General features: G+C 68.0%; 52 protein-coding genes (2 of these 52 only partly in view). 31 read left to right on the top strand and 21 right to left on the bottom strand.

Features of this window, described 5'->3' with window-relative positions; genetic code table 11:
* The 3 genes from Q333_RS0100475 to Q333_RS0100465 form a co-directional block, all read left to right on the top strand.
* Positions 1-160 carry the 3' end of a 2OG-Fe(II) oxygenase family protein gene (locus tag Q333_RS0100475; protein ID WP_029414781.1) on the top strand. The gene continues 572 nt to the left of window position 1, outside the view, so only the last 160 of its 732 coding nucleotides appear in the window; its start codon lies beyond the left edge, outside the window; it ends in the stop codon at positions 158-160.
* 131 nt (positions 161-291) lie between these two features.
* Complete coding sequence (locus tag Q333_RS0100470) at positions 292-888, top strand: fasciclin domain-containing protein (RefSeq protein ID WP_029414780.1); 597 nt, start codon at positions 292-294, stop codon at positions 886-888.
* A 266-nt stretch (positions 889-1,154) separates the two neighbouring features.
* Positions 1,155-1,721 carry a fasciclin domain-containing protein gene (locus Q333_RS0100465; RefSeq protein WP_029414779.1) on the top strand — a complete coding sequence of 189 codons (567 nt, stop codon included), beginning with the start codon at positions 1,155-1,157 and terminating at the stop codon, positions 1,719-1,721.
* Positions 1,722-1,791: 70 nt separating this feature from the next.
* Here the strand turns inward: Q333_RS0100465 and Q333_RS0100460 are convergent, their stop codons facing one another.
* A complete protein-coding gene (locus Q333_RS0100460; protein WP_029414778.1) occupies positions 1,792-2,115 on the bottom strand; it encodes a DUF1476 domain-containing protein in 324 nt (107 codons plus the stop codon).
* Between the two features lie 302 nt (positions 2,116-2,417).
* On the opposite strand from Q333_RS0100460, the gene purC reads away from it, so the two are divergent.
* Genes purC through purQ form a run of 6 tightly spaced genes read left to right on the top strand, consistent with a single transcriptional unit; the run spans position 2,418 to position 5,722 of the window.
* A complete protein-coding gene (gene purC, locus Q333_RS0100455; protein ID WP_029414777.1) occupies positions 2,418-3,176 on the top strand; it encodes a phosphoribosylaminoimidazolesuccinocarboxamide synthase in 759 nt (252 codons plus the stop codon).
* Positions 3,176-3,412 carry a phosphoribosylformylglycinamidine synthase subunit PurS gene (gene purS, locus Q333_RS0100450; protein WP_029414776.1) on the top strand — a complete coding sequence of 79 codons (237 nt, stop codon included), beginning with the start codon at positions 3,176-3,178 and terminating at the stop codon, positions 3,410-3,412. The genes purC and purS overlap by 1 nt, the downstream gene beginning before the upstream one ends.
* A gap of 10 nt (positions 3,413-3,422) precedes the next feature.
* Positions 3,423-3,773: a hypothetical protein gene (locus Q333_RS0100445; RefSeq protein WP_029414775.1), complete on the top strand. Its 351-nt coding sequence runs from the start codon at positions 3,423-3,425 to the stop codon at positions 3,771-3,773.
* Positions 3,774-3,828: 55 nt separating this feature from the next.
* On the top strand, positions 3,829-4,293 hold the full coding sequence (locus Q333_RS0100440; RefSeq protein WP_029414774.1) for a YbhB/YbcL family Raf kinase inhibitor-like protein: 465 nt from the start codon (positions 3,829-3,831) through the stop codon (positions 4,291-4,293).
* 22 nt (positions 4,294-4,315) lie between these two features.
* Positions 4,316-5,026 carry an HD domain-containing protein gene (locus tag Q333_RS16235; RefSeq protein WP_084175561.1) on the top strand — a complete coding sequence of 237 codons (711 nt, stop codon included), beginning with the start codon at positions 4,316-4,318 and terminating at the stop codon, positions 5,024-5,026.
* Positions 5,027-5,059: 33 nt separating this feature from the next.
* Complete coding sequence (gene purQ / locus Q333_RS0100430) at positions 5,060-5,722, top strand: phosphoribosylformylglycinamidine synthase subunit PurQ (protein WP_029414772.1); 663 nt, start codon at positions 5,060-5,062, stop codon at positions 5,720-5,722.
* Positions 5,723-5,730: 8 nt separating this feature from the next.
* On the opposite strand, the gene Q333_RS0100425 is transcribed toward purQ, so the two are convergent.
* A complete protein-coding gene (locus Q333_RS0100425) occupies positions 5,731-6,054 on the bottom strand; it encodes a hypothetical protein (RefSeq protein WP_029414771.1) in 324 nt (107 codons plus the stop codon).
* Between the two features lie 163 nt (positions 6,055-6,217).
* Here Q333_RS0100425 and Q333_RS0100420 point away from each other — a divergent pair, with 163 nt between their 5' ends.
* Positions 6,218-7,024, top strand: a complete 807-nt coding sequence (locus Q333_RS0100420; RefSeq protein WP_029414770.1) for a hypothetical protein — start codon at positions 6,218-6,220, stop codon at positions 7,022-7,024.
* Here the strand turns inward: Q333_RS0100420 and Q333_RS17780 are convergent.
* Positions 7,021-7,458, bottom strand: coding sequence for a hypothetical protein (locus Q333_RS17780; RefSeq protein WP_211249667.1), 438 nt, complete (start codon positions 7,456-7,458; stop codon positions 7,021-7,023). The two genes, Q333_RS0100420 and Q333_RS17780, sit on opposite strands and share 4 nt — an antisense overlap.
* A complete protein-coding gene (locus Q333_RS0100410) occupies positions 7,458-7,664 on the bottom strand; it encodes a hypothetical protein (RefSeq protein ID WP_029414768.1) in 207 nt (68 codons plus the stop codon). The genes Q333_RS17780 and Q333_RS0100410 overlap by 1 nt, the downstream gene beginning before the upstream one ends.
* Positions 7,665-7,857: 193 nt before the next feature.
* On the opposite strand from Q333_RS0100410, the gene Q333_RS0100405 reads away from it, so the two are divergent.
* From Q333_RS0100405 to Q333_RS0100340, 14 genes are all read left to right on the top strand, one after another.
* Complete coding sequence (locus Q333_RS0100405; RefSeq protein WP_029414767.1) at positions 7,858-9,492, top strand: TldD/PmbA family protein; 1,635 nt, start codon at positions 7,858-7,860, stop codon at positions 9,490-9,492.
* Positions 9,493-9,513: 21 nt separating this feature from the next.
* Positions 9,514-10,839 (top strand): TldD/PmbA family protein, encoded by a 1,326-nt coding sequence (locus Q333_RS0100400; RefSeq protein WP_029414766.1) that lies wholly within the window; start codon positions 9,514-9,516, stop codon positions 10,837-10,839.
* 13 nt (positions 10,840-10,852) lie between these two features.
* Positions 10,853-11,566 (top strand): DUF4159 domain-containing protein, encoded by a 714-nt coding sequence (locus Q333_RS0100395; protein ID WP_157072320.1) that lies wholly within the window; start codon positions 10,853-10,855, stop codon positions 11,564-11,566.
* Positions 11,567-11,573: 7 nt separating this feature from the next.
* The gene (locus tag Q333_RS0100390) at positions 11,574-12,572 is read left to right on the top strand and encodes an AAA family ATPase (RefSeq protein WP_029414764.1); all 999 of its coding nucleotides are present in this window, start codon (positions 11,574-11,576) and stop codon (positions 12,570-12,572) included.
* 5 nt (positions 12,573-12,577) lie between these two features.
* Complete coding sequence (locus Q333_RS0100385) at positions 12,578-13,465, top strand: DUF58 domain-containing protein (RefSeq protein ID WP_035293426.1); 888 nt, start codon at positions 12,578-12,580, stop codon at positions 13,463-13,465.
* Positions 13,462-14,613 carry a BatA domain-containing protein gene (locus Q333_RS0100380; RefSeq protein ID WP_029414762.1) on the top strand — a complete coding sequence of 384 codons (1,152 nt, stop codon included), beginning with the start codon at positions 13,462-13,464 and terminating at the stop codon, positions 14,611-14,613. Before Q333_RS0100385 ends, Q333_RS0100380 begins: the two co-directional genes overlap by 4 nt.
* Complete coding sequence (locus Q333_RS0100375) at positions 14,610-16,805, top strand: DUF4175 family protein (protein ID WP_029414761.1); 2,196 nt, start codon at positions 14,610-14,612, stop codon at positions 16,803-16,805. The genes Q333_RS0100380 and Q333_RS0100375 overlap by 4 nt, the downstream gene beginning before the upstream one ends.
* Positions 16,802-18,589, top strand: a complete 1,788-nt coding sequence (locus tag Q333_RS0100370; protein ID WP_029414760.1) for a hypothetical protein — start codon at positions 16,802-16,804, stop codon at positions 18,587-18,589. The genes Q333_RS0100375 and Q333_RS0100370 overlap by 4 nt, the downstream gene beginning before the upstream one ends.
* A gap of 71 nt (positions 18,590-18,660) precedes the next feature.
* Positions 18,661-19,632, top strand: a complete 972-nt coding sequence (locus Q333_RS0100365) for an NAD-dependent epimerase/dehydratase family protein (RefSeq protein WP_029414759.1) — start codon at positions 18,661-18,663, stop codon at positions 19,630-19,632.
* Positions 19,632-20,480, top strand: a complete 849-nt coding sequence (locus Q333_RS0100360; protein WP_029414758.1) for a sugar phosphate isomerase/epimerase family protein — start codon at positions 19,632-19,634, stop codon at positions 20,478-20,480. The genes Q333_RS0100365 and Q333_RS0100360 overlap by 1 nt, the downstream gene beginning before the upstream one ends.
* On the top strand, positions 20,477-21,448 hold the full coding sequence (locus Q333_RS0100355; protein WP_029414757.1) for a hypothetical protein: 972 nt from the start codon (positions 20,477-20,479) through the stop codon (positions 21,446-21,448). Before Q333_RS0100360 ends, Q333_RS0100355 begins: the two co-directional genes overlap by 4 nt.
* Entirely contained in the window at positions 21,445-22,266 is an 822-nt protein-coding gene (locus Q333_RS0100350; RefSeq protein ID WP_029414756.1) for a glycosyltransferase family 2 protein, read from the top strand. The genes Q333_RS0100355 and Q333_RS0100350 overlap by 4 nt, the downstream gene beginning before the upstream one ends.
* A complete protein-coding gene (locus Q333_RS0100345) occupies positions 22,263-23,393 on the top strand; it encodes an FAD-dependent oxidoreductase (protein WP_084175559.1) in 1,131 nt (376 codons plus the stop codon). The genes Q333_RS0100350 and Q333_RS0100345 overlap by 4 nt, the downstream gene beginning before the upstream one ends.
* Positions 23,390-23,788 (top strand): GtrA family protein, encoded by a 399-nt coding sequence (locus tag Q333_RS0100340; RefSeq protein ID WP_029414754.1) that lies wholly within the window; start codon positions 23,390-23,392, stop codon positions 23,786-23,788. Before Q333_RS0100345 ends, Q333_RS0100340 begins: the two co-directional genes overlap by 4 nt.
* A 3-nt stretch (positions 23,789-23,791) precedes the next feature.
* Here Q333_RS0100340 and Q333_RS0100335 read toward each other — a convergent pair whose 3' ends face one another.
* The 3 genes from Q333_RS0100335 to Q333_RS0100325 form a co-directional block, all read right to left on the bottom strand.
* A complete protein-coding gene (locus Q333_RS0100335) occupies positions 23,792-24,985 on the bottom strand; it encodes a TMEM43 family protein (protein WP_029414753.1) in 1,194 nt (397 codons plus the stop codon).
* Between the two features lie 110 nt (positions 24,986-25,095).
* Entirely contained in the window at positions 25,096-26,073 is a 978-nt protein-coding gene (locus Q333_RS0100330) for an NAD-dependent epimerase/dehydratase family protein (protein ID WP_029414752.1), read from the bottom strand.
* Positions 26,070-27,374, bottom strand: a complete 1,305-nt coding sequence (locus tag Q333_RS0100325) for a UDP-glucose dehydrogenase family protein (RefSeq protein WP_029414751.1) — start codon at positions 27,372-27,374, stop codon at positions 26,070-26,072. The genes Q333_RS0100330 and Q333_RS0100325 overlap by 4 nt, the downstream gene beginning before the upstream one ends.
* Positions 27,375-27,512: 138 nt before the next feature.
* Here Q333_RS0100325 and Q333_RS0100320 point away from each other — a divergent pair, with 138 nt between their 5' ends.
* A complete protein-coding gene (locus Q333_RS0100320) occupies positions 27,513-28,430 on the top strand; it encodes a WecB/TagA/CpsF family glycosyltransferase (RefSeq protein WP_029414750.1) in 918 nt (305 codons plus the stop codon).
* On the opposite strand, the gene Q333_RS0100315 is transcribed toward Q333_RS0100320, so the two are convergent.
* The 4 genes from Q333_RS0100315 to Q333_RS0100300 form a co-directional block, all read right to left on the bottom strand.
* Positions 28,373-29,179, bottom strand: coding sequence for a metallophosphoesterase family protein (locus Q333_RS0100315; protein WP_035293424.1), 807 nt, complete (start codon positions 29,177-29,179; stop codon positions 28,373-28,375). The two genes, Q333_RS0100320 and Q333_RS0100315, sit on opposite strands and share 58 nt — an antisense overlap.
* Before the next feature lie 31 nt (positions 29,180-29,210).
* Positions 29,211-31,430, bottom strand: coding sequence for a glycoside hydrolase family 3 N-terminal domain-containing protein (locus tag Q333_RS0100310; protein WP_407059705.1), 2,220 nt, complete (start codon positions 31,428-31,430; stop codon positions 29,211-29,213).
* A 144-nt stretch (positions 31,431-31,574) separates the two neighbouring features.
* Positions 31,575-32,870 carry a glucose/galactose MFS transporter gene (gene gluP / locus Q333_RS0100305; RefSeq protein ID WP_035293422.1) on the bottom strand — a complete coding sequence of 432 codons (1,296 nt, stop codon included), beginning with the start codon at positions 32,868-32,870 and terminating at the stop codon, positions 31,575-31,577.
* Between the two features lie 182 nt (positions 32,871-33,052).
* The gene (locus Q333_RS0100300; protein ID WP_029414746.1) at positions 33,053-35,836 is read right to left on the bottom strand and encodes a TonB-dependent receptor; all 2,784 of its coding nucleotides are present in this window, start codon (positions 35,834-35,836) and stop codon (positions 33,053-33,055) included.
* Positions 35,837-36,123: 287 nt separating this feature from the next.
* Here Q333_RS0100300 and Q333_RS0100295 point away from each other — a divergent pair, with 287 nt between their 5' ends.
* The gene (locus Q333_RS0100295; protein ID WP_029414745.1) at positions 36,124-37,893 is read left to right on the top strand and encodes an alpha-amylase family glycosyl hydrolase; all 1,770 of its coding nucleotides are present in this window, start codon (positions 36,124-36,126) and stop codon (positions 37,891-37,893) included.
* A gap of 52 nt (positions 37,894-37,945) precedes the next feature.
* Positions 37,946-39,550, top strand: a complete 1,605-nt coding sequence (locus tag Q333_RS0100290) for an alpha-amylase family glycosyl hydrolase (RefSeq protein WP_035293420.1) — start codon at positions 37,946-37,948, stop codon at positions 39,548-39,550.
* 6 nt (positions 39,551-39,556) lie between these two features.
* On the opposite strand, the gene Q333_RS0100285 is transcribed toward Q333_RS0100290, so the two are convergent.
* A complete protein-coding gene (locus Q333_RS0100285) occupies positions 39,557-40,570 on the bottom strand; it encodes a LacI family DNA-binding transcriptional regulator (RefSeq protein ID WP_029414743.1) in 1,014 nt (337 codons plus the stop codon).
* Between the two features lie 109 nt (positions 40,571-40,679).
* On the opposite strand from Q333_RS0100285, the gene Q333_RS0100280 reads away from it, so the two are divergent.
* From Q333_RS0100280 to Q333_RS0100265, 4 genes are all read left to right on the top strand, one after another.
* Positions 40,680-42,734, top strand: a complete 2,055-nt coding sequence (locus tag Q333_RS0100280; RefSeq protein WP_029414742.1) for a glycoside hydrolase family 97 protein — start codon at positions 40,680-40,682, stop codon at positions 42,732-42,734.
* 59 nt (positions 42,735-42,793) lie between these two features.
* Positions 42,794-44,284: an MFS transporter gene (locus tag Q333_RS0100275; protein ID WP_051651012.1), complete on the top strand. Its 1,491-nt coding sequence runs from the start codon at positions 42,794-42,796 to the stop codon at positions 44,282-44,284.
* Entirely contained in the window at positions 44,281-45,204 is a 924-nt protein-coding gene (locus Q333_RS0100270; protein ID WP_029414740.1) for an alpha/beta hydrolase, read from the top strand. Before Q333_RS0100275 ends, Q333_RS0100270 begins: the two co-directional genes overlap by 4 nt.
* Positions 45,205-45,292: 88 nt before the next feature.
* Positions 45,293-47,617: a glucan 1,4-alpha-glucosidase gene (locus Q333_RS0100265; RefSeq protein ID WP_407059704.1), complete on the top strand. Its 2,325-nt coding sequence runs from the start codon at positions 45,293-45,295 to the stop codon at positions 47,615-47,617.
* Between the two features lie 152 nt (positions 47,618-47,769).
* On the opposite strand, the gene Q333_RS0100260 is transcribed toward Q333_RS0100265, so the two are convergent.
* From Q333_RS0100260 to ilvC, 9 genes are all read right to left on the bottom strand, one after another.
* Positions 47,770-48,456, bottom strand: a complete 687-nt coding sequence (locus Q333_RS0100260) for a TorF family putative porin (protein WP_029414738.1) — start codon at positions 48,454-48,456, stop codon at positions 47,770-47,772.
* Between the two features lie 86 nt (positions 48,457-48,542).
* Positions 48,543-50,018: an ammonium transporter gene (locus Q333_RS0100255; protein ID WP_029414737.1), complete on the bottom strand. Its 1,476-nt coding sequence runs from the start codon at positions 50,016-50,018 to the stop codon at positions 48,543-48,545.
* 202 nt (positions 50,019-50,220) lie between these two features.
* Complete coding sequence (gene leuB, locus Q333_RS0100250; RefSeq protein ID WP_029414736.1) at positions 50,221-51,321, bottom strand: 3-isopropylmalate dehydrogenase; 1,101 nt, start codon at positions 51,319-51,321, stop codon at positions 50,221-50,223.
* Positions 51,321-51,911, bottom strand: coding sequence for a 3-isopropylmalate dehydratase small subunit (leuD, locus tag Q333_RS0100245; RefSeq protein WP_029414735.1), 591 nt, complete (start codon positions 51,909-51,911; stop codon positions 51,321-51,323). The genes leuB and leuD overlap by 1 nt, the downstream gene beginning before the upstream one ends.
* Entirely contained in the window at positions 51,904-53,319 is a 1,416-nt protein-coding gene (gene leuC, locus Q333_RS0100240) for a 3-isopropylmalate dehydratase large subunit (RefSeq protein WP_029414734.1), read from the bottom strand. The genes leuD and leuC overlap by 8 nt, the downstream gene beginning before the upstream one ends.
* A complete protein-coding gene (locus Q333_RS0100235) occupies positions 53,306-54,523 on the bottom strand; it encodes a 2-isopropylmalate synthase (RefSeq protein ID WP_035293417.1) in 1,218 nt (405 codons plus the stop codon). Before Q333_RS0100235 ends, leuC begins: the two co-directional genes overlap by 14 nt.
* Positions 54,520-54,786 (bottom strand): ACT domain-containing protein, encoded by a 267-nt coding sequence (locus Q333_RS0100230; RefSeq protein WP_029414732.1) that lies wholly within the window; start codon positions 54,784-54,786, stop codon positions 54,520-54,522. Before Q333_RS0100230 ends, Q333_RS0100235 begins: the two co-directional genes overlap by 4 nt.
* The gene (gene ilvG / locus Q333_RS0100225; protein WP_211249666.1) at positions 54,786-56,507 is read right to left on the bottom strand and encodes an acetolactate synthase 2 catalytic subunit; all 1,722 of its coding nucleotides are present in this window, start codon (positions 56,505-56,507) and stop codon (positions 54,786-54,788) included. Before ilvG ends, Q333_RS0100230 begins: the two co-directional genes overlap by 1 nt.
* A 25-nt stretch (positions 56,508-56,532) precedes the next feature.
* Positions 56,533-56,572: the 3' end of a ketol-acid reductoisomerase gene (gene ilvC, locus Q333_RS0100220; protein WP_029414730.1), read on the bottom strand. 971 nt of this gene lie beyond the right edge of the window; only the last 40 of its 1,011 coding nucleotides appear in the window; the start codon falls outside the window, past its right edge; its stop codon occupies positions 56,533-56,535.

Here is a 56,572-nt window from a genome sequence, read left to right as displayed (position 1 = left end):
CGAGGCCGGTGACATCACGCGCGGCCTGCGCCCGCAGTTCAACGTCCTGACGCTGTTCAAGGCCCCGCAGTGGCACTCGGTGGCGCCCGTCGCGCCCTACGCCGGCGCGCCCCGCCTGTCGATCACCGGCTGGCTGCGGGACGATCCACCCGTCGGCTGAGGGCCTGCGTCGCCCTGTCGCGCCGGAAAACGTGATCGCCGAGGCATCCTTTGTGAAGCTCAGCCGTCTTTGCTCCGACGCCGCCCGCAGCCTTCGCTGACGGGCGCGCGCGTATTCAGGAGTCTGACCCCATGAACACCCGCATTCTCACCCTTTCCGTCGCCTCGGCCGCCATCCTGGGCCTGGCCGCCTGCAACTCGGGCGGCGAGACCGAAGCCCCGGCCGCCGACGCCGCTGCCACCGACACGGCCGCGATGGAGCCGGCCGCCCCGGCCGCGACAGGCACGGTCGTCACCGTCGCCCAGGGCAATCCGGACTTCACCACCCTGGTCAGCGCCGTCCAGGCCGCCGAACTGGTCGAGACGCTGAATGGCGCCGGCCCCTTCACGGTCTTCGCCCCGACCAACGCCGCCTTCGAAAAGATCCCCGCCGCCACGCGCGAGAGCCTGATGGCCCCGGCCGGAAAGGCCGACCTGACGGGCATCCTGACCTACCACGTCGTCCCGGGCAACGTCAGCGCCGCGGCCCTGGCCGAACAGATCACCGCCGGCGGCGGTCAGGCCCAGTTGACCACGGTGCAAGGCGGCACCCTGACGGCGCGCGCCAACGCCGACGGCTCCATCACCCTGACCGATGCGGCGGGCAACACCTCGCGCGTCGTCCAGGCCGATGTGGCCGCGACCAACGGCGTGATCCACGCCATCGATACGGTCGTGATGCCGGGCTGATTTTTCCAGTGAACCAAATGTCGTGCGCTGCATTTCGATGGGGCGCACGACGCAAGGATATCGGGTGAGGCTTCCCCCCAGGCCCCCGATGGAGGAAGGGCCGCAGACCCCCCGCTGCGGCCCTTTTTCGCGTCCCAGCGCCATCATCGCGCTGTTTCGATTACGGAAATTTAAGCGTCACGGTTCGCGTCCGCGACCCATGTCGCCCGGTAGCTCCCTGTGAGCCGCCCCGCACCGAGGGCGGCCTTGCACAGGAGACTTCCCCGATGACCCGAGTTTCACGTTCGCTCCTCGCCGCCTCGGCGCTTGTCCTCACCGCGACGGCGGCGACGGCTCACGACCGGCCCCGCGCCGCACGCCCCGCTCATGCCGCAGCGGCCTCGACCACCCTGGTCGGCGTCGCCGCCGCCAATCCCGACTTCTCGACCCTGGTCGCGGCGGTGCAGGCGGCAGGCCTCGCCGACACCCTGGCCGGCGGCGGTCCTTTCACCGTCTTCGCCCCGACCAACGCCGCCTTCGAGACCCTGCCCGACGGCGCGGTCGAGCGTCTGGTCCAGCCGCGCCAGCGGGGCCAGCTGACCCGCATCCTGACCTATCACGTCGTGCCCGGCCGCATCTCCGCGGCCGACCTCGCCACCGCCGTGCGCGTCGGCGGCGGCAGCGCGACGCTGACGACGGTTGAGGGTGGACGGCTGACCGCCCAGGACGCCGGACGCGGCCGTCTGCGCCTGACCGATTCGACCGGCGAGACCTTCTGGATCACCGCTGCCGACGTGAACGCCTCAAACGGCGTCATCCACGTCATCGACGGCGTCCTGACGCCCGGCCACTGACGGCTGGCGCACAGCAAAACGGCCGGCGGAGCGATCCGCCGGCCGTCATGATTCTGAAAAGGCTCTAAGCCTATTCGCCGGCGCGGACCTGTTCGCGCGCGACCGAAGCCAGTTCATCCATCTTGGAGCGAATCTCGCCCTCCGACACGCTGATGCCCGAACCCTTGAAGTCCTGATCCAGCTTGCGGAACACGTCTTCCTCGCCGGGCTGCTCGAAGTCGGCGCGCACCACCGCCTTGGCGTAGTCCTCGGCCGATTCCGGGCTCAGCCCCATTTTCTCGGCCGCCCACAGGCCCAGCAGCTTGTTGCGGCGGGCGATGGCCTTGAACTCTTGCTCCTGATCGAGGGCGTACTTGGACTCAAAGCCCTTTTCCCGATCGTTGAAGGTCGTCATGCGTGGTCGTGGCTCCTCGGGCCGACCGCGAACGGGTCAGCGGCCGTGGTCTATATCCCCCATCGGCTCCAAGGCAATGGATAACGGCTTGCAGGCGGACGGTCGTGCACGGATCAAGCCCGGTGTGGCGCGGCGGTCTCGCTCCGGGTCGGCGTTTGTGTCGCAGGGCGATTTCGGCTAAGTCGGGCGCGAAACATTCCCCGCTCAGCTCGAGACCGGATCGCGCCGCCCAGACGAACCCTCTGGCCGCGCGATTTTCGTTTTCGGCGACGCCCAGAGAGGCCCGGTCAAGGACCGACATGATGACCCCCAAGCGCAAGAAGATCTACGAGGGCAAGGCCAAGATCCTCTATGAGGGCCCCGAGCCCGGCACCCTGATCCAGTACTTCAAGGACGACGCCACCGCCTTCAACGCTCAGAAGAAGGCGACGCTGGAAGGCAAGGGCGTGCTGAACAACAAGATCAGCGAGTTCATCATGATGCGGCTGAACGGCATCGGGGTGACCAACCACTTCATCAAGCGGCTGAACCTGCGCGAACAGCTGATCCGCGAGGTCGAGATCATCCCGCTGGAGGTCGTCTGCCGCAACATCGTCGCCGGCTCGCTGAGCCAGCGCCTGGGCATCGAAGAGGGCACGCCGCTGCCCCGCTCCATCATCGAATTCTACTACAAGAAGGACGAGCTCAACGACCCGATGGTCACCGAGGAGCACATCACGGCCTTCAACTGGGCGAGCACCCAGGAGATCGACGACATCCTGGCCATGACGCTGCGGGTGAACGACTATCTGTCGGGCATGTTCGGGGCCGTCGGCATCACACTCGTGGACTTCAAGATCGAGTTCGGCCGGGTTTGGGAGAACGACTTCGCCCGCATCATCCTGGCCGACGAGATCAGCCCCGACAGCTGCCGGCTATGGGACAGCTCCACCGGCGAGAAGCTGGACAAGGACCGCTTCCGCCGCGACTTGGGCAACGTCATCGAGAGCTACGCCGAGGTGGCGCGCCGCCTGGGCATCATGAAGGACATGCCGACCGTGATTCAGGGGGGACTGCACTGATGGCCAAGGTCAAGGTTCACGTCTTCCTCAAGCCCGGCGTGCTGGACGTCCAGGGCAAGGCCGTCGAAGGCGCCCTGAAGGGGCTCGGCTGGGGCGGCGTGTCGAACGCCCGCGTCGGCAAGCTCATAGAGTTCGACCTCGACGGCGCCCAGGACCCCGCCGCCGAGGCGAAGAAGATGTGCGAGATCTTGCTCGCCAACACCGTCATCGAGAGCTACCGCATCGAGTTCAAGTAGAGGCCGAGGCATGGAAGAAGACGCTGTCGTGAAGCCGCAGGGTGGACCGGAAACGGCCCCCGATCTGCTGGTCTACGATCTGTCGAAGTACCTTCTGTCGCTGTGCCTTCTGATCCTGGGCGCTGTCCTGACGTTCCAGCAGACCGAAGCAGCGGATATTCCGACCGAAGCCTTGATCCTCGTGATCGCCGCTCTCGCTGTCAGCGGTCTATTGTCCCTATCGTGCATCAACCAGGTGGTGACCGCTCGCCAGGCTGCTAAGCCTGCACGGCATATCGGCCTCTTGAACCGTCTCGCGCTCGGCTTCCTGGGCATGGGCGTCGGCGGGTTTCTGGTGATTTGGACCCAGCAGTTGCTCTGAACAGGCACGCCACCGCGCATCGCACGTTCATGCCTCACCACTTGGGAGTCTCACGATGGCCTTCACCCTGATCTCGAACGACTTCAAGGACAGCGAGACCCTGCCGGACGCGCAGGTCTACGCCCACGGCAACCGCTCGCCGCATCTAAAATGGTCCGGCGCGCCGGAAGGGACGAAGTCCTTCGCCATCACCTGCTACGATCCAGACGCCCCGACCGGCTCCGGCTTCTGGCACTGGACCGTCGCCAACATCCCCGCCGACGTCACCGAGATCGCGGCAGGCGCCCCGGTCCCGTCGGGCGCCGTCGAGGGCCGCACCGACTTTGGCCAACCGGGCTTCGGCGGAGCCGCGCCGCCGGCGGGTCACGGGCCGCACCGCTACATCTTCACCGTCTTCGCGGTGGACGTCGACAAGCTGGACGTGACGCCGGAGGACAGCGGGGCCAAGTTCGGCTTCAACCTCCACTTCCACACCCTCGCCAAGGCGCAGATCACGGGCGTCTACGAGAACAAGGGCTGAGGCCATCCACGGGGGCGATGCGATGAGACAGATTGCACTAACGGCCATGCTGGCGGCGCTCGCGGTCGCGACCCCCGCCACGGCCCGGCAAGACGCGCAGACCGCACCGGCCGAAGCCACGGCGACGCCCGCAGGCATTCCTCTGGACAGCGCCTGGCGGCGGGCCGTCCATGCCCATGCGCAGCAGAACATGGCCCACCCAAGCTGGGGCTGGCGGCACTCCGAGCGCAATTATCTGCTGGCCCTGTCGCTGGCCGAGGCCGAGGGGCTGAGCGTCGATGCCGACGTCCTGTTCGCCGCCGCTTTCCTGCACGACTGGGGCGGCATCGCGCCGTTCGCCGCGCCGGGCGTGGACCACGCCGTGCGCTCGGTCGAATTGGCCGAGCCCTTCCTACGCGACGCGGGCTTTCCGATGGAGAAGTTCCCCGCCGTCCGCGCCGCCATCCTCGGCCACATGTACGACAAGGAGCCCGAAGGCCCTGAGGCCATCGTCATGCACGACGCCGATGCGCTGGATTTCCTCGGTGCGCTGGGTTCCGCCCGGCTGCTTGCGGCCACCGGCGAGGGCGACGACTACGACCTGGCGCTCCGTCGCATCGAGCGCTTCGCCGTCGACATCCCGCCCCGCCTGAAGACCGAGGCCGCCCAGCGCATGGCTCCTGACCGCGTCGCGGTCATGACCGAGTTCCTCGCCCGCGTGCGGAGCGAAACGCCGGAGGGCGCGCGCCCCTGACAGGGGCCGCGAACCCTGCTACACGCCCGCGCCATGAGCGCCGCCGTCATCGTCTTCCCCGGGTCCAACTGCGACCGCGACTGCAAGGTCGCCATCGAGCGGTCCACGAACGAGCGGGTCGAGATGGTCTGGCACCAGGAGACCGAGCTGCCCAAGGGCCTCGATCTGATCGTCCTGCCGGGCGGCTTCTCCTACGGCGATTATCTGCGCTGCGGCGCCATGGCGGCCCAGTCGCCGGTCATGCAGGCGGTCAAGAAGGCCGCGGACGACGGCGTGGCCGTGGTCGGCATCTGCAACGGCTTCCAAATCCTGTGCGAGGCCGGGATGTTGCCGGGCGCCCTGCTGAGGAACGCCGGGCTGAAATACGTCTGCAAACCGATCACCCTGGAAGTCACGAACGGCCAGACGCGGTTCACCGCCGGCTATCAGGGCCAGCGCGAGGTGGTCATGACCCAGGGCAACGGCGACGGAAACTACTTCGCCGACGCCGAGACCCTGGCCCGCATCGAGGGCGAGGGCCAGGTCGTGTTCCGCTACGTCGACAATCCCAACGGCTCGGTCGGCGACATCGCGGGCCTGCAGAACGCGCGCGGCAATGTGCTCGGCATGATGCCCCACCCCGACCGTGCCTTCGAGGCCGAGCTGGGCTCGGCGGACGGCGCGGTCCTGTTCCGGTCGATCTACGCGGCCGCCTAGACCTCGTCTTAGTCGACGGCCTCGTCGTCGGTGGCGTTTTCCAGCTCGCCGTCGTCAGAGCCGTAGCCGGTGTCGTCCTCATCCAGGCCGCCCTCTTCGTCAGAGCCGAGCACGGAGGTGTTCTCGTCGAGCAGGTCTTGATCGATCTCATCGTCGTCGTCCTGCGACGCGGACTGGGAGTCGCGCTCCTCTTTCGGCGCGGCGACGGTGTTGCCGACATCACCCTGCTGATTGAGTTCGCGCTCGCCCATGCCCAGTCCCTGCTCGCGGCCGCGCGTGGCCTCGACGTCGGTGGGATCAAAGGTCTCGTCGGTGTTGGTCGCGTCGGTCATCGTGGCTCTCCGCTGCCAGGGGCGCGGAACAGCCCGCGCCCACACTCGCCGTAACCCGCGCTCTGCTCGCGCGTTTCAGCTTGGCCGCAGACTTATTTGCCGCACACGCGAAGGTGAACCGCGCGGCTGCGAAGGCGTAGAACACCTCGAGAAGGAGCCCGCCATGTCATCCATCGTCCGCCCGTCTGGCGCCGACCGAACCCGCCGCATGCTCGTGCTGGCCGCAGCCCTGTTCGCCGTGGTGGCGGGTCAGTTGCAGCAGTTCGCCGGGCTGGGCCAGACGCCGGCCGAGTTCTCGGCCGACAGCGATGCGACGCTGCGGGTGGTCGGCTGGGCCTTCGCCATCTGGGGGCCGATCTATTTCGGCCTGATCGCCTATGCTGTGCGCCAGGTGCTGCCCCAGACCGGCGAGAGCGACATCCTGCGGGCGTTCGGATGGCCGTCGGTGCTCGCGCTGCTCGGCATCGGCTGGTGGATTTTGGCGGCGGCGTGGGACGCGGAGGTCGCGACCATCGTGCTGATCTTCGGCTCGCTGATTGTGCTGCTGATCCCGCTCCTGACCCATGCCCGTTCGATCCGCGCTCTTCCCAAAGGCGATCGCGACCGGTGGCTGACGGTCTGGCCCCTGGCGGCGCTGGCGGGCTGGCTGACCGTGGCCTCGCCGGTCAATCTGCTGACGGTGGCGACTGGCAACGGCGACCTGCCTGCCGCCCTGCCGCCGACAGCCTGGGCGCTTCTGGCCGTCGCGATCGTCGCGGCCTTCGCCCTGTTTGTGACGTGGCGCGTCCGGGTGCTGGCCTATCCCATTCCCGTCGCCTGGGGCCTGCTCGGCGTCTTCGTGGCGGAGCAGGACAAGGGCAACCTGACACTGGCGTTCGGCGCGCTGGCGGCGTCGCTGATCGTCCTGGGCGGCGCGCTCTGGCTGGTTCTGGGCCTGCGCCGCGACCGTCCCGCCGAAGCCCTGGCCTAGTCGGCCGGGGCGACGGGGCCGCCGCTCAGGCGGCGCTCGTCCGGATCGTGTTCGGGGGCGAAGCTGTTCGCCTCGGTCATCCGCTTGGCGTAGGGCTGCGGCCCAGGATCGCCGCACGGCGAGACGCCGCCGGACCCCAACCGCTCCTCGCGGCCGGAATCGTCGCGGGGATGGCCGGGCTCGGGCAGTGCGTGGGTGTCGTACAGCTCGGGCGGCGGCGCGTCTGGCCCCGCCCCGACGTCGAACACGCCTGGGTCGTCGAAGCCGATGCTGCCCACGCCATGCGCCGAGCCGGTCAGGCGCTGATGGCGGCTGGTCATGGCGACGGCAGGGGCCAGGGCGTTCATCTCGGCCGTCACCGCCGGATCGTTGGAGCGATCCATCTGCTGGTGGTCGGCGGGCGTGGGCGTGGTCTCGGAGCCGGTGCGGGCCATCAGACCCCCTCCCCGTCCACGCCCTCTTCATCCTCGGCGTCCGCGCCGTCGATGGCGTCGTCCGCCTCGCGCGGGTCGATCACCCGGCTCTCGCCCTCGCGGCCGAGCCGTTCGGCGATGGCGGAGGCGCCCGCATCGTCGGCGGCGATCTCGGGCGCCGTGTCGTCGTCCGGCGTCGCGGCGGGGTCGATGGGCTGGTCGGTCATGAGAGCCTCCTTGGCTGTTGATTGAGCGCCGGGGCCCGGTTGCGGTTCCGCGACCGAAAGGTGTCGAGAATGTAATGATGCCGCAGGTTTACTTGGAGCCCCGCCCGGTGAAGATGCCCGCCGGGTGCGCGGGGGGCCGTCCGTCGCGTGCAGTTGCGTCCGCCCATGCCGGACGCCGGCGGAGGAGGAAGCCTTGGATAGACGTCAATTCCTTGCAGCCTGCGGGATCGGAGCGGGCGGCGTGCTGCTGCCGGGCTTCGCCGGGCGGGCCATCGCGGCGAGCCAGCTGACCGAGACCATCGACGTGGCCGTCAAGAAGCGTCTGGCCGATGCAGGCCTTAGCGCCGCGACCGGGGCCGGGGCGTCCTATGCCGACGTGCGCGTGGGGAGGTATCTGCGCCAGTTCGTCATCACGCGGGAGGCCACGGTCCAGAACGTGGTCAATACCGAATCGACGGGCGTGGGCGTGCGGGTCATCGCCGACGGGGCCTGGGGCTTCTCGGCCACCAACACCATGACGCCCGAAGCCGTGGCCGAGGCCGCCCGCCTCGCTGTCGCCATCGCCAAGGCCAACGCCGTCAACCAGACCCAGCCTGTCCAGCTGGCCCCCACGCCCGGCGTCGGCGAGGTCAGCTATCGCACCCCGATCCGGCGCAACGCCATGGAGGTGCCGATCGCCGAGAAGGTCGAGCTGCTGCTGGGCGTCAATGCCGCGGCGACGGCGGCGGGGGCCAACTTCGTGAACTCCCAGCTCTTCCTCGTGAACGAGCAGAAGTATTTCGCCTCGACCGACGGCTCCTACATCGACCAGGACGTCCACCGCATCTGGGCGCCCTTCACCGTAACGGCCGTGGACCCCACCACCGGACGGTTCCGCAGCCGCGAAGGCCTGTCGGCCCCCATGGGCCTCGGCTACGAGTATCTGGACGGCAACGCCGCCGACAAGCTGAACGGCCCCGGCGGCATCATAAGCTACGGCATGTCCTACGACATGCGCGAGGACGCGGAAGCCGCCGCCCGCCAGGCCCGCGAGAAACTGACCGCCAAGTCTGTCGAGCCCGGCCGCTATGACCTGGTGCTCGATCCCAACCACCTGGGCCTGACCATCCACGAATCGGTCGGTCACCCGCTCGAGCTCGACCGGGTGCTGGGCTACGAGGCCAACTACGCGGGCACCAGCTTCGCGACGCTGGACAAGCGCCGCGACCGGTTCCGCTATGGCTCGGAGATCGTCAACCTGTTCGCCGACAAGACCCAGGTCGGCAGCCTGGGCGCCGTGGGCTACGACGACGAAGGCGTGGCCACCAAGCGCTGGCCCCTGGTCGATCAGGGCATTCTGGTCGACTATCAGTGCACCCGCGATCAGGCCCACATCCTGGGCAAGACGGCGTCGGACGGCTGTTCCTACGCCGACAGCTGGTCGACGGTTCAGTTCCAGCGCATGCCCAACGTCTCGCTGGCGCCGGGCCGCACCCCGATGACGGCGGCTGACATGATCGGCAACGTCGAGAACGGCATCTACATCCTGGGCCGCGGCTCCTTCTCGATCGACCAGCAGCGCTACAACGCCCAGTTCGGCGGCACCCTGTTCTACGAGATCAAGAACGGCCAGATCACCCAGCCGCTGGAGGACGTCGCCTATCAGATGCGGACGCCCGAGTTCTGGGCCGCCTGCTCGGCCATCTGCGACGAGAGCGACTATCGCCTGTTCGGCTCCTTCTTCGACGGCAAGGGTCAGCCGTCGCAGGTCTCGGCCGTCAGCCACGGCTCCTCGACCACCCGTTTCGACGGGATCAACGTCATCAACACCGCGCGTTCGCTCGGCTGATCGGATCGGAGGGACAATCCCATGAGCATCATGACCGAAGCCGAAGCCAAGGCCATTCTCGACAAGGTGATCGCCCTGTCGCAGGCCGACGAGTGCACGGCCACCCTGACGGGCAGCGTCGAGGGCAATATCCGCTTCGCCCTGAACAACGTCTCCACGTCCGGGGTCGTGTCGAACATCGACCTGGGCGTCCAGGTGGCGTTCGGCCGTCGCGTCGGTACCGCCTCGATCAACGAGTTCTCCGACGCCGCGCTTGAGCGCGTCGTGCGTCGCGCCGAGGATCTTGCGCGTCTCGCGCCTGAGAACCCGGAATTCATGCCAGCGGTCGAGCGCCAGACCTATCGCCCGACCGAGACCTTCAGCCAGGCGACGGCTGACATCACACCCGAGCAACGGGCCGAGGTGGCGCGCGCCTCGATCGAACCCTGCAAGGCGCAGAACCTGATCGCCGCCGGCTTCCTGCAGGACGGCCAGAGCTTCTTCGCCTCGGCCAACTCCAACGGCAACTTCGGCTATCAACGCTCCACCGAGGCCGACTACACCTGCACCGTGCGCACCGAAGACGGTCGCGGGTCCGGCTGGGTGGCGAAGAACGTGCAGGACATCCGCAGCTTCAACGCTTCGGACGACATCCAGATCGCCATGCGCAAGGCCTCTGCCTCGGCCGAAGCCCAGGCGCTGGAGCCGGGCAAGTACACGGTGATCCTGGAACCGGCGGCGGCCGCCGGCCTGATCAGCTTCATGTTCAATTTCTTCGCCGCGCGTCCTGCGGATGAGGGCCGCAGCTTCCTGTCCAAGGCGGGCGGCGGCAACAAGATCGGCGAGCAGGTCTTCGACCCGCGCGTCAACTTCTATTCCGACCCGGCCGATCCGAACGTGCCCGCCCTGCCGTGGGACGGCGACGGCCTGCCCCGCGAGCGCATTTCCTGGGTTGAGGACGGCAAGATCGCCAACCTGATCTACGGCCGCTACTGGGCCCAGCGTCAGGGCAAGACCCCGACCGCCGGTCCTGGCAACATCATCATGACCGGCGGGACCAAGTCGACCTCGGACCTGGTGCGCGAGACCGAGCGCGGGATCCTGGTCAGCCGGACGTGGTACATCCGCATGGTGGACCCGCAGACGGTGCTGCTGACGGGCCTGACGCGCGACGGCACCTTCTACATCGAGAACGGCGAGCTCCGATATCCGCTGAAGAACTTCCGCTTCAACGAGTCGCCCGTGATCATGCTGAACAACATCGACGAGCTGGGCCGTCCGGTCCGGGTCGGCGACGGCCAGACCATGATGATCCCGCCGATGCGTCTGAGGGACTTCACCTTCACGTCGCTGTCCGACGCCGTCTGACGGATCTCCGCGTGTGTCCCTGAGTACCCTGACACGCGCGGACCTGTTTCGCCTTCTGGCGGGGGGAGCGGCGGCGACGCTGCTCCCCTCTCCCGCGGCGGCCCAGACCACCTACGACTTCTGGTTCACCCGGCTGCGCTATCAGTCGGGCAACTGGGACGTGGACGAGCGCATGCCCGCCAACGTCCTGACCTCGCTGGTCGACTACACCAACCTCCGCGTCGATCCGGAGGAGCGGGTGGTCGATCTGGCGGACCCTGCCATGCTGACCGCCCCCTTCTGCTACATGGCCGGCCACAAGCTGGTGGAGTTCAATCAGGCCGAGGCGAGAAACTTCCGCACCTATGTCGAGAACGGCGGCTTCGTCTTCGTCGACGACTGCAACCACGACATCGACGGACTGTTCGCCCGCACCTTCGAACGCCAGATGGCGGCCCTGTTCGGCGAGGGCGCGCTGGACAAGATTCCCAACGACCACCCGATCTACTCGGCCTTCTTCGACTTTCCCGACGGCCCGCCCAACACCTCGATGGAGCTCAACGGCTGGGGCGACGACCTTGTCCACGACTACCTCAAGGCCATCGTCGTCGATGGCCGGATCGGCGTGCTCTATTCCAACAAGGATTACGGCTGCGAGTGGGATTACGACTGGCGAAACAAGCGCTTCCTCGCCGAAGACAACACCAAGTTCGCCGTCAACATTGTCATCTACGCTCTGACCGCCTGAGAATCCCATGACCACTCCGACCGAAGCCGAGATCAAGGCCAAGCTGGCACAGCTGACCGAGCTGAAGGCCGCCATCGGCCAGGCCGTCGTGGGTCAGAACGAGGTCGTGGAACAACTGCTGGTCGGCCTGCTGGCCGGTGGCCACTGCCTGATCGAAGGCGTGCCGGGACTGGGCAAGACGCTGCTGGTCCGTACGCTGGGCCAGGCCCTGTCGCTGGAGTTTCGCCGCGTCCAGTTCACGCCGGACCTGATGCCGTCGGACATCCTCGGCACCGAAGTCATGGAGGAGGATCACGGCACCGGCCGGCGATCTTTTCGCTTCCAGCTCGGCCCGGTCTTCACCAACCTGCTGCTCGCCGACGAACTAAACCGCACCCCGCCCAAGACCCAGGCGGCCCTGCTGGAAGCCATGCAGGAGCACACCGTCAGCTACGCCGGCACGACCTATCGGCTGGAGGAACCCTTCTTCGTCCTGGCCACCCAGAACCCGCTGGAGCAGGCCGGGACCTATCCCCTGCCCGAGGCCCAGCTGGACCGCTTCCTGCTGAACATCCGCGTCGGCTATCCGACGGCCGAGGAAGAGCGCGCCATCCTGGTCCAGACCACCGGCGCCGGCGCGGGCGCCGTTCCCCAGGTCATGACCGGCGCCGACGTGGTGACGCTGCAAGGCTGGGTGCGACAGGTGCATGTGTCGGATGGGCTGCTGGGCTGGATCACGGCGCTGGTGCGCGCCACCCGGCCGTCGGCGGAAGCGCCCAAGGCCATCGTCGACTACGTTCGCTGGGGCGCAGGCCCTCGCGCCGGTCAGGCCCTGATGCTGGCGGCCAAGGCGCGGGCGCTGGTGCATGGACGGCTGGCGGCGACGCGCGACGACGTGCGGGCGCTGGCCGCCCCCGTGCTGCGCCACCGCATCCTGCTGTCCTTCGCCGCCGAGGCCGAGCGCAAGTCACCCGACGACGTGGTCGCGGCTCTGCTGGCCGCCCTGCCCGCGCCCGGGAGCGACTGAGAGCGGTGTCCCCGCTCGACCTTCCCCCGGACCTGAGGACGCGGCTTCGTCGCCTGTCCATCACGCCGCGCCGCGCGGCCGTGATTGCCTCGGCCGGCCAGCACGCCAGCCGGAACAGGGGCGGTGCCCAGGAGTTTGCCCAGTATCGCGCCTATGAACGCGGCGACGACCTGCGCCAGATCGACTGGAAGCTCTACGCCCGCTCCGACCGCTTCTTCGTGCGCGACGCCGAGCGCGAGAGCCCGGTCACCGTCTGGATCGTGCTGGACGCCAGCGCCTCCATGGCCCAGGCCGACCTGAAGACGCCGACCTGGTCGCGCTTCGACGCGGCCAGACGGCTGGCGGCGGCGCTGGTCGAAATCGCCGTCAACCAAGGCGACCGCTTCGGCCTGGTGGTCGAGACGGCGACGGGGCCGATGGTCGTTCCGCCCGGCGGTGGCGCGCGCCAACGGGACCGCGTTCTGCTGACCATGGCTCCCATCCAGCCTGCCGGGATCGCCCGCTGGGACCGCGACGTCGGCGTCTATGGCGAGCGGTTCGGAAGCACCGACGTGGTTCTGATCCTGTCAGATGGCTTCGACGCCGCCTGCATTGAAACCGCCGAGCGACTGGCCATGTCCGGCCGCGACGTGGCCGTGATCCGGGTCCTGACCGCCGACGAGCGCGACTTCCCCTTCGACCAGGGCTACCGCTTCGTCGATCCGGAAACGGGCGCACAGCTGGTCGGCGACGGTCCAGCGCTGAGGGCCGACTTCCTCAAGCGGTTCGCGGCGGCCCGCGAGGCCCTGTCCGACCGGCTCGACGCCCACGGCGTGCGCCACGCCGAGCACTTCGCCGACCGCCCCGCCGACGAGCCGATCCGCGCCCTGTTCCGTCCCGAGGCCGCGCGATGAGCCCGGCCCTGTTGTTCCCGCTCGGCCTGCTGGCGCTGGTGGCCTTGGCTATTCCACTGGTCATCCACATCGCCCGGCGCACCGAGAGCCGCACGGTCGCCTTCGCCGCCCTCGCCTGGCTGGAAGAACGGCCCAAGCCGCGCCGACGACTGCGGCTGGACGAGCTGTGGCTGCTGGCCGCCCGGCTGCTGGTGCTGACGTTGCTGGCGCTCTGGCTCGCTCAGCCGGTGCTATGGGGCGCGGCGGATACCCGGCCGGTCGTGGCGATCGCCCCCGGCATCGATCCCGCCTCCGTCGAGGTCGACGACGACGCCCGCCGCGTCTGGCTGGCTCCCGGATTTCCCGAGATCGGGGCCGGGCCGGCCCCCGCGCCCACGACCGAACTCGTCAGCCTGATCCGCCAGCTGGACGCCGAACTGCCCGAGGGCGCGCCGCTCCGCATCGTCGCGCCCGCCGTCATCGACGACGCCGACGCCCAGCGCCCGATCCTGACCCGCGAGGTGGACTGGACCCCGGCCCCCCAGACCCGCGCCCCGGCCACTCTCGAAGCGCCCGCCCCGCCCCGACTGACCGTCCGTTTCGACGCCGAGGGCGAGGCAGCCGTCCGCTACCTCCGGGCCGCCGCCACCGCCTGGGCCGACGAGGGCGAAGACTTGGCTTTCGAGGCCGCCGCCGCCGACCGTCCCCTGCCCCGGGAGGCTGGGGCCATCGTCTGGCTGTCGGCTTCGACCCCTCCCCAGGCCGTCATCGACCGGGTTCGACAGGGCGCGGCGATCCTGACCACGGGCGACCTGCGCCTGCCCGTCGACGACGACCTCCGTCCGGTCTGGGTCGATGCCGAGGGCGCTGTGATCGCCTCGGAAGGGCGCATCGGACGCGGTCGCGCGGTCGTCCTGTCCCGCGCCCCGAAGCCTCAGGATCTGCCCGCCCTGCTCGAGCCCGACTTCCCGGACCGCCTGTTGAGCCTGCTCGCCCCGCCGCCCGAGCCGACCCGAGTCGCCGCCGCCGACCACGCGCCCCTGACGGGCGCCGCGCCCTACGACCAGCCGCCGCTCGACCTGCGCCCCTGGCTGGCGCTGCTGATCGCCCTCGTCTTCGCAGGCGAACGCTGGCTGGCCACCCGCCGCGCCCGAGGCCCCGCGCCATGACGGCGATCCCCCTGCTGCTCCAGCCCCAGCGCCGGGCCCAGTGGCGCGCCCTGTTCGACACCCTCGCCGTCGGCCTGCCGGTGGCGATCGTCGCAGGGGCTCTCGGGTGGCGACTGGCGGGGTGGAGCGTCGCGGCCCTACTGGTCCTGCTGACCCTGGGCCTCGTCACCGGCCTCGGCATCTGGCGCGCGCGACGGTTGGACCAAGGCTGGCTGATCCGCTCGCTCGACGCGCGGCTTTCGGCGTTCGAGGACAGCGCCGCCCTGCTGTTCGCGGATGTCCGCGCGCTCGACGGCTTCCGTGCTCTCCAGCGACGCCGCCTTGAGACCCGCGCCGAAGAAGCGGCCCGTCTGGACCTGCGTCCAGACTGGTCCCTACGACCCATCGCCATGGCCTGGGGAGCCGCCCTCATCGTGGCGGTCGCGATTCTGTTCTGGCCTGCCACGCGCAGCGAAAGCAGCGCTCCCGCCGCGTCGGTGCCGACGGCGGCTGCCGGTCCGCCGGTCCTCTCGTCATTCCGCCTGCGTATCGTTCCGCCCGCCTACACCGGCCTGCCTGCCCGCGAGCAGGCGACGCTGGACGCCAGCGTACCCGAGGGCTCGCGTCTGGAATGGACCGTCGGCCTGTCGCCCGCGCCGGCCTCGGCGGCCCTCTCCTTCCCCGAGGCCGCGCCCTTGCCGCTGGTCCGCGCCGGCGAGGCCTGGTTCGCCAGCCGGGTCGCGACCCAGCCCTTCCTCTATCGCGTCGAGGCCCCTGATCTGGCGCGCCAGAGGCTCGGCCGCATCGACGTGGTCGCCGACGCCCCGCCCGCCATCCGCCTGATCGAGCCGGACAGCCAGCTGGTCCAGATCACGCCCGGCCAGACCCGCTGGACCGTCGTCTTCGAGGCGTCCGACGACTACGGCGTCCTGTCGGCCGCCACCCTGCGCATCACCCTGGCCAAGGGCGAGGGCGAAAACGTCACCGTCACCGAGACCACGCGCGGCATCGCCGGAACCGGAGAGGCGCGCCAGCGCCGCTACGCCGTCACCTTCGACCTGGCGCGCGAGGGCATGGAGCCCGCCTCGGACATGATCGTCCAGCTGATCGTGACCGACAACCGGCCGGGCGGCACCCAGAGGGTCGAGGGACCCAGCGTCATCCTGCGCTGGCCGTCGGCGCTCGGGCTGGCGGACGGACTGGACGGCATGGCCCAGTCGGTCCTGCCCGCCTACTTCCGCAGCCAGCGCCAGATCATCATCGACTCCGAGGCCCTGATCGCGGAGCAGCGCCGTCTGGACCGCCCGACCTTCGTCAGCCGCTCCAACGCCCTCGGTGCCGACCAGGCGACGCTGAGGAACCGCTACGGCCAGTTCATGGGCGGGGAGAACGAGCCCGGCGCCATCGCCCTGCCCACCAACGACGCACCCGCCCGACCCGCCCCGCCGCCGCTGCCCACCAACGACGCCCCCGCCTCGACGACAGCGCAGACCCCGGCGCGGACGCCCGCACGGCCTGCCCTTGAGGACGGCCACAGCTACGATGACGGCCACGACCACGGCCCGGCCCCAGAGGGTGGCGGCTTCTTCGGCTCGGCGGTAGATGTGCTCAACGAGTTCGGCCACGCCCATGACACCGGCGACGCGGCGACCCTGTTCGATCCCGGAACGCGCTCGACCCTGTCCCAGGCGCTGGACGCCATGTGGGCCTCGGAGCGGGCGCTGCGTCAGGGCGAGCCCGCCGCCGCCCTGCCCCATGCCTACCGCGCGCTCGACCTGCTGAAGGAAGCTCAGGAAGCGACCCGCATCTTCCTGCGGCGCGTCGGCTCTGATCTGCCGCCGATCGACATGGCGCGCCGCCTGACCGGCGAGAGGGACGACATCGTCGCCGGCGCCCTTGCCCCAGTCCCCGAGCGCGGCCCCGAGACCTCCGCCGTCGCCGCCTGGCGCGCGCTGGAAGAACGACCTGGCCGGCGCCCAGAACTGAACCTCGAAGCCCTCGATTCCTGGGTACGGCAGAACCCCGGCCGTATCGCCGACCCGCTGGCGCTCCGCGCAGCGATAGACACAGTCCGGGCCGAGCCTGGCTGCGCGGACTGCCGCCGCCGCCTGCGCGCCCTCCTTTGGACCGCCATTCAACCTCCCGCCACTGCCGTCGATCGCCGCCCCACGCCGCCCGCACGAGGTCGCCGCTACCTGGACGTCCTGAGATGAGCGGGCCATCCAATCTATCGATCACGATGCTGATCGGCCTCGGCGCGGCACTGGCGATCCTTCGGATCCTTCTGTGGCGGCGTAACGGCCCCGCCGACCAGACTGGCCTGTCATGGCGCCTTCCGACTTTGATCGGTTTGAATCTGATGGCAGCCGCGCTGCTCTATCTGACGCTTGATCCCCCCGATGTCGGCGTTGGCAGCAGCCGTCTGGTGGTGCGGACCGGGGGAGCCACGACGAGGGTGGACCGGCGCGCTGGCGACGTTGTGGTCGCGCTGCCTGAAGCGTCGCCGGACGTGGGCGAACGAGTCCCCGACTTGGCCACCGCGCTACGCCGTCATCCAGAAGTCCGCAGCCTGGTCGTGCTTGGCGCAGGGCTGACAGCCAGAGACCGGTCGACGGTCGATCGACCCGTGACTTTTGATCCGTCGGACCGACCACTCGGTCTGACACGGCTCGTCATGCCCGATCCCGTCTCGCCCGGGGGTGCCTTCATCATCAGTGGTTCGGTCGGAGGCCTTCAGGCTGGCTCAGTGGAACTCGCCGACCCTTCCGGCGCGGTTGTGGATCGCGTCGCCATCCATTCGGGCGCGGAGTTCGTAGTCACAGGCGCGGCGCGCACGGCCGGGTTGGCATTGTTCGACCTGCAACTGAAAGACGCCCAGGGGCGTTTGGTCGAACGTGTCGACGTACCGCTGGAGATACGCGCAGAGCGACCACCCCGCGTCGTGGTCCTGGCCGGTGCCCCGGGGCCAGAGCCACGATTCCTCAGGCGGTGGGCGGATCAGGCAGGGATCGACATATCCCTGCAACTGGGCTTGGGGGCCGGTGTCGAACTGACGGCCCGACCCGCGCCTCTGACCGCCGCGGCCCTGGCGGAAACCGACTTGCTGATCATCGACGAACGCCGCTGGGAGAATCTTGGCAGTGGCGAGCGCGCAGAAATACGGGCAGGTGTCGCAGGCGGAATGGGCCTACTGCTGCGACCCACCGGACCGCTCTCGGAGAGCACACGTCGCGACTGGGCGGCGCTTGGCGCCCCGCTGACGGGCGGCGAGACCCTACGCGCCCTGACGCTCGAGCAGCAGCATGGTTCCGATGGCGAGCAAACCACCGAAAACGAACCACTCGAAAGCGCGCCCGATCTGACCTTGCGCGACTTCGTTCCGGTCGGATCCGGGGCCGCAGTCATGCTCAGCGACGCGGACAGAAACCCGCTCGCCACCTGGCGGCCATATGGTGACGGTCGTGTCGGAGTCTGGGTGGTGGCCGACAGCTACGCCCTGGTTCTGACTGGCCAGCCGGATCGTTACGGTGCTCTGTGGAGCCGCATGTTCTCCGTTCTGGCTCGACCAGATGGGGGGGCGAGCCCCGCACTGGAGGGGATCGCCAGGGCCGGTCAACGGGCAAGCCTGTGCGCCGCGTCCGAGGGGCAGACGGTCATCGGTCCAGATGGAACACGCGCACGGCTTGTTCTGGATCCACGTTCCGGGTCCATTGCCTGCGCTGCGTTCTGGCCGCGCCTGACAGGCTGGTACGCCGTCAGCGATGCTGAGGGCGAGCGAGGCATCGTTTATGTTCATCCTGCGGACGCCACGCCCTCGGTGGTTTCTTCCGAGCTTAGGCAGGCGACGTTAGACTTGGCCCGCTCGGCGCTGCCACACCGAGCGGGGGTGGTTGGAAATCGGACTGGGGGATCGCCATGGCCCTGGTTTCTCGCGTTTGTCGCTATCGCAACGGTGCTTTGGTGGTTGGAGCGCCGACGCCCAAAGGTGCTGTCGTAGAGCAGTGATCTCCAACTGTCATAAGTTGGGGTCAGCCTTTAGGCTGGGCCACGGCAGGGCAGGAGATTGGCATGACCGACGCGCGATCCGCTTGGGGGCGCACGGCGCTGATCGGAGCAACCGGATTCGTTGGAGGGGTCCTGTCGCGCGAGGTGACCTTCGACGCGAGTTATGCTTCGGCCAACATCGACAGCATCGTCGGCGAATCCTTCGACACCGTTATCTGCGCCGGCGCTCCCGCTGCAATGTGGCGCGCCAACGCCGATCCTGAAGGCGATCTCGACAATCTGGGGCGCTTGGTCGACGCCGTGTCCCAGGCCCGGATCAACCAGCTCGTATTGATCTCGACCATCGCCGTGCTCGCGGATCCAGCCGCCGGGGCTGATGAGAGCACGACCGACTTCGAGACCGATCATCCCTATGGCTGCCACCGGCGTTGGCTGGAAACCGCCCTGGTGGATCAATTTCCAACCCTGATCCTGCGCATGCCGGCCCTGTTCGGACCGGGCTTGAAGAAGAACTTTCTATTCGACTTGCGGCATCCTGTGCCGGCATTCCTGAAGCCCGACGGCTTCGTTAGCCTGAGTGAGAGGCTTTCGATCGAAATGGCCAGGACGCTGAGCGCCGTCTACGCTGCCGATGCCGCCACGGGACTGATCACGCTCAATCGCCCTGCCCTCGCGGGTCATCCCGACGGAGCGGCGCTGACCGAGGCGGTGGTCGCCGCCGGGTTTGCCGCGACGGGCTTCACCCACCCCGACAGCCGTTTCCAGTTCTATGACCTCGGAGGTCTAGCCCAAGATATTTCGATCGCACTCGACCTGCATTTGGATGTCCTACACCTCGCCGTAGAGCCTTGGCATGCAGGTAATCTGAGCCGAGAATTGATCGACCACCCGCTTGAGATTTCCACGGCGCCCCTGCGGATCGAGGACATGCGCACACGTCACGCGTCATCCTTTGGGGGCACCGGACCCTACCTGCGGTCGCGCGAGCAGGTACTGACGGCCATTAGGCGCGACTGGGACACGGGGGCTTGGTGATGAAGCTGGCGGTTTCCAACATCGCTTGGCGCGTCGACGAGGCCGATGCCGCGCTTGATCGGCTCGAGGCGCTTGGAGTGCCGGGGCTGGAGATTGCCCCAAGCCTGGCATTCGCAGGGGAAGCCGACCCCTTCCGGCCATCTCCGGCGGCGATCACAGCTTGGCGAGCCGACGTTCAGCGTCGCGGCATGACCCTCGTGTCAATGCAGTCCCTTTTGTTCGGCCAGGCCGAAGCGGCCCTGTTCGGCGACGAGGCTGGGCGTCGCGCTTTCGAAGCGGGGATTGAGGCAGCCATCGACTTGGCGGGTGAACTGGCCTGTCCGAACCTAGTTTTGGGATCTCCGACGGCGCGGCGCATTCCGGCGAACCTCTGCTTGGAGGGTGCCGAGTCCATGGCTCAGGACGTGATTGGCCGGCTGGGCGACCGCTGCCGGTCTGTCGGGGCCACTCTGTCGCTGGAGCCCAATCCAGTCGCCTATGGAACGAATTTCCTGAATACCTTCGCCGAAACTGCCGCCTTCGCCCAAGCGCTCGATCATCCTGCGGTCCGGGTCAATCTGGACATTGGGGCCTCAACGATGAATGGCGAAATGGCGGCAGTCTTGAGCGACCTTACCCAGACCGTCGGCCTGATCGGTCACGTGCACATCAGCGAGCCCAATCTCGTGGCAGCGCCGGCCGATACGGTGGAACTAGCTAGGATTCTGGCGGCGCTTCTCGGTGTGGACCATGACGGCTGGGCCTCCATCGAGATGCGTGCGACGGACGGCGACAACCTCGATCGTCTGAGCGTGTCCGTGGGGCGAGCACAGGCAGCCCTCACGCGAAGCGAAGGTGCCCTAGAATGAGCGTCGAACACCTCGCCTCCTTCTGCATAATCGGAGATCAGGAGGAAAGTTTGCCGGAGGGGTTGACTGAGCTCGTCCGGCGCATCGCTTCTGAAAACCTGCACTACGAGGTGATCCTGGTCGTCGGCGAGTCGCGTCGTCCTGAACTCGTCGCAGCTGGTCGGAGACTGGCAGCCCTGCCGAACCTGCGCACGCTGGTCGTAACGGATGGAACCAACCCTTACCGTCGTCGCCGAATTGCAGCTTCCGAGGCCTTGGGCGACGTGGTCGTACTCACTGATCACGACGAGGCGGGGGCTCTGGACTTGACGGCTTTCGCCCAGGAGGCGTTGACGACCGGCCGGATTGTCATGGGCTCGCGCGCTCGGGCTCGAGCGGCACTGCTTGCGCTGCACGGGCCGTTGCGATTGCTGACGGGCTATCGCGTTGACACCCGCGACTTGCGCACCCTGGCTCTGCCTCGAACCAGTCTGACGCGACTTCTGGCACGTCCCACGGCCGGGCTTGACCTGCGTTTCGAACCCAAGCGCACGCCAGAACGCTATGTGCGCAAGGTCGTCGAAGATGGCCGCCTGACCGACCGGCTGCTGCGTGGGCGCCGCATCGACCTGCTGGCCGAATTGGTTTCCGCATCCGGACCCCGGTTCCTAAAGGGGTTTGCCGTGTTGGCCCTTTTCACGCTGACGGCCGCGGTCGGCTACGCCGTCTACGCGATTGGCGCCCTGTTGCTTCTAGACGACCTTCAGCCCGGATGGTTCACGATCTCAATGGTGCTCAGCGGATTGATGGCCTTTCTTTCTATGTGGGCGACGATCGGATGTCTGGCGCAGGCTCACATTCTGGAACGGCTTGACAGTCGTCATCGGGACGAAATCATCGAGGAAATGGGTGCGATCAGCTTCTTCCGGGACGCTGATCCATTGAATGTCGCCATCGACGACTCGTCCGACGATGGGACGCGGCCATGATAGCAACCGGCGACTTCTCTCGAAGCGGCTGGAGCATTCCCGATTTCGACGTCGATGTTCTGCACGAACGCCGCACACCCTACGTTGTGGTCATACCGGTGCTGAATGAGGGCGACCGCCTTCACCGGCAACTGACCCGCATGATGGCACTGAGCCTGCACCACACGGCGGACATCATCATCGCCGACGGCGGATCGACCGACGGCTCAACCGATCCACAAGGGCTTTTGGCGCTGGGCGTGCGCGCCCGTCTGACCAAACGAGGCCCCGGCGCTCTGTCAGCCCAACTCCGCTGCGCCTACGCCTGGGCTCTCCAGGAAGGCTATGACGGCATGGTCACCATCGACGGCAATGGCAAGGACGGAGTGGAGACCTTGCCTCAGTTTCTTACCGCGCTCGACGATGGCTACGGCTACGTCCAGGCCTCGCGGTTCATTCGCGGCGGGCATCACGAAAATACGCCGTGGCTGCGCGCGCTGGCAATCCGGCTGATCCATGCGCCGTTGCTCAGCCTGGCGGCCGGACATTGGCTGACCGATACGACGCAGGGTTACCGGGCCTATTCGCGCGACTACCTGCTGGACCGGCGCGTCCAGCCGTTCCGGGACGTGTTCGTGCGCTATGAACTCCTGGCCTATCTGACGGTACGGGCGTCTCAGCTCGGCTACCGGGTGCGGGAGATTGCTACTTCCCGCGTTTACCCAAGAGGTGAGGCCATCCCGACCAAAATCCGGGGCTTTAGCCCTCTGATCGATCTGCTGGTCATTCTGTGGCGCACCGTTACCCGCGCCTACCATCCAAAGTCCGACCCAAGATGAGCCGCCCGGCTTGGGATGCTGTGGTCATCGGCGGCGGCTTCTTCGGCTGCTGCCTGGCTTTGACGCTGCGAACGGCTTGCGATCGGGTTCTGCTTCTGGAACGCGAGACCACAGTTCTGACCCGAGCCTCGCGGGTCAATCAGGCGCGGGTGCATACCGGTTTCCACTATCCCCGCAGCATGGTCACTGCGCGCCGGTCGCGGGCTCTACAAGCCCGGTTCGTCGCGGCGTTTCCACAAGCGATCGTGAGCGATTTCCGCATGCTCTATGCCGTGGCCCGGCATCGCTCAAAGGTCACCGCCTCGCGCTTTTCCGCCTTGTTCCGCGCGCTAGACGCCCCCTTCACCGAGGCCAGCCGCACCGATGCCGCCCTGTTCGACAGCGATCACATTGAGGCGGTCTATGCCTGTCAGGAGTTCGCCTTCGACTGGCGAGCCTTGCGCGAGTCGCTTGCCCAGCGACTGGATGCCGCTGGCGTCTTCGTGCGAACCGGACTGGAGGCTCGCCAGGTCACCAACCGGGAAAACGGCATCCGCATCGAAACGGTCGACGAAGACTTCAATGCGGATGCTGTGTTCAATGTCACCTACGCTGGACTGAACGATTTGGCGCTGACGTCCGGCCTTCAGGGGTTGAGGATCAAGCACGAATGGGCCGAGGTGGCGCTGGTCACGCCGCCACCGGACTTGGCAGGTCACGCTGTCACCGTGATGGATGGACCCTTCTTCTCGACGATGCCCTATCCAGCCGAAGGCCTGCATTCGCCGACGCATGTCCGTTACACACCCCACGCCGCATGGACCGACGATCGCCTCGGCCCCACGCGGTCGATCGCCGAGGCGATGCCGCGTCGGTCACGGGCGCGCGAGATGATCGTCGATGCGGCCCGCTACCTGCCCTGCATGATCGAGGCGCGGCATGAGCGGTCCCTGTGGGAGGTCAAGACGGTGCGGACGCAGAACGAGATCGACGACGCCCGCCCGATCCTGATCCATCGCCACGCCGATTGCCCTCGTATGGTCAGCATTCTGGGGGCCAAGCTCGACAACGTGTTTGACCTCTTGGAAGCGCTGCCCGCGATCGACACCCGGTGGCGAGATGTCCGGCCGGAGGCGGTGTTCGCATGAAGCGGAACGCGCGCTACATGGCGGTGGTCGTTGTCGGCTTCGGCATCGATCTTGGGCTGGCGCTGGTTCTGAACCGTTGGGTCGGGCTGGACCTGAAGCTCGCGGCCGCGGGCGGATTCGTCGCCGCGCTGATCGCCAACTACCTCCTCTTCGAGACGTGGGTCTTCCGAGCCAACAACAGCCGCCTATCCGTGCTCCGTCTCATGGCCACGGCCGCGTCGGCGCTGATTGCCCTCGGTATTCGCCTCGCCGCGATCACCGGTCTGACCCGGTGGATCAGTCCCTCAGATGCGCTGACGGCCGCCGCGATCCTCGTCGCGGCGGCCGCCCTGTCTCTGCTGGTCAACTGGGCGCTGGTCTCGCGGATCTTCAACCGCGAGACCGAAGCGCGCTAGGCCTCAGGACGCCGGAGTGGTCGCCGTTTCGGCCGCCAGCTTCTTCTTCGCCCTGCCCCGACCAAATCGCCAGACGGCGAAGGCGATCGCCCCGCCTACCACCAGGATGATCGCCGTCAGGACCGGGCGGAAGGCGAACCAGGCGATGGCGATGGTCACCGTGCCCACCAGCAGGCCCAGCACGAAGCCGATCAGACCGGTCCCCATCCGCACGATCGTCCCTGCCAGCGGCAGGACATCGGCCAAAACACCCAACGGCGCCAGGATCAGGCCGAAGCCGACCATCAGCAGGATCACTCCGCCCACACGGATGGCCCAGGCGATGAAGGTGTTGGCATCCTGGGCCGACTGGAACATGTCGGCGGCCGGCGTGTTCCCTGCGGCTACCATCAGGATTTCGGTGCCGTTGCGAGTCCGGTAGGGCAGGAAGCCGTCGCCATTCTGGCGAGCGACGATGCTGGTCTCGGCCGCCGGAGTGACCTGATAGGACACGCGCGTGTCGCCAACGACCGGCGTCTGCGGATTGGCGCCGATGTAGATCTGGTTGTTCGCGACGGTCAGGGTGCGGCCCTGGCCGGCGGCGGCCTGGATGGCCTCGGCCTGTTCGGGACCCAGCGGCAGGGTCTGCGCCCCGTCCATCTGGCTGAGGACGTTTTCCTCCAGGCGGAAATCGCCCAGGGTCGCGTCGGTCGCATAGACGGTCGAACCTTCCAGGGTCATGGCGGGGTTCTCGTGGCCGGCCTGGGTCTGGAAGCCGCTGGAGTCGATCGGCGTCGAGGACCAGACCTTGGTGTAGGTATAGGTCGTCACTGTCTCCTGACCGCCACCCAGCTTGGTGCGGGTCTCGGAGGAGGACTCCTCCTGCCACTGATACATCTCGACCTGACGATCCAGGCGCACGCCCGTGGCGGTGACGCCGAACTGGTCGTCGGTCAGAGGCGCGGTCACGGCGACGTCGCCGACGACGTGAACCAGCTGCTGGTCCTTGGCAGGGTCGATCGGCGAGGCCTCGGCCTCGACCACCAGACCCGCGCCCTCGTTCAGGCCCTTCTCGACCTTGATGGCGTTGCCCTCGTTCCACGCCAGGCCCCAGACGCAGGCGAAGATCAGGACGATGCCGACGATGACGCCGGTGAAGGCCGAGCCGACCCGGCTGAACCAGGACGTATTGGTGGTGACTGTGGTTTGATCAGGCATGCAGCTCCCCCCAGAGCGAATCGGTCGCGTCGTCCCTGCGACGGGCGAACGGCCCATATATCACTGGTCGCGCGTCGCTCCAGCGCGTTGACGCTGACCGGACCTGACGGTCAGACGCCGCGCCAGTCGCGCCACCACCGGACGAACCGCTCCAGTCCCTCGGCCAGCTCGACCTTGGGCGCATAGCCGGTCAGGGCGTTCAGCCTGGAGATGTCGGCGTAGGTCGCGGTAACGTCGCCGGGCTGCATGGGGCGCATGACCTTGACGGCCTCACGACCGAGCAGACGCTCCAGGGTGGCGATCATGTCCATCAGGCCGACAGGGTGGCTGTCGCCGATGTTGTAGACCTCGTGGCCACCGCGCGCCGGAGGGCGATCCAGCACCCCGACGACGCCGTCGACGATGTCGTCGACGTAGGTGAAGTCCCGCGCCATGCGGCCTTCGCCGAACACCTCTATCGGCCGACCGGCCATGATCGCCTCGGTGAAGCCGAAGTAGGCCATGTCGGGTCGGCCCATCGGCCCATAGACGGTGAAGAAGCGGAGGCCCGACTGCGGAAAGCCGTAGAGCGAGGCGTAGCTCTGGCTCAGCAGTTCGCAGGACCGTTTGGTCGCGGCGTAGAGCGAGACCGGGCTGACGGTCGGATCGTCCTCCCGGAACCCCTGCCCCGTCAGCGGCCGGTCGCCGTAGACGGAACTGGACGAGGCGTAGATCAGGTGCTCGACCTCGGCGTGGCGGCACGCCTCCAGCACCGCCAGATGGCCCGCGAGGTTGGACCGCTGGTAGGCGAAGGGGTTCTCCAGCGAGTAGCGAACCCCGGCCTGAGCGGCGAGGTGGACGACCCGGCGCACGCCCTCGGAGCGCACGATCCCCGCGATCAGATCGGGATCGGCGATGTCACCGCGCGCCATGCGAAAGCCCGGGTGGGCCTCCAGCCTGTTGGCGCGGAGGTCCTTCAGCGCCGGATCGTAGTAGGCATTGAAGTCGTCGACGCCGATGACCGTCTCGCCACGCAGCAGCAGCCGCTCGGCCACATGCATGCCGACAAAGCCGGCGGCCCCGGTGACGAGGACTGGGCCGCCCGTCACGGCTTGCCGACGCCGACGTAGTCGAAGCCGTCGTTGCGGGCCTGATGCGGGCGATAGATGTTGCGCAGGTCGACCAGCAGAGGCCGGCGCATAAGCGTCTTCATCCGCTTCAGGTCCAGAGCGCGGAACTGGTCCCACTCGGTCAGGATGACCAGGATGTCGGCCCCCTCGACGGCCTGATAGGGGCCATCGGCGAAGTGGACGTCGCTGAGCAGATGGCGGGCCTCGGCCATGCCCTCGGGATCGAACGCCCGCACCATCGCGCCCATGCGCTGAAGCTCGGGAATGATCGACAGGCTGGGGCTATCGCGCATGTCGTCGGTGTTCGGCTTGAACGTCAGACCCAGGATGGCGACCGTCTGGCCCGCGATGTCGCCGCCGGCCGCGCGGCGGATCTTCTCGGCCATGGCCAGCTTCCTCGCGTCATTGACCTCCACCGTCGTCTCGATCAGGCGGACGGGGGCCTCGTACTGCTGGGCGGTGCGAACGAGGGCGATGGTATCCTTCGGGAAGCAGGAGCCGCCATAGCCAGGGCCGGGGTTCAGGAATTTGGAGCCGATGCGGCCGTCCAGACCGATGCCCTTGGCGACCTGCTGCACGTCGGCGCCGACCTTTTCGCACAGGTCGGCGATCTCGTTGATGAAGGTGATCTTCATCGCCAGGAAGGCGTTACCGGCGTACTTGATGAGCTCCGACGTCCGGCGCGAGGTGTAGACCACCGGGAACTCGTTTAGGCTCAGCGGGCGGTACAGCTCTGCCATCACCTCGCGGGCGCGGTCGTGCTCCACGCCGATGACGACGCGGTCGGGGCGCTTGAAGTCCTCGATGGCGGCGCCTTCGCGCAGGAATTCGGGGTTGGAGACCACCGCGAACTGGGCGTCCGGATTGGTCCGACGAATGATGGCGTCGACCTCATCGCCGGTGCCGACCGGGACGGTCGACTTGGTCACCACGACGGTGAAGCCCTCGATCAGGCCGGCGATCTCTTCGGCGGCCGCATAGACGTAGGACAGGTCGGCGTGGCCGTCGCCGCGCCGCGTCGGCGTGCCCACGGCGATGAAGACCACCTCAGCGTTGCGGATCGCCTCGGCCCCGTCGACGGCGAAGGACAGGCGGCCCGCCCTGACGTTGTTGGCGACCAGCTCGTCCAGACCCGGCTCGAAGATCGGGATCTCCCCCCGGTTCAGCCGCTCGATCTTGGACGGGTCCTTGTCGACGCAGACGACCTCGTGCCCGAAGTCGGCGAAGCAGGCGCCCGAGACCAGGCCGACATAGCCCGTGCCGATCATGGTGACGCGCATGTAGACCCCTTCGCGACCGTTCCCGCTGCACGCCATAGCCCAGCGGCGCGGCTTCGCAACCCATCAAATGAAACGGTCGTCCGTCCGTTAAGCTTGTTCGATTACCGGACCTTGAGAGCGGGCGGGGCATGGTCGGGCATGGCCGACGCCGCCCATGCCCTGACCGACGCGATCCTCGCCGACGACCGCCGCACCGAACCGCGCCGCCCGTTCCGCAAGGCGCGGCGTTCGCGCGAGCGCGTGCGGCTGCTGGGTCAGACCGTCGATCTGGTGCGGCCGGAAGAGGTTCTGCACCACGTCGAGACCTGGATCGCCGAAGGCCGGAAGGCCGTCGTCGCCAACCACAATCTGAACTCTCTGGCCCTGCTGCGGAAGCATCCGGAGCTTCAGGGCTTCTTCGACCGCGCCGATCTGGTGGAGGTGGATTCCACCCCCCTGATCCACTTCGCCAAGATGCTAGGCCTGCACGGGCGGGCGTTTCACCGCTGCACCTATCTGGACTGGCGCGAGCATTTCTGGAGCCTGACCAACCGTAACGGCTGGCGGGTCATGTATGTCGGCGGCGCGCCGGACGTGGTCGAGACCGCGCGGCTGCGGCTGAGCCAGTTGCACCCGCGAGCCAGCATCGCCGTCCGGGACGGCTACTTCGACGCCGCGCCCGGTTCGACCGAGAATGCGGCGGTGGTCGAGCAGGTCCGCGCCTTCGCGCCCGACATCCTGTTCGTCGGCATGGGCATGCCGAGGCAAGAGCTGTGGATCCTGAACAATCTCGAGGCCCTGCCGAACTGCGTGATCTTCTCGGTCGGCGCGGCCTTCGACTATGAGGCGGGCGCCCAGGCCGAGGCGCCCCGCTGGATGGGGCGATGGGGCGTCGAGTGGCTGTTCCGCCTTGTGCACGACCCTAAGCGGCTAGCGCGGCGCTACCTGATCGAGCCGTGGAGCCTGTCGGGTCTGATCGCCAGGGACATCGTCACGGCGGTCCGGACGCGGATGGGCCGTCAGGCGGACAGCGACCGGGTCGAGAGCGACACCCGCTCGCCGCGTCCCGCCGCCTGAAGCAGGCTGCGCGTCTCGCCTTCCAGCCTCACCGCCGACAGGACACCGGTCGCATAGGCGCCGGTGTCGATGCCGATCCGACGCGCGTCGGATACCACCTCGTCGGCGGGCGTGTGGCCGTGGACGACGACCTTTTCGAACGGCGCGGGGTGGTCGAGAAACTCCTGACGCACCCACATCAGGTCGTCGGGCGACTGGGCGTCCAGCGCGACGCCTGGCCGCGCCCCAGCATGGGCGAAGAAGTAGTCGCCGACGGCGACGCTGTGGCCCTGGCTGCGCAGCAGACGCAGATGGCTGTCCGGCAGGGCGGCCCGCAGGGCCTGCGACGCCTCGGCCCATCCCTCCGGGTCGCCGCGCATGGCCGGCGGGACCACGCCATAGCTCATCAGACACTCGCGCCCGCCGTAATCGCACCAGCCGGGTCCCAACGACGGATCGTCGAGGAAGGCCTCCATCCGATCCTCGTGATTGCCACGCAGGCAGTGGACCTCCAGCGAGGGATCGGCGGCGACCTCGACCACCTGATCCAGCACACCCCGGCTGTCCGGACCGCGATCCACATGGTCGCCGAGAAGGACCAGCACGCGCCGCGCGGCTGTGCTGGCTGCGAGATCGTCCCGGATCGCCGTGATCAGAGGCCCCGACAGGTCCGAGCGACCGTGGATATCGCCGACCGCCCAGACGACGCAGTCGTCAGGCGTCCGCGCGGGCCCCTTCCGGGCGGCTTTGCTGAACAGGCGGGAGAACATCGCTCCGTCTTCGCCCGCCCGCGCGCCGGGTTCAAGCCGGGGTAAGCCTGAGAGTCGCCGGCTGTCCCGCCTGGGCCGAGGCCGACAGCCAGACGTCGAACAGGCCGGGCTCGACCGTCGGCCGCCCTTCGGCCCCGATGAACTCCAGCTGCGAGCGACGCAGGGTGAAGCGAACGGTCTGCGTCTCACCCGCGCCCAGGGACACCTTGCGGATATCGCGCAGGCGGCGGCCCGGCTGGGTCAGGCTGGCGACGCGGTCACGGATGTAGAGCTGGACCGTCTCCTCGACCGGGCGGCTGCCCGCGTTGGTGACCTCGACCCACAGCTCGACCTCGCCGTTCCACGCGAGCGTCGCCTCACCGGGCGTGACGGCGCCGTAGCGGACGTCGCCGTAGGTCAGGCCGTGACCGAAGGGATAGAGCGCCGTGTTGGTCGTCTCGCGATAGCGCGCCACATATTCCTGGCTGGCCAGGCTGTTATCGGCGGGACGGCCGGTGGTCTTGTGGTCGTAGCTATAGGGCTGCTGGCCCGAGCGGTGCGGGAAGCTGACCGGCAGGCGGCCGGACGGCGAAACCTGGCCGAACACCACGTCGGCGACGGCATGGCCCATCTCGCCGCCCAGGAACCAGGTGACGAGGATGGCGTCCGCATCCTTGACCGCGCCGGACAGCTCCAGCGCCCGGCCGTTGCGCAGCAGCACCACGACCGGCTTGCCGAGCGCGGCGACGGCCTCGGCCAGGGCGCGCTGAGGCGCGGGCACGTCGATCTCGGTGCGCGACTGGGCCTCGCCCGACATGCGCGTGCTTTCGCCCAGCGCCAGGACGACGATGTCGGCATCGCGCGCGGCGGCGACGGCGGCGTCGATGCCGCCTTCCAGCGGCGCCTCGACGTCCGAACCCCTGGCCACGGTCAGCAGGGAGGCGTCGGCCATGGCCGCGCGGAAGCCGGCCTCCAGCGAGATGCGGCGGCTTTCGTCGCCCCAGATGGTCCAGGGGCCGAAGACGTTGTCGACGTCGTCGGCGAACGGCCCGATCAGGGCGATCCTCTGGCCCGAAGGCTTGAGCGGCAGGACGCCCCCGTTCTTCAGCAGCACGATGGACTTGACCCCTGCCTCGCGGGCCAGGTCGCGGTGCTCCTGAGAGCCGACGATGAGGCGCTCCCGTTCCGGATCGCAGCCGCGATAGGGGTCGTCGAACAGGCCCAGCGCCGCCTTGGTGGTCAGGACCCGGCGCACCGCTTCGTCCACGCGGGCCATGGGCACGTCGCCCTTCTCGACCAGGTCGGGGATGTGCTCCAGGAAGATGCCGGACACCATCGACATGTCGATCCCCGCCATCAGGGCGATGCGGGCAGCGTCGCGACCGTCCTCGGCGAAGCCGTGGGCGATCAGCTCCTGCTCGGAGGTGTAGTCGGAAACGACGAAGCCCTCGAAGCCCCACTCCTCGCGCAAGATCTGGGTCAGCAGATAGCGGTTGCCCGAGGCCGGCACGCCGTTCAGATCGTTGAAACCGCTCATGACCGAAAGCGCCCCGGCCTCGAAGGCGGCCTGGAACGGCGGCAGATAGACGCCGCGCAGCGTCACGTCGGACATGTCGGTGGTGTTGTACTCCATCCCGCCCTCGGCGGCGGAATAGGCGGCGAAGTGCTTGGGCGTGGCCAGAAGGGCGTCGCGGTCGGCCAGACCCCGCTCGCCCTGGAAGCCGCGCGTGCGGGCGGCGGCCAGGACCTCGTTCAGCCAGACATCCTCGCCCGCGCCCTCAACGACCCGGCCCCAGCGTTGGTCGCGGGCCACGTCGACCATGGGGGCATAGGTCTGGTGCACGCCGGACGCCGCGCCCTCCAGCGCCGCCGCGCGAGCGGTGCGATAGGCCAGGTCCGGATCGAAGGCGGCGGCCTCGGCGAGCGGCACCGGGAACACCGTCTTCAGCCCGTGGATGATGTCGGCGGCGAACAGCAGGGGGATGCCCAGCCGGGTCTCCTCAACCGCGATCCGCTGGATGCGGCGGCCGGCCTCGGCGCCGATGCCGTTGAACAGATTGCCGACCTTGCCCTCGCGGATGAGGGCGGTGACGCGCGCGGGGTCGCCCTGCCCGTCCAGCGGATTGACGTTCTGGGGCCGGAAGCGGAACGGGTCGCCGACGAGGTTCAGCTGACCCGCCTTCTCGACGATCGTCATGCGCGCGATGAGCGCCTCAATGCGCTCGGCATGAGAGGCGACGCGGGCTCGGGTCTGGCTGGCGCTCATCAGCATGCTAGCGCCCACGGCGGCCGCGCCCATCAGGACGCTGCGACGGCAGGGAAGACGGGACACGAATACGCGGACCTCCAAAACGGGAGTGTAACCGCTTACAACCCACGCTCGCTCCTGTCAGCCCGCAGAATCACCTAATGCGGCTCAGTGCCCGCCCGGCGACCCCGCCGCGGCGATGGAATGGGTCTTGGCTCGCGAGGCGGCGACCGCGAAGGCCACCAGGATCAGATACCCGACCATCGGCACGTAGAAGAGCGGGTTCAGCGTCGCCGAGTTGTCGGCGATCGACCCGGCGATGGGCGGTAGGATGGCCCCGCCGATGATGCCGAACACCAGCAGACCCGAGGTCGCCGGCACCGGTGCGGTCGACCGCTCCAGCGTCAGGGTGAAGATGGTCGGGAACATGATGGAGTTGAAGAAGCCGATGGCGATGGCCGCATAGGCCGCGGTGGTTCCGCCGGTCTGGGTGACGACCAGGCACAGGATCGCCGCGACCGCCGTGTTGAAGATCAGAATCGTGCTCGCCCGAATGGACGTCAGCATCAGCAGGCCGCCGATCAGACGCCCGACCATCGCCCCGCCCCAGTAGAAGGACACGAGTTGGCCCGCCTGGGCGACCGGGATGTCCAGCGTCTCCGGCCGATGCAGGAAGTCGGTCATCAGATCGCCGATGGTCACTTCCGAGCCGACGTAGAAGAAGATGGCGAGGGCGCCGAACACGGCCCAGGGCGACTTCAGCGCCACCAAAGGCGACATGCGGTCCTCGGCGGTCGGCACGGGGGCGGCGGCGTTGATGGTCTTCCTGGCCGTGAAGATGAAGGCGGCGACGACCGCGAAGAACAGGCCCACGGCCAGGAAGGCGATGTCGATGCTGCGCAGAGATTCGGCGCGCACCGCCGGGTCGGTGATGACGGCGTCGGCGGCGAACACGCCCCCCGTCAACAGGATCGGCGCGGCCAGCAGCGGCCCCAGGGTGGTGCCCAGCGAGTTGAAAAACTGCGAGAAGTTCAGCCGCGCGTGGGAGCTCTTCTGCGGACCGAGCGCCGCGACCAGCGGATTGGCCCCGACCTGCAGCAGGGTCACGCCCGACGCGATGATGAACAGCGCGATCAGGACGCCAGGATACCAGTCGACGATGGTGGCGATCGGCACGATCAGGCAGCCCGCGACCATGGTCACCAGGGCGAAGATGATGGCCTTGCTGTAGCCCAGCCGCGCCAGCAGGGCGGCGGCCGGGATCGAGGCGATGCCGTAGGCGATGAACCAGGCGAAGGTGGTCAGCGTCGCCTCGGCGTAGGAGAGCTCGAACACACGGCGCACGGCGGCGATCAGCGGGCCGATCAGCGAGGTTACGAAGCCCCAGGCGAAGAACAGCGTCGTCACATAGGCGAAGGCGAGTCCCGTGCCCTTGGGAGGTGTGGCGTGCGTTTCGGTCGTCATGGCGGGCGGCCTTTCGTCTGATCGGGCCGCGTCGGCCCGTAAGCGGTTACGGATCAAAGGGGTCGCGCGGTTCGCGCGTCGCGTCCAGACAGAAAAATGGCCGCGCGGAGCGATCCGCGCGGCCAGGTTGCCTCAGGAGGAGGCGGCCGCCTCTCGGGGAGAAAGGCGGCCAAGGTCGTCCATCAATAGCGGTAGCTGACGCCGACCAGGAAGGTCCGCCCGTACTGCTGGAAGTCGATCGTCTGGCGCTCGTCGCCGTTCTGGAAGGTCTTGAACGGCTCGTCGGTCAGGTTGTTGACCTGGAACAGGACGTTGGCGCCTTCCAGGATGCCCGACTGGAACTCATAGCCGATCTGGGCGTCGACGATGTTCTCTGCCGCGACCGAGCGCAGGGTGCGGCCATTGCCGAAGCCGGCGACCTCGCCCAGGAAGTCGGAGCGATAGCGGTTGGACGCACGCAGCTGCCAGCCGTTGTTCTCATAGTAGACGGTCAGGTTGGCGACCGTCTCCGACAGGCCCGGAAGCGGGGTCGAGTTGACGCCATCCGGCGTGATTTCCGAAGAGGTCTGCGACACCGAGAACTGGGCACCGAAGCCTTCGAGAGCCGGGTGGAAGATCTCGAACGGCGTCGACAGGGCGAACTCGACGCCCGAGATGTAGCCGCCCTCGCCATTGTCCGGGGCCGAAACCACGCCCTGGTTGATCACTGGAGTGACACCGCCGGTCGGATAGCCGGTGAAGTCAAAGATCTGGTTCCGGTTGTAAACGAAGGTCTCCAGCTCCTTGTAGAAGCCAGCCAGCGACACGTAGCCCGTGCGGTTGGCGAAATAGCGCTCGAACGAGATGTCATAGACGTTCGCGATCGTCGGCCGCAGCTCCGGGTTGCCGCCAGACCCGCTCCAGGGCGAGTTCTGGTCAGGACGCGCCGAGGCATTGTTGCGCGACACGTCGAAGCCGAAGTTCCGCGAGGCGCGCATGTCGTCCATCCGGGCGCGGGCCAGGGTCCGGGCGGCGGCAAAGCGCAGATAGGTGTCCTCGGACACTTCCAGGATGAAGTTGGTCGCCGGCAGGAACTCATCGTACTCCACCCCGCCCGAGACCGCTGTCGAGCGGGTCGAGGCGCCCGAGCCCGAGGCAGCGAAGCCGTTCGAGCTCTGGTCGGTGCCGACATACTGCAGGCCAATGTTGCCGCGCAGCGGCATCGAGCCCAGCATGTGGTCGATGCTCAGCTGGACGTAGCCGGTGTTGACCTTCTCGGTCACCTGCCAGTTGCCGGACAGGACGTCGGCGTTCGGGTTGCGGACGCGGTTGTAGAAACCCGAGTTCACCAGACCGAGCGCGTCGTAGCTGAGCACACCGCCGAGCCCGAGATAGGTCAGCTGGGTCGCCGGGAGCAGGAAGGCCGACGGCACGACCGGCGAGGCGCCGCCGGGAACGCCGAGGAAGAACTGGTCGTTGACGAAGGTCTTCTCGCGCTCGGAGATGTTCACGCCGAACCGTAGATCGGTGAACGGACCGTCGCCAGCGAAGGTATGGCGCGCCTCCAGACGAACGGCGTTGATCTCGTCCTCGATGGACGGATTGTTCAGATAGCCGTCCTGGCCGCCGGGGATGATATCGCCACCCCAGCCCTGAGGGCTGGTCAGACGGATCAGGTTGGGGTCGGCATAGTTCAGGCGGCTCGAGAAGGTCGGCACGCCGTCGTCGTTGATGGTGAAGCCCAGCGTATCCAGAGCGCCCGCCACATCCCGGCCAGTGCCGGCATAGGTCTCCAGGACGACGTCCGTCCGCTCGACCCGCGACATGCTCAGGTCGGCCATAAACGACCAGTTGTCCGTCGCATCGAACACCGTGTTCCAGCCGATCGAGGTGATCTCACTGTCGCGGGTGTTCACGTCGTTGCGCAGGACACCCTTCACGTTGGAGAAGCTGCCGGCGGTGACGAAGCCGTCCTCGGTCGTGTTGATGGTCAGGACCGGACCAGGCCGGCAGGTCGGGGTCTGCACCTGCGGCGTGCCACAAGCTCCCGACGACCCGCCCCACGCCAGCGGAAACTCGATGCCTCGCAGGATCTGGGTGTTCTGGAACTCGGAATAGAACGCGTCGATCGTGGTGTGGAAGCGGTCGTTCGGACGGAACTCCAGCGTCCCCATAAAACCGTCGCGTTCCAGCTCCGACGACATGACGTAGGGCTTGGTGCCGCCGATCACGAAGGCGCCGTTCGCGGCGTTGGGATAGCCCCAGGCGTTGAACCGTTCCGACTGATACGGGCTCTCGATCTGAGCGTATCCGAAGGCCACGCCGATCGTGTCGTCGGCGAACTGGTCGATGTAGGAGAACGAGTAACGCACGCCCTCGTCGGTCGAACCGGCGTTCAGCGCGCCGATGTCGTTCAGCTCATAGCGGATGTTGCCGGCCAGGGCGCGCTGGCCGTAGGCGAGCGGGCGGATGGTCTGCAGGTCGACCGTGCCGGCCAGGCCCTGACCGATCAGCTGGGCGTCCGGCGTCTTGTAGATGGTGACGCCCGACAGCAGTTCCGACGGATACTGGTCGAACTCGACCCCGCGGTTGTCGCCAGTGGTGACCTGTTCGCGGCCGTTCAGCAGCGCGGTGGTGAAATCTGGGCCCAGGCCGCGGATCGAGATCAGCTGGCCCCGGCCATCGAGGCGCTGGACCGTCAGACCCGGCAGGCGCGCGAGCGATTCGGCGATCGATACGTCCGGCAGCTTGCCGATGTCCTCGGCGGTGATGACCTCGACGATCGAGGTGTTGCGCGCCTTCTGGGCGATCGAGCTCCGGATCGAGGCGCGGATGCCGGTGACGATGATTTCGTCGACCTCATCGGCCTGCTGGGGCGCAGCGTCGGCGCTCTGGGCCTGGACGGATCCTGCGAAAGCCAGAGCCGCAAGGACGCCGACCGCGCCTCCGGACAGCAGGCGGGCGCGCGTGATGGTGCGATGGCTCATTCTCATTCCTCCCTGCGGACGTCTCGCGTTTCTGCCGAAGCGATCCCGTCCCACTTCGCAAATCTATGCAAACTCTGCGCAACCTTGCAAGCCCGTAATGCAACGGTCGCAAAAATGGCGAACTCTCCAGAACGCGGTCGCAGCGGGGTTTTTGCGGCGCAACATGCCCACAGGCTTGCCATTGTGTGGCCAGCGTTGCCCGATTGACACGCCGCCCACGTCCTGCAAAATCTTGCAAAGAGACCGCGCGCCACGTCGCTCGCGGCCCGGAGGCAAGGGAGGCGGCCATGGGCGAAAGGGCGAGGTGGACAGCCGCGGCGATGCTGCTGGCGCTGGCGGCCGCCACGGCATCGGCCCAGGACCATCGGCAACGCCTGCCCCAGGACGAGGTGATCTACTTCCTGCTGCCTGACCGCTTGGCCAACGGCGATCGCTCGAACGATACCGGCGGCATCCCGGGTGGACGGCTGGATCACGGCTTCGATCCCACTGACGCCGGCTTCTATCAGGGTGGTGATCTGGCCGGGCTGATACAGCAGCTCGACTACATCCAGGGCCTGGGCGCGACGGCCATCTGGGTCGCGCCGATCTTCAAGAACAAGCCGGTCCAGGGCGAGCCGGGACGGGAGTTCTCGGGAGCCCACGGCTATTGGGCGACCGACTTAACCCGCGTCGACCCTCACTTCGGCGAGAACACCGACATGGCGGCCCTTGTCGAGGCCGCCCATGCGCGCGGCATGAAGGTCTATATGGACATCGTCGCCAACCACACGGCCGACGTGATCCGCTATCGCGAGTGCCCGGGCAACGACTGCGCGTATCGCAGCCGGGCGGACTACCCCTTTACCCGACGCGGCGGCGTGGACGGCGAGGTGATCAACGACGGTTTCGACGGCACGAACTTCGAGCGCCTGACCCGGCCGGATTACGCCTACACGCCCTACGTTCCCGAAGGCGAGGAGACAGTGAAGGTCCCCGCCTGGCTGAACGACCCGATCTACTATCACAACCGGGGCGACACGACCTTCCGCAACGAGAGCTCGACCGACGGCGACTTCGCAGGGCTGGACGACCTGATGACCGAGCATCCTCGCGTCATCCAGGGCATGATCGAGATCTTCGGGGACTGGATCGACCGCTACAAGGTCGACGGCTTCCGCATCGACACCGCCAAACATGTGAACCCGGAGTTCTGGCAGGCCTTCGTGCCGGCCATGCTGGAGCGGGCACAGGCCAACGGCATTCCGAACTTCCACATCTTTGGCGAGGTCTATGACACCGACCCGGCGCAGCTGGCGCGCTACACCCGGGTCGACCGCTATCCCACGGTGCTGGACTTCGGCTTCCAGTCGACCGTGACCGAGATCGTGGCGCGGGACGCCGCGCCCGACACCCTGGCCCGGCTGTTCTCGACCGATGTGCTCTACGAGGGCGGCGAGGCGGCTGCGTTGGCCCTGCCGACCTTCCTCGGCAACCATGACATGGGCCGGATCGGCAACTTCATCCTGACGTCCAAGCCCGGCATCTCGGACGAGGAACTGCTGGCGCGCACGATGCTGGCCCATGCCTTCCTGATGTTCAGCCGGGGCGTGCCCACGATCTACTATGGCGACGAGCAGGGCTTCACCGGTGACGGCGGATATGGCGGCGCGCGCCAGACGCTGTTCCCGACCCAGGTCGCGACCTATGCCGACGACCGGATCATCGGGGGCGCCCAGCCTCCCTACTCCACTCAGGCTCCGCTCTATCAGGCGATCTCGGAGATGGCCCGGCTGCGGGCGGCCGATCCGCGCCTCCGCCGGGGGCTTCAGACCGTGCGGTTCGCCGCCGAGGCGCCCGGCCTGTTCGCCGTCACCCGCCGCATCGAGGGCGAGCCGGGCGAGACCCTGATCGTCTACAACACCTCGACTGCCGAGATTTCCGCCAACATCGAGGTGGACGCCGCCTCGACCGCCTGGTCCTCCTCGCGCGGCGACTGCCCCTCGGCGGCGACCGCCCCCGCCAGCGTTCGAGTCACGGTGCCCGCGCTGGACTTCATCCTTTGCCGTTCCGAGTAGGTGTGCGTTGACGCTTGAAGCCCTGAGCCCCCGAACGCACAGCCTGGACAGCGTGTCAGCCGAGCCACGCCAAGAGTGGTGGCGTGGGGCGGTGATCTATCAGGTCTATCCGCGCAGCTTTGCCGACACCAATGGCGACGGCATCGGCGACCTGCCCGGCGTTACGGCGCATCTGGAGCACATCGCGTCCCTGGGCGTGGACGGCATCTGGCTGTCGCCCTTCTTCACATCGCCGATGAAGGACTTCGGCTACGACGTCGCCGACTACCTGGGGATCGACCCGATCTTCGGCACGCTGGAGGACTTCGACCGGTTGGTCGAGAAGGCCCACCGCCTGGGCCTTAAGGTCATCATCGACCAAGTCTATTCCCACACCTCGGACCTGCACGCCTGGTTCCAGGAAAGCCGTCAGGATCAGACCAACCCCAAGGCCGACTGGTACGTCTGGGCCGACCCCAAGCCGGACGGCACGCCGCCGTCGAACTGGCAGTCCGTTTTCGGAGGCCCGGCCTGGACTTGGGACGCGCGTCGGCACCAGTACTACATGCACAACTTCCTGAAGGAGCAGCCGCAGCTCAACGTCAGGAACCCCGACGTGCAGGAGGCGCTACTGTCGGTGGCGCGGTTCTGGCTGGACAGGGGCGTGGACGGCTTCCGCTGCGACGCCCTGAACTTCTCGATGCACGACCCGGCGCTGACCGACAATCCGCCGGTCACGACGCCCGGCAAGCGGACGCGGCCGTTCGACTACCAACACCATTTCTTCAACCAGTCGCACGGCGACATCCCCGCCTTCCTGACCCGCCTGCGTCAGGTCGCCGACAGCTATGGCGACGACCGTTTCCTGGTCGCCGAAGTCGGGGGCGAACGGGCCAATGAGGAGATGAAGCTCTACACCCAAGGGCCGGACCGGCTGCATTCGGCCTATGGGTTTCTGTATCTCTACGCCGACCGGCTGACGACGGATCTGGTCGATCGTGGACCCGCCATGTGGCCGGGCGGTCCGGGCGAGGGCTGGCCGTCCTGGACCTTTTCGAACCACGACGCGCCGCGCGCGTTGTCACGCTGGGTCGAGGGTCGCGACGAGAAGGCCTTCGCTGAGATGGCGCTTCTGCTGCTCATGACGCTGCGCGGCAACGTCTTCGTCTATCAGGGCGAGGAGCTGGGACTGCCCCAGGCCAAGGTGCCGTTCGAGCGGCTGGTCGATCCCGAAGCCATCATCAACTGGCCCGAGACCCTGGGGCGCGACGGGGCGCGCACACCCATGCCGTGGAAGGCCGACAACGGCTTCGCGGGCTTCTCGGAGGCCGAGCCCTGGCTGCCGGTCGATCCGCGCCACCGGGCCCTGGCCGTGGCCGAGCAGGAGAAGGATCCCTCGGCGACCCTGCATCTGGCGCGTGAGCTCATTGCGCTGAGGAAGGCCCATCCGGCGATGCGGACCGGGTCGATGACCATGCTCGATTCGCCCGACGACCTGCTGCTGTTCACGCGGCAGGAGGGGGGTGAGGGCCTGTTGTGCGCTTTCAACCTGGGCCACCGTCCGATCGCGTGGCGGCCGCCCGCGGGCTGGAGCGTGGTTCAGGCCGTGAACTGTTCCGATCCGTGGTCGGGCGAGCTGCCGCCCTTGGCGGGACTGGTGCTGAGCGAGCCCCGCTGAATGACCTCAGCCGCCGCAGGTCTCGCGCACGATCAGGTCGGTGGGGATGCGCTCCGAACGCCCCCCGCCCTGCCCCGCGTGGTCCAGCAGACGGGAGACCATCAGGCGTCCCGCCTTCATCACGTCTTGCGCAATAGTCGAAAGCGCCGGACGCGCGTAGCGGCTGAAGGGCACGTTGTCGAAGCCGATGACCGACACATCCTGCGGCACCCGCTTGCCCGCATGCAGCAGTGCCCGCACGGCCCCAAGCGCGATCAGGTCCGAGGCGCAGACGATGCCTTCGAACTCCAGTCCCCGCCGCAGCATGGAGTCCACCGAGCCTTCCGCGCTCTCCACCTCGAAGTGGGCGGGCACGATCAGGTCCGGGTCGACGCCCAGCCCTGCAGCCTCCAGCGCCTCGGCGTAGCCCCGTTGGCGCTGGTTGGCCTCGGGCGGATCGAGATCGCCGAGAAAGACGATTCGCTTGCGACCCAGCCGCGCCAGATGCGCCGTCGCCCGGCGTCCGCCGTTGATGTTGTCCGAGCCGATCGAGCAATAGGCCTGGTCCGGCAGCTCTGCGCCCCAGACCACGAAACGCCCGTCGGTCTCGGCCATCCGGTTGAACGCCGTGTGCAGGGTGGACTGCCCCAGGAAGATCACCCCGTCCGCCCGGCTGGTGGTCATGGCGGCGTTCAGCTCGTCGATGTTGCCGGGCGAGACGTGGCTCATCACCAGATCGCAGTCGCGTTCGCGCGCCGCCTCGCCAACCCCAGCCAGCAGTTCCAGCATGAAGGGGTCGTACAGTCGGCCCTCGCGACCCTGCGGGCGCGGCGTCACGAGGGCGATGGTGCCAGACGCGCCAATCGGACCCGCCGGCATGTAGCGGCGGAACGGATAGTCATGCTCGCGCGCCAGCTTCCATATCTTCTGCTTGGTGCGGTCGTTGACGGCCGGATGGTCGTTGAGCGCCCGCGACGCGGTCGAGATCGACACCCCAGCCAGGGCCGCGATGTCCTCCAGTCGGGTCGAGCGCCGGGTCACCGGGTCGCCGTTGCAAATTTTGCTGCAAAACACGTCATCAGCGCATCTGCCCATCAGGCGCGCTGCTTGGCAAGAGCTTCGCTTTAGGAGCCCTCAGGGAGTGAAGACCATGCGTAGTCTGTTGATGATCCTCGCCTTCCTGGCGGTCTGGACGCCGGCCCTGGCCCAGGACAGGCCCGTGGCGTCGGTCTCCTCGCCGAACGGAGCGCTTGTCGTCAGCGTGACGACGGATGGCGATGGCCGACCGAGCTATGCGGTCAGCCGCCTTGGCCGCACGGTGATCGAACCCTCAAAGTTAGGCTTCATCCTGACCGACGCGGCCAAGCTGGAGCGCGGGCTGGAGCTGACGGCGCAGGCCCCCACCGATTACGATGAGACGTGGGAGCAGCCCTGGGGCGAGCGGCGCTTCATTCGCAATCATTATCGAGAGCTGCGGGTCACCTTCACCGAGCGCGCCGACCTGCGCCGGACATTCGACGTCGTCTTCCGCGTCTATGACGACGGCCTGGGCTTCCGTTACGAGTTCCCCGAGCAGGACAGCCTGCGTACGGTCCGCATCGGCTCGGAGCTGACCGAGTTCAACATCGCTGAGGACGGAGAGGCCTGGTGGATTCCGGCCTGGGAATGGAACCGCGAGGAATACCTCTATCACCGCACGCCCATCGAGGGCGCGGGCTCGACCCAGACGCCGATGACCCTGCGCCTGAACTCTGGCCTGCACGTCTCGATCCATGAGGCGGCCCTGGTCAACTACTCCGGCATGAACCTGCGCCGGTCCGAGGGTCGCCGCTTCGTCGCGGACCTGACGCCCGGCTTCACCAACGCGGCGGTCGAGCGCGAGGCCCCCTTCCCCACCCCGTGGCGGACGCTGCAGATCACCGACACGGCCGGCGGCCTGGTTGAATCCAGCCTGATCCTGAACCTGAACGAGCCCAATGCGCTGGGCGACGTCAGCTGGGTCCGGCCGATGAAGTACGTCGGCGTCTGGTGGGAAATGCACCTGGACACCAAGACTTGGGCCAGCGGCCCGCGTCACGGCGCGACCAACGAGAACGTGCGCCGCCACATCGACTTCGCCGCCGAGCATGGCTTCGGCGGCGTGCTGGTCGAGGGCTGGAACGTCGGCTGGGACGGCAACTGGTTCGGCAACGGCTGGGACTACTCCTTCACCGAGAGCTACCCCGACTTCGACATCGAGGCCCTGTCGGCCTACGCCAGCGAGCGCGGCGTCCAGATCATCGGTCACCACGAGACCGGGGGGAACGCCTACCACTACGAGCAGCAGATGGAGGCCGGCTTCGACCTCTATGAACGGCTCGGCATCGGGGCGGTGAAGACGGGCTATGTCGCCGACGCCGGCGGGGCGCGGGTCACCGGGCCGGACGGCCAGCCGACCTTCGCCTGGCATGAGAGCCAGGCAATGGCGCGCCACCACATGGCCGTCGTGACCGAGGCGGCCGAGCGCCGCATCGCCGTCAATCCTCACGAGCCGATCAAGGACACTGGCCTTCGCCGCACCTATCCCAACTGGGTCACACGCGAAGGCGCGCGCGGCATGGAGTTCAGCGCCTGGGGCCAGCCCGGCAATCCGCCCGAGCACGAGGTCAACCTGATCTTCACCCGCCTGCTGGCCGGGCCGATGGACTATACGCCGGGCATCTTCGGCATGGTGACGCGCAGCCCCGACGGCATCGCCACCACCTGGGCCAAGCAGCTGGCGCTCTATGTCACCATCTACAGCCCGCTGCAGATGGCGGCCGATCTGCTGGATAACTACGAGGCCAATCCGGCGCCGTTCCAGTTCATCAAGGACGTCGCGGTGGACTGGGACGAGACACGCGTCCTGAACGGCGAGATCGGCGACTACGTCACCATCGCGCGGCGCGAGCGGGAGGGGCGGGAGTGGTTCCTCGGCTCCATCACCGACGAGCATCCCCGCGTCCTGTCGGCGGACCTGAGCTTCCTCGAACCCGGCGTCCGCTACCGCGCCGAGATCTATCGCGATGGGCCCGACGCCGACTGGCGAGACGGGAACGGCCGCAGCCGCACCGACATCGTCATCGAGCAGCGCGAGGTCACCTCGGCCGAGACCCTGACGCTGGCGCTCGCGCCCGGCGGCGGCCAGGCCATCCGGTTCGTGCCGCTGGGGAGGGCCCGTCGGTGACCCTTTCCGCCACCTTACCCTCCGCCCGCCCGCGTCTGACGCGGCTGGCCATCTGGAACATGTGCGTCGGCTTCTTCGGCATCCAGATCGGCTTCGGCCTGCAGAACGCCAACACCAGCCGCATTTTCCAGACCCTGGGCGCGGAGGTCGACAGCCTGGCCATCCTGTGGATCGCCGCGCCCCTGACCGGCCTGATCGTCCAGCCGATCATCGGCCATTTCAGCGACAAGACCTGGGGGCCGCTCGGCCGTCGCCGCCCCTATTTCCTGTTCGGCGCGGTCGCCACGACCATCGCCCTGATCTTCATGCCCAACGTCCCGGTGCTCTGGATGGCGGCGGCGACGCTGTGGATCATGGACGCGGCGATCAACGTCACGATGGAGCCGTTCCGCGCCTTCGTCGGCGACAACCTGCCCGAGGAACAGCGCGCCACCGGCTATGCGATGCAGAGCTTCTTCATCGGCACGGGCGCGGTCTTCGCCTCCTGCCTGCCATGGATGTTGACGCAGATCGGCGTCGCCAACACCGCGCCCGAAGGCATCGTGCCGGACAGCGTGCGGATCAGCTTCTACGTCGGCGCCGCCTTCATGCTGACGGCTGTTTTGTGGACCGTCTTCTCGACGAAGGAATACAGCCCCGAACAGATCGACGCATTCGAGGGCGCCCGCCCCGAGCCGCTGGCGCACGAGGCCATGCGTCCCGCCTCGCGCTATCTGTCGGGCGGCATGCTGTGGCTGATCGCCGGAGCGCTGGCCTTCCTCGCCGTCTGGTTCGTGCGCGACCAGGCCGCCGCCCTGCCCGCCGACATCGAGGACTGGAGAAAGTCCGTCGGCAAGGAGCTGTATGTGCTGGCCGGCTTCGTCGCCGGGTTCGGCGCGTTGCAGCTGGTCGTCGCCGCCATGCGCCGCGCCGCGAAATCCAACGGCCTGACCGAGGTGCTCGACGACATGTTCGGCATGCCCGAGACCATGCGCGGCCTGGCGGTGGTCCAGTTTTTCAGCTGGTTCGCCCTGTTCGCCATGTGGATCTACACCACGGCCGCCGTCACGGCGGTCCACTTCGGGTCAAGCGACACCACCTCGGCGGCCTATAATGAGGGCGCGGACTGGGTCGGCGTGCTGTTCGGCGTCTACAACGGCGTCGCGGCCCTGGTGGCCTTCGGCCTGCCGGTGCTGGCCCGCCGGATCGGCAAGCGGGGGGCCCATGCGGTGGCCTTGGCCATGGGCGGGATTGGCCTGATCGGCATCTTCCTGATCCGTGATCCGCAGATGCTGTGGCTGCCAATGGTCGGCGTCGGCATTGCCTGGGCCTCGATCGTGTCGATGCCGTACGCCATCCTGTCCAGCGCCGTGCCGGGCCGGAAGATGGGAGTGTACATGGGGGTGTTCAACATCTTCATCGTGGTGCCCCAGCTGGTCGCCGCGACCCTGCTGGGCCTGATGCTGAACGCCCTGTTCCAGTCCCAGGCGATCTGGGCGCTGGTGGTCGGCGGCGTGAGCTTCTTCATCGCCGCGGCCATGAGCCTGCGCGTCCGCGAGGTGAAGGCGTGAACCGGCGCGCCCTGCTGACGACCCTCGCCGCCCTGCCCTTCACCGGGTCGACGCTCGCCCAGACGGGCGCGATCGCCGGTGGGCGACTGGTCGAATACGAGGCCGTCGCCTCCGCCCATCTGGGGCCGAGGAACGTCACCGTCTGGCTGCCCCCCGGATACGACGCGGGCGATGCGCGCCACCCCGTCCTCTACATGCACGACGGCCAGAACCTGTTCGATCCGGCCCGCGCCAGCTTCGGCGAATGGGGCGTGGACGAGCATCTGGTGCGCCTGATCGAGACTGGCCAGGTGCGCGCCCCCATCGTCGTCGGCGTCTGGAACACGCCGCTTCGCCTGCGCGAATATGTGCCCGCCGATCTGATCGCGGCCCTGCCCGGCGAGGTGCGCGACAGCCTGATGCCGATGTACGGCGGCCCGCCCCTGTCCGATCAATACCTGCGCTTCCTGGTCGAGGAGCTGAAGCCCCGCATCGACGCCGAATACCGCACCCTGCCCGGCCGCGACGACACGGTCATCGCGGGCTCCAGCATGGGCGGCCTGATCTCGCTCTACGCCATGATGAAGCATCCGGAGGTGTTCGGCGCGGCGGGTTGCCTGTCGACCCACTGGCCGCTTCGTCTCGAGCGGCTGGAGGGCGATGCGCTGAACACGTGGCGCGAGGCCGTGGTCCAGGCCTGGTCCGACGTGATCCGGGCCGGCCTGCCCGATCCGGCGACGCATCGCCTGTACATGGACCGGGGCGACGAGACGCTGGACCAGTTCTACGCCTTCTTCCAGTCGCGCATCGACACGGTGATCCGCGACGCCGGCTGGGCCCCCGATCGCTTCAGGACGCTCGTTTTCCCGACCGCCGAGCACAACGAGAAGAGCTGGAACAGCCGCCTCGACGTGCCCCTGACCTTCCTCCTTCCCGCCTGAGAGTGACCCCATGCGTAGACTGACCTCGATCCTGATGGCCGGATCGGCCGCCCTGGCGCTCGGAGCCTGCGCCTCCGTGCCGGACTGGATGCCGGGGTCTTCGGAGGCGGCTTCGGCTGTCGTCGCCGAGGCCGTCGCCCCCGGCGCGCCTGGCGACCGGCCGACCTGGGTCAACGCGGCCAAGACCGGAGCAGGCTCGTCGTACGAGGCCTATGTTGACGGCCGCTACGCCGACGGCGGGCCGACCGGGGCGGTGTCGAAGGTGTGGTTCTCCATCGCCGACGGCGTGCTGACGGAGACCATGTACGGCCTGATCCATGAGGCGCAGATCAAGCAGCTGCGCTTCGCGGTCGCCACCGACAGCGGCCTTGCGGTTGAGGGCGCCGACACCGTCGACCGGACCGAATATCTGCACACTGACGCCCAGGGCCGCCCACTTTCGGCCGCCTATCGCATCACAACCACCGACCGGGACGGCCGCTTCGAGATCGAAAAGCGCGTCTTCACCGATCCCGATCGGCAGGCCCTGATGCTGCGCGTCACCGTCCGGGCCCTGTCGTCGGACGTCACGCCCTGGCTGCTGCTGGAACCGCACGTCGCCAACACCGGAGTGGGCGACCGGGGCGAGGCGACCCCCGAGGCGCTCCATGCCTTTGAAGGCGACACCCATCTGATCCTGCGCCCCCGCGCGCCGTTCGAGACCGCCAGCGCGGGCTTCGTCGGGAACTCGGACGCCCTGACCGATCTGGCCGACGGCGATCTGGACGTCGCCTATCGCTCGACCGGGAACCAGGGCGGCAACATTATGCTGGCCGGCGGCCTGCCCACGATCATGGCGGGGCAGAGCCTCACCCGCGACTTCGTCATCGGCTTCGGCGAAACCCGCGAGGATGCGGAAGGCGCCGCCGACGGTGCCCTGGCGACCGGATATGAGACCGTGCTGACCAACTTCAACGGCGAAGGCGCCGCCGTCGGCTGGGAAGACTACATCGCCTCTCTCGACCAGCTGCCCCGCCTGGCCGAGCAGTCCACCGACGGCGGCAAGCTGGCCTATGCCTCTGCCCTGATGCTGAAGGTGCAGGAGGACCGCACCTATGCTGGCGCCCTGATCGCGTCGCTGTCCAACCCGTGGGGCGACACGGTCGACGCCACCAACCCCTCCACCGGCTACAAGGCCGTCTGGCCGCGCGACTTCTATCAGGTGGCCATGGCCATGCTGGCTCTGGGCGACACCGAGACGCCGCTGGCCGCCTTCCGCTACCTGCCGCAGGTCCAGGTCCGGGCTGAGACGCCGGGCAATACCGGTGCGACGGGCTGGTTCCTGCAGAAGACCTGGGTCGACGGCACCATCGAATGGGTCGCGGTCCAGATGGACCAGACCGCCATGCCGATCATGCTGGGCTGGCGGCTGTGGAAGGACGGCGTGGTGTCCGACGCCGAGATGGCGCGCATGTACCGCGGGATGATCAAGCCCGCCGCCGACTTTCTCGTCGCGGGCGGCACGCTTGGCATCCTCTGGAACGACCGGACGGTCACGCCCCCTTGGACCCAGCAGGAGCGCTGGGAGGAGCAGGAGGGCTATTCCCCGTCCACCACCGCCGCGGTCGTCGCGGGACTGGTGACCGCCGCCGAAATCGCACGGGCGTCGGGAGACGGCGCGTCCGCCGAGCGCTACCTCGCCGCCGCCGACGACTATGCCGGCAAGATCGAGAGCCGGATGTTCACGACGAACGGATCGCTGGGCGACGGCGACTACTTCGTGCGCATCACCCGCAACGAGGATCCGAACGACCGCGCCCCCATTGGCGAGGCCAATGCCCAGCAAGGCCTGCCCGAGGACCAGATCGTCGACGGCGGCTTCCTGGAACTCGTCCGCTATGGCGTACGCCGCGCCGACGCGCCGTCGATCCTGGCGACCCTGCCCGAATACGACGATCAGACCCGCGAAGACCGGCTGCGCGTCCGCTATGACCTGAACGGCTTCCCGGCCTTCCGCCGCTACGGCAACGACGGCTACGGCGAGAACGTCGAGACGGGCGGAAGCTACGGCGTCGGCGGCATGACGCCGGGCCAGCGCGGGCGGGTCTGGCCCTTCTTCACCGGCGAGCGCGGGCACTACGAACTAGCGCGCGCGCTCCAGGGCGGATCAGCTTCGCTCGCCGACCTGACCCGCATCCGGAACACCTATGTCGCCGGTATGGAGAGCTTCGCCAACGGCGGCCTGCTGCTGCCTGAACAGGTCTGGGACGGCGTCGGCGACCGCACGCGGTTCGACTACGAGCCCGGGCAAGGCACCAACTCGGCCACGCCCCTGGCCTGGACACATGCGGAATACATCAAGCTGCTGAGATCGTTGGCCGACCGCCAGGTCTGGGACCGCTACGCCCCGGTGGCGGAGCGCTACGGACGTTAGTCGACGGCTTCTCCCTCCCCCTCCATGGGGAGGGACCGCGAGGCGTAGCCGAGCGCCGGTAGGGACGTTCGGTGCGGACTCGCTTTTCGGACCCCACCCGGATCGCTGCGCGATCATCCCTCCCCATGAAGGGGAGGGAGATACGTTTACTCTCAGAATGCCGCCTTCACCGTCGCCACGAACCGGTCCTCGGCGATGGCGAGGCCGTCGATGTCGGTGTCGTGGTAACGCAGGTCCAGCGTCAGGTTGTCGGTCACGGCATAGGCCGCGCCGAGGTTCCAGGTGACGTAGTCGTCCGATACGTCCAGCCACTGCTGACCGACAGCACCCGAGACCGTCCAGCCGACCGTCGTGGCATAGGCCCCGTTCAGCTCCAAATAGGTCGCCTCGTCGTCGGCGCCGAAGAAATCCGGCGAGACGTAGAGAGCCACGCCGCCCGTGAACGGCCCCACGGCGCGCGAGGCAGCGGCCTTGAACTCGACGTAGTCATAGTCGGCTCCACCCGGCGCGTTGCCGTAGAGGTAACCCACCACGCCGAAGTCGAGCGCATACCCCCCCGCCTCGGTGCGGAAGCCGCCATAGAGATCGACCTCGAGGTCGGTGTCGTCACCAAAGTCGACGTTGGAGGCCCACGCCCCGGCGTAGAAGGAGCCGACGCTCAGATCGACGCCACCGGAAACGGCAGGGTCCTCGAGGCTCTGGCTCACGCCACGGAAGACGTAGTCAGTGCCGACCGCGGCGTTGAACGCGATGTCGATGTCATCTTGCGCCGACGCGGCGAACGGTACGGCGGTGAGGAGCGCGGCGGCCAGCGCGGCGCAAGTCGTGTGAAGTTTCATCTGGCTATCCCCTGGTTTCTTTTGTCCCGACACTAAAAAAAGCCACCGGGCGCGAGGGAGGATCGCGCCCGGCGGTTACGTGAAGCTTAACTGTTCTCGAGGCCCTCGCCGTGAAGCGTGGTGTCGAGGCCCTCTGCTTCCTGAGCGTCACTGACGCGCAGACCTGTGGTGAACTTACAGATCACCAGGATGATGAACGTCACGACGGCGGACCAAGCGATAGTCCAGGCCAGACCCATGGCCTGGGTCGGGATATTGGCTCCTTCAGACAGGCTGTTCACGGCCGTGGTGGCGAAGACGCCAGTCAGGATGGCCCCCAGCAGGCCGCCCGCGCCGTGGATGCCGAAGGCGTCCAGGCTGTCGTCGTAGCGCAGCAGCTTCTTGAGCCACACCGCCGAGGCGTAGCAGACCGGACCGGCGATCAGGCCGATAATGACCGCGCCCTTCGGATCGACGAAGCCCGCCGCCGGCGTGATGGCCACCAGACCGGCGACCAGCCCCGAGAGCACACCGATCAGTGACGGCTTCTTCTTCTCCATGACCTCGACGATCTTCCAGGTCAGTGAGGCGGCGAAGGCGGCCAGAAGTGTGTTGAGCAGGGCAACGCCCGCGATGGCGTCGGCCGCCCAGGCCGAGCCGGCGTTGAAGCCGATCCAGCCGACCAGCAGCAGAGACGCGCCGATCATTGTCAGGACCGGGTTGTGGGCGTTCATGGCTTCCGCGCCATAGCCTTTGCGCGGCCCCATGAAGAGGGCGCAGACTAGTCCCGCCACGCCGGAGTTAACGTGCACCACCGCGCCTCCGGCGAAGTCGAGCACACCCGCCGAGCCCAGGAAGCCACCGCCCCAGACCCAGTGACAGATCGGAGCGTAGACCAGCAGGGTCCACAGGCCGGTGAACAGCAGCAGCGCGGAATACTTGATCCGCTCGGCGAATGCGCCGGTGACCAGCGCGGGCGTGATGATGGCGAAGGTCAGCTGGAAGGCGATCCAGAGATATTCCGGCAGGCCCGGCGCGGCTGAGTAGGCCGTCTCCATGGTCACGCCGTTCAGAAAGGCGGCGTCGAGGCTGCCGATAAAGGACTGGACCGTCTCGCCGTCGAAGCCGAACATCGGCTGGCCGACGCCGAACGCCAGAGAATAGCCCGCCGCGAACCAGGCCAGGCTGACCACGGCGGCCACGCCCAGTGACTGGGTGATGGTAGCGATGACGTTCTTCCTCCGCACCATGCCGCCGTAGAACAGGGCCAGGCCCGGCAGGGTCATCAGCAGGACCAGGGCGGTCGACGTCAGGATCCAGGAGCTGGCGGCTGCATCCACCTCGGCCACGGCCTGGTGGGCCAGGAGGGCGGGGGCGGGAGCGGCCTCTTCTTCGGGCGCGGCCACCGCCTCGACAGCGGCGGCGGCTTCGGTGGCTGCGGCCTCGGCCGTTTCGGTGACGGCGGTCGCCGCGACTGCCACGGGTTCGGCGGGCGCGGCGAAGGCGCCCCCCGCATAGAATAGAGCTGCGGTGAGCAGACAGAGGGCGATCGCCCCCGGAAGTCGGTTGAGCAACTGCGACATGAGCATCCCCTCTTCGATCTCGCAGTTGCGAACTGTTTACCGCAATGGAGGGCCGCGCAAGGGGCTTATGGCGTTTTTGTGCAACTTTCGTGTTCTTGTTAGCACATATCCACGCCTGACGAATAGATTATTGCTTCCAACCTGCGCTGCAGCGCACAATAGCACTGTGTGACGGCTGAGCGACGAAAAGGTTAACCCCGGATCATCCCCAATGCATCTGCACCCGGTGGGACGCCGCCCAGTGGATCGCCTTGATGGCGTCGATGACCGCTCCGGCCGCCGCCCGCGTGCCGAGTTCGCCGCCCAGGTCGGCCGTGACCGCGCCCGCCGCGAGCACGGCCGCGACCGCCGCCTCGATGGAAGACGCTTCGTCCTCGAGGTCCAGGCTGTGGCGCAGCATCATGGCCGCCGACAGGATGGTCCCGACCGGATTGGCTAGGTCCTGACCGGCAATGTCCGGCGCCGAGCCGTGGATGGGCTCGAACAGGCCCGGTCCCGATTCGCCGAGCGACGCCGATGGCAGCAGGCCGATCGAGCCGCCCAGCACGCTGATCTCATCGGACAGGATATCGCCAAACATGTTCTCGGTCAGAATGACGTCGTACTCGCGAGGCTTGCGGATCAGGTGCATGGCCATGGAGTCTACCAGGGCGTGCTCCAGCGTGACCTGGGGAAACTCCTCGGCGTGGATGCGGGTCACGACCTCGCGCCACAGGCGGCTGGTTTCCATGACGTTGGCCTTGTCGACCGAGGTGACCTTGCCGCGCCGCTGGATCGCGGTCTTGAAGGCAGCGCGCGTCACCCGCTCGATCTCCGGCACCGTGTAGATGCACAGGTCGGACGCCATATCGTCGGTGCGGGTCTTCTCGCCGAAATAGACGCCGCCGGTCAGCTCGCGAAACACGATCAGATCGACGCCCTCGACGATCTCCTTCTTCAGCGGCGAGCGGTGCGCCAGGACCGGCGAAACCTGCAAGGGCCGCAGGTTGGCGAACAAGCCCATGGCCTTGCGGATGCCCAGCAGACCCTCCTCCGGCCGTCGCTTGCCGCCGTCCCACTGCGGCCCGCCCACCGCGCCCAGAAGCACGCCGTCGGCCGCCAGACAGGCGGCGGTCGTCTCGGACGGCAGGGGATCGCCGGTGGCGTCGATGGCGGCGCCGCCGATCAGGTGCTCGGCGAACTCGAACCGGTGGCCGTAGAAGTCGCCGATGACGCCGAGCACGGCCTTGGCCGCCGCCGTCACTTCGGGGCCGACGCCGTCACCGGGCAGCAGGACGATGTTGTAAGTCTGGGCGGGGGGCATCAGGCAGGCTCCTTGGCGCGAGCACGTTCATAGGCTTCGACGGCGGGCAGGTGGTTCTGCAGCCATCCGAGGGTGTCGACGCCGTCCAGCAGGCACTGGCGAGCGAAGGGTTCGACGGTGAAGGCGACGGGCGCGTGGTTGCCTCGCCGCAGTTCCTGAGTTTCCAGATCGAGCGTCACCGGCTGTTCCGGATGGGCGGCCAGATCGTCCCAGACGGCCTGATCCACGACGACGGGCAGGAAGCCGTTCTTCAAGGCGTTGGAGGAGAAGATGTCGGCGATCGAGGTCGAGATCACCGCGCGGAAGCCGTAGTCCACCAAGGCCCAGGGCGCGTGCTCGCGCGACGAGCCGCAGCCGAAGTTGTCGCCGGCCAGAAGGATGCGGTGCTCGGGCGGATCGATGCGGTTCAGCACCGCCTCGGGCTTGGGCGTCCCGTCGGCCTCATACCGCCAGTCGTGGAAGGCGTGGCGGCCCAGACCCTCGCGGCTGGTCGTGGTCAGAAAGCGGGCCGGGATGATCTGGTCGGTGTCGATGTTGGACTGCGACAGGACCAGGACTTTGGAGGTCAGGGCGCGGAAGGGTTCAGGCATCGACCTTCTCCAGGAACAGGCGGGGATCGGTCAGGACACCCATGACCGCGCTCGCCGCCGCCGTGGCCGGGCTGGCCAGTATGGTGCGCGCGCCCTTGCCCTGACGGCCCTCGAAGTTGCGGTTCGAGGTCGAAACCGCCAGCTGGCCCGGTCCCACGAAGTCGCCGTTCATGGCGATGCACATGGAGCAGCCGGGGATGCGCCACTCCGCTCCGGCCTGGGTGAAGACGGTGTGCAGCCCCTCGGCCTCGGCGTCGCGCCGCACGGCCTCGGAGCCCGGCACGACCAACATGCGCACGCCCGGCTTGACCTTCCTGCCCCGCAGCACATCGGCGGCCGCGCGCAGGTCGGGCAGGCGACCGTTGGTGCAGGAGCCGATGAAGACCACGTCGACCGGCTGGTCCGTTGTCGCCCGCCCGGCCTCGAATCCCATGTAGGCCAGGGCCTTGCGTTCGCTGTCCGACGCCGGCTGAGGCACTGGTGCGCCGATGGGCGCGCCCGCGTCCGGCGTCGTGCCGAAGGTCGCCATCGGCCGGATGGTCGCGCCATCGATGACCACCTCGGCGTCGAACACCGCCCCCGGATCGCTCGCCAGCGTCAGCCAGTCGGCCGCCGCGCGTTCGAACGCCTCACCCCGCGGGACATGCCGACGGCCCTTTAGCCACGCGACGGTCTTCTCATCCGGCGCGATCATGCCGGCGCGCGCGCCCGCCTCGATCGACATGTTGCAGAGGGTCATGCGCCCTTCCATGTCGAGCGACCGCACCGCCTCGCCTGCGTATTCGATGACGAAGCCGGTCCCGCCGCCGAAGCCCAGCTCGGCGATGACGGCGAGCGCCACGTCCTTGCCGGACACGCCGGGCGACAGGACGCCGTCCACCGTCACCCGCATGGCTTTCGATCTGCGCTGGATCAGGCACTGGGTCGCCAGCACATGGGCCACCTCCGACGTACCGATGCCGAAGGCCAGCGTCCCGAAGGCGCCGTGCGTCGCCGTATGGCTGTCGCCGCAGACGACGGTCATGCCCGGCTGGGTCAGGCCCAGCTCCGGCCCCATGACATGGACCACGCCTCGGTCGGCGCTGTCCCACCCCGCCAGGCTCACGCCGTGCAGCGCACAGTTGGCCTCCAGCGCATGGACCTGGGCCTCGGCCTCCGGGGTGACATAGGGCTTTAGGCCGTTCAGCCCGGCGGGGAGCGTTGGCGTGGAATGGTCCAGCGTGGCAAAGGTCCGATCTGGACGCCGCACCTTCAGGCCCCGCGCCTCGATCTCGGTGAAGGCCTGGGGGCTGGTGACCTCGTGGACCAGATGCAGGTCGATGTAGAGCACGCCGGGCGTGTCGGCGGTCTCGGGGACCACGACGTGCCGGTCCCAGACCTTGTCGAAGAGGGTTCTAGGCGGCGACATGTTCGCGCTCCCTCGGCTGGGTCGCCACGCAGATGGCCGTCAGCTCGGCGTCGTCGATCTCCCCGATCTGATCCGCGCGTTCCTTGAAGGCGGCGAAGGCGTCGGTCAGGTGCTGGCCGGTCAGGGGATGACCCAGGACCTCGGCCCGCTTGGCCACGGCATGGCGGCCGGAGTGCTTGCCGAGCACGAAGAAGCTGCCTTCGAAGCCCACGTCCTGAGGCCGCATGATCTCGTACGTGCGGGCGTCGGCGAACATGCCGTGCTGGTGGATGCCGGCCTCGTGAGCGAAGGCGTTGATGCCGACGATGGCCTTGTTGCGCACCACCGGCGAGTGGGTGATCTCGCTCAGCAGGCGGCTGGTCGCGACCAGCTTGGTGCTGTCGATCCCCGTGGTGACGCCGAACCGTTCGGCCCGGACGCGCAGCGCCATCACCACCTCTTCCAGCGAGGCGTTGCCGGCGCGTTCGCCGATCCCGTTGATGGTCGACTCCACCTGCCGCGCCCCACCCTCGACGGCGGCCAGGCTGTTGGCGACTGCCAGGCCCAGGTCATTGTGGCAATGGGTCGAGAAGACCACGTCCGGATGGCGCGGCCGGATACGGGCGATCAGGAAGCGATACAGCTCCCGGATCTCGTCGGGCGTCGAATAGCCGACCGTGTCGGGCACGTTCAGCGTGGTCGCGCCTGCGTCGGCCACCGCCTCCAGCACCTCGGCCAGGAACTCCGGTTCGGTGCGGATGGCATCTTCGGCGGAGAACTCGACGTCGTCGAAGCGGGTGCGGGCGTACTGAACGGACGCAATGGCCTGGGCAAGGACCTGATCGGTCGTCATCCTCAGCTTGGCCGAGCGGTGGATGGGGCTGGTACCCAGGAAGATGTGGATGCGGCGTCGCGACGTGCCCTTCAGCGCCCGCCAGGCCGCGTCGATGTCGGCCTCGGTGGAGCGCGACAGGGAGCAGAAGACGGGGCCTTGGTCGTCTTCGGCCACCTCGCCGACGACGGCGCGGATGCAGTCCTCGTCGCCCGGAGATGCCGCCGCGAAACCGGCCTCGATGACGTCGACGCCCAGCGCCTTCAGCGCCCGCGCCATGCGCACCTTGTCGGCGGGCGACATGGAGAAGCCCGGCGCCTGTTCGCCGTCCCGCATGGTCGTGTCGAAGACGGCGACGCGGTTCGGGTCGTTCGGTACTCGATCTTCGGTCATGCCGCCGCCCCGGTCTGGAAGCCGTAGGTCGCGGCGGCGAAGCCGACGCGGGTCGCCCCGTGCAGCTTGTCGATCTGCCGGCCCAGGTTGTCGGCGCAGCGCCCGGCGTCGCGGCCGCGCACCTGCATGGACACGCGGCGCATGGCCCCTTCGTCCGACAGGCTCATGCCGTCGATGTGAAAGCCGCGGCGCTCGACGAGGCCGATCAGGCGCTGGAGCGAACCGTCGGCGCGGTCGATGGTGATGTGGATGGTGTCTGTCATCAGATGTCCCCCTCGAAGCGGGTGTCATGCATCATTTCGGCGTTGGACTTGCCCGGCGGCACCAGCGGCCAGACGTTCTCTTTCGGGTCGATCAGGACGTGCGCGAGGCAGGGCCCGGGCGCATTCAGCAGGCGCTGGATCCCGGCGGAGACCTCCTCGCGCCGGCTAATTCGGAAGGCCTCGACGCCGAAGGCCTGGGCCACGGCGACGAAGTCGGGATTGTCCGACAGATCGACCTCGGAATAGTTCTCCTCGAAGAACAGCTCCTGCCACTGGCGCACCAGGCCCAGGCTCGAGTTGTCCAGCAGCACGATCTTCAGGGCCACGCCGTAGCGGCGCAGCGTCGCCAGCTCCTGGATGTTCATCATGAAGCTGCCGTCGCCGGACACCGTGACGACGTGGGCGTCGGGGTTGGCCATCTTGGCGCCCAGACCGGCAGGCAGGCCGTAGCCCATGGCCCCCAGGCCACCCGACGTAAGATGCGCTTCGGGCCGCGAGAAGGCGCAGTGCTGGGCCACCCACATCTGGTGCTGGCCGACGTCACAGGCGGCGATGAAGCGGTCGCCGGCGGCCCTGGACAGTTCGTTCAGCAGGGCCGGCGCATAGACCCCCTCTCCCGGGGCGTCGTAGCGGAAGGCGTGACGGCGCGCGGCCGACGCCGAGCGGATGATCCAGGGATCGATCGCCAGCGGGGCCTTGGCGACCCGCGTGGTCAGGGCCTCGATCCCGGCCTTCAGGTCGCCGACGACCGGCACATGGGCGGCCCTCAGCTTGCCGATCTCGGCCGGGTCGATGTCGAAATGGATGACACGGGCCTGGGGCGCGAAAGCGTTCAGCTTGCCCGTCGCCCGGTCGTCGAAGCGGGCGCCAAAGACAATCAGCAGGTCCGCGTCCTGCACCGCCTCATTGGCCGCACGCGTCCCATGCATCCCCAGCATGCCGAGGAACCCCGGCGCATCGGTCGGGATCGATCCCAGGGCGTTCAGCGTCGAGACCGCCGGGATACCGGTCCGCTCGGCGAAGTCGCGCAGAGCCTGGGTGGCGCCCGCGATCTTCACCCCGCCGCCGACGTAGATCAGCGGGCGTTCGGCCGCGCGGATCAGCTGCTCGGCCTCGGCGATCGCCGCGTGATCCAGAGGCTCGGCCTCGTTCGGATAATGGAAGCCGTAGTCGTCGGTCGCCATACCGACCTGGACGTCCTTTGGCAGGTCGACCAGCACGGGACCAGGCCGGCCCGAGTGGGCGACGTGGAAGGCCTCCTCGATGACGGCGGGGATGTCGGCGGGGTCGCGGACGACCCAGCTGTGCTTCACGATCGGCAGGGTGACGCCCAGGATGTCGATCTCCTGGAAGGCGTCGGTGCCCATCAGGTGCGTCGCGACATTGCCGGTGATGCAGACCATCGGCACCGAGTCCATCATGGCGTTGGCGATGCCGGTGATCAGATTGGTCGCGCCCGGCCCGGACGTGGCCATGCAGACCCCGACCTTGCCCGTCGAACGCGCCCAGGCGTCGGCGGCGAAGGCCGCGCCCTGCTCATGCCGGACCAGTATGTGCTTCAGGCCCGAGCCGGTCAGGGCATCGTAGACCGGCATGATGGCCCCGCCCGGATAGCCGAACACCACCTCGACCCCCAGCCGCTCCAGGGTGCGGACGAGCAGCCGCGCGCCCGACTGGGGCGCGGCGGCTGGCGTTTCCTTGAAGGCGGCGGCGGCGGTCATGACGGTCACTCGTTACGCTTTCGGCTCAGGCCGCTTCGGCCGTCTTGGGCGCATGCAGCCAGGCC

The sequence above is a fragment of the Brevundimonas bacteroides DSM 4726 genome (assembly GCF_000701445.1).
In the GTDB taxonomy this organism is placed as follows: Bacteria; Pseudomonadota; Alphaproteobacteria; order Caulobacterales; family Caulobacteraceae; genus Brevundimonas; species Brevundimonas bacteroides.
The sequence above is the reverse complement of the archived record's forward strand: the minus strand, read 5'-3'. Positions and strand labels throughout refer to the sequence as shown.

Bases quoted from the DNA above. Each gene is read 5' to 3' on its own strand.
- Q333_RS0100310 (WP_407059705.1), bottom strand. From the start codon at position 31,430: ATGCTGATGAGCGCCAGCCAGACCCGAGCCCGCGTCGCCTCTCATGCC.
- Q333_RS0100365 (WP_029414759.1), top strand. From the start codon at position 18,661: ATGACCGACGCGCGATCCGCTTGGGGGCGCACGGCGCTGATCGGAGCA.
- Q333_RS0100425 (WP_029414771.1), bottom strand. From the start codon at position 6,054: ATGACCGACGCGACCAACACCGACGAGACCTTTGATCCCACCGACGTC.
- Q333_RS16235 (WP_084175561.1), top strand. From the start codon at position 4,316: ATGAGACAGATTGCACTAACGGCCATGCTGGCGGCGCTCGCGGTCGCG.
- Q333_RS0100260 (WP_029414738.1), bottom strand. From the start codon at position 48,456: ATGAAACTTCACACGACTTGCGCCGCGCTGGCCGCCGCGCTCCTCACC.
- leuD (WP_029414735.1), bottom strand. From the start codon at position 51,911: ATGCCTGAACCCTTCCGCGCCCTGACCTCCAAAGTCCTGGTCCTGTCG.
- Q333_RS0100265 (WP_407059704.1), top strand. From the start codon at position 45,293: ATGCCGGGGTCTTCGGAGGCGGCTTCGGCTGTCGTCGCCGAGGCCGTC.
- Q333_RS0100460 (WP_029414778.1), bottom strand. From the start codon at position 2,115: ATGACGACCTTCAACGATCGGGAAAAGGGCTTTGAGTCCAAGTACGCC.
- Q333_RS17780 (WP_211249667.1), bottom strand. From the start codon at position 7,458: ATGGCCCGCACCGGCTCCGAGACCACGCCCACGCCCGCCGACCACCAG.
- Q333_RS0100280 (WP_029414742.1), top strand. From the start codon at position 40,680: ATGCGTAGTCTGTTGATGATCCTCGCCTTCCTGGCGGTCTGGACGCCG.
- Q333_RS0100355 (WP_029414757.1), top strand. From the start codon at position 20,477: ATGAGCGTCGAACACCTCGCCTCCTTCTGCATAATCGGAGATCAGGAG.
- Q333_RS0100445 (WP_029414775.1), top strand. From the start codon at position 3,423: ATGGAAGAAGACGCTGTCGTGAAGCCGCAGGGTGGACCGGAAACGGCC.
- Q333_RS0100235 (WP_035293417.1), bottom strand. From the start codon at position 54,523: ATGACCGAAGATCGAGTACCGAACGACCCGAACCGCGTCGCCGTCTTC.
- Q333_RS0100315 (WP_035293424.1), bottom strand. From the start codon at position 29,179: ATGTTCTCCCGCCTGTTCAGCAAAGCCGCCCGGAAGGGGCCCGCGCGG.
- Q333_RS0100345 (WP_084175559.1), top strand. From the start codon at position 22,263: ATGAGCCGCCCGGCTTGGGATGCTGTGGTCATCGGCGGCGGCTTCTTC.
- ilvG (WP_211249666.1), bottom strand. From the start codon at position 56,507: ATGACCGCCGCCGCCGCCTTCAAGGAAACGCCAGCCGCCGCGCCCCAG.
- leuC (WP_029414734.1), bottom strand. From the start codon at position 53,319: ATGTCGCCGCCTAGAACCCTCTTCGACAAGGTCTGGGACCGGCACGTC.
- Q333_RS0100320 (WP_029414750.1), top strand. From the start codon at position 27,513: ATGGCCGACGCCGCCCATGCCCTGACCGACGCGATCCTCGCCGACGAC.
- Q333_RS0100295 (WP_029414745.1), top strand. From the start codon at position 36,124: ATGGGCGAAAGGGCGAGGTGGACAGCCGCGGCGATGCTGCTGGCGCTG.
- Q333_RS0100390 (WP_029414764.1), top strand. From the start codon at position 11,574: ATGACCACTCCGACCGAAGCCGAGATCAAGGCCAAGCTGGCACAGCTG.
- Q333_RS0100380 (WP_029414762.1), top strand. From the start codon at position 13,462: ATGAGCCCGGCCCTGTTGTTCCCGCTCGGCCTGCTGGCGCTGGTGGCC.
- Q333_RS0100340 (WP_029414754.1), top strand. From the start codon at position 23,390: ATGAAGCGGAACGCGCGCTACATGGCGGTGGTCGTTGTCGGCTTCGGC.
- Q333_RS0100350 (WP_029414756.1), top strand. From the start codon at position 21,445: ATGATAGCAACCGGCGACTTCTCTCGAAGCGGCTGGAGCATTCCCGAT.
- Q333_RS0100410 (WP_029414768.1), bottom strand. From the start codon at position 7,664: ATGACCGACCAGCCCATCGACCCCGCCGCGACGCCGGACGACGACACG.
- purQ (WP_029414772.1), top strand. From the start codon at position 5,060: ATGAGCGCCGCCGTCATCGTCTTCCCCGGGTCCAACTGCGACCGCGAC.
- gluP (WP_035293422.1), bottom strand. From the start codon at position 32,870: ATGACGACCGAAACGCACGCCACACCTCCCAAGGGCACGGGACTCGCC.
- Q333_RS0100300 (WP_029414746.1), bottom strand. From the start codon at position 35,836: ATGAGCCATCGCACCATCACGCGCGCCCGCCTGCTGTCCGGAGGCGCG.
- Q333_RS0100360 (WP_029414758.1), top strand. From the start codon at position 19,632: ATGAAGCTGGCGGTTTCCAACATCGCTTGGCGCGTCGACGAGGCCGAT.
- Q333_RS0100230 (WP_029414732.1), bottom strand. From the start codon at position 54,786: ATGACAGACACCATCCACATCACCATCGACCGCGCCGACGGTTCGCTC.
- Q333_RS0100335 (WP_029414753.1), bottom strand. From the start codon at position 24,985: ATGCCTGATCAAACCACAGTCACCACCAATACGTCCTGGTTCAGCCGG.
- Q333_RS0100440 (WP_029414774.1), top strand. From the start codon at position 3,829: ATGGCCTTCACCCTGATCTCGAACGACTTCAAGGACAGCGAGACCCTG.
- Q333_RS0100375 (WP_029414761.1), top strand. From the start codon at position 14,610: ATGACGGCGATCCCCCTGCTGCTCCAGCCCCAGCGCCGGGCCCAGTGG.
- Q333_RS0100255 (WP_029414737.1), bottom strand. From the start codon at position 50,018: ATGTCGCAGTTGCTCAACCGACTTCCGGGGGCGATCGCCCTCTGTCTG.
- leuB (WP_029414736.1), bottom strand. From the start codon at position 51,321: ATGCCCCCCGCCCAGACTTACAACATCGTCCTGCTGCCCGGTGACGGC.
- Q333_RS0100275 (WP_051651012.1), top strand. From the start codon at position 42,794: ATGTGCGTCGGCTTCTTCGGCATCCAGATCGGCTTCGGCCTGCAGAAC.
- Q333_RS0100325 (WP_029414751.1), bottom strand. From the start codon at position 27,374: ATGCGCGTCACCATGATCGGCACGGGCTATGTCGGCCTGGTCTCGGGC.
- Q333_RS0100420 (WP_029414770.1), top strand. From the start codon at position 6,218: ATGTCATCCATCGTCCGCCCGTCTGGCGCCGACCGAACCCGCCGCATG.
- Q333_RS0100465 (WP_029414779.1), top strand. From the start codon at position 1,155: ATGACCCGAGTTTCACGTTCGCTCCTCGCCGCCTCGGCGCTTGTCCTC.
- purC (WP_029414777.1), top strand. From the start codon at position 2,418: ATGACCCCCAAGCGCAAGAAGATCTACGAGGGCAAGGCCAAGATCCTC.
- purS (WP_029414776.1), top strand. From the start codon at position 3,176: ATGGCCAAGGTCAAGGTTCACGTCTTCCTCAAGCCCGGCGTGCTGGAC.
- Q333_RS0100370 (WP_029414760.1), top strand. From the start codon at position 16,802: ATGAGCGGGCCATCCAATCTATCGATCACGATGCTGATCGGCCTCGGC.
- Q333_RS0100470 (WP_029414780.1), top strand. From the start codon at position 292: ATGAACACCCGCATTCTCACCCTTTCCGTCGCCTCGGCCGCCATCCTG.
- Q333_RS0100400 (WP_029414766.1), top strand. From the start codon at position 9,514: ATGAGCATCATGACCGAAGCCGAAGCCAAGGCCATTCTCGACAAGGTG.